47 protein-coding genes and 1 pseudogene (1 of these 48 cut by a window edge) are annotated in these 57,671 nt (G+C 49.8%); 20 read left to right on the forward strand and 28 right to left on the reverse strand.

Annotated elements, in window-relative coordinates; genetic code table 11:
- Positions 1 to 3,223 carry the 3' portion of a chromosome segregation protein SMC gene (gene smc, locus ACM1PF_RS27330; RefSeq protein WP_416669199.1) on the forward strand. The gene continues 464 nt to the left of window position 1, outside the view, so 3,223 of the gene's 3,687 nt are visible here — the last part of the coding sequence; its start codon lies beyond the left edge, outside the window; its stop codon occupies positions 3,221 to 3,223.
- A 213-nt stretch (positions 3,224 to 3,436) separates the two neighbouring features.
- A complete protein-coding gene (locus ACM1PF_RS27335; protein WP_416669201.1) occupies positions 3,437 to 4,414 on the forward strand; it encodes a PRC-barrel domain-containing protein in 978 nt (325 codons plus the stop codon).
- A 291-nt stretch (positions 4,415 to 4,705) separates the two neighbouring features.
- Here ACM1PF_RS27335 and ACM1PF_RS27340 read toward each other — a convergent pair whose 3' ends face one another.
- Positions 4,706 to 5,263 carry a GNAT family N-acetyltransferase gene (locus ACM1PF_RS27340; protein WP_416669202.1) on the reverse strand — a complete coding sequence of 186 codons (558 nt, stop codon included), beginning with the start codon at positions 5,261 to 5,263 and terminating at the stop codon, positions 4,706 to 4,708.
- Between the two features lie 135 nt (positions 5,264 to 5,398).
- The gene (locus ACM1PF_RS27345) at positions 5,399 to 6,274 is read right to left on the reverse strand and encodes an aminoglycoside phosphotransferase family protein (RefSeq protein WP_416669204.1); all 876 of its coding nucleotides are present in this window, start codon (positions 6,272 to 6,274) and stop codon (positions 5,399 to 5,401) included.
- A 231-nt stretch (positions 6,275 to 6,505) separates the two neighbouring features.
- Here ACM1PF_RS27345 and ACM1PF_RS27350 point away from each other — a divergent pair, with 231 nt between their 5' ends.
- Positions 6,506 to 7,456: an NAD(P)H-dependent glycerol-3-phosphate dehydrogenase gene (locus ACM1PF_RS27350; protein ID WP_416669206.1), complete on the forward strand. Its 951-nt coding sequence runs from the start codon at positions 6,506 to 6,508 to the stop codon at positions 7,454 to 7,456.
- Here the strand turns inward: ACM1PF_RS27350 and ACM1PF_RS27355 are convergent.
- Positions 7,453 to 10,272, reverse strand: coding sequence for a protein kinase domain-containing protein (locus ACM1PF_RS27355; protein ID WP_416669208.1), 2,820 nt, complete (start codon positions 10,270 to 10,272; stop codon positions 7,453 to 7,455). The two genes, ACM1PF_RS27350 and ACM1PF_RS27355, sit on opposite strands and share 4 nt — an antisense overlap.
- A gap of 547 nt (positions 10,273 to 10,819) precedes the next feature.
- Between ACM1PF_RS27355 and ACM1PF_RS27360 the strand changes: the two genes are divergently transcribed.
- A complete protein-coding gene (locus tag ACM1PF_RS27360; RefSeq protein ID WP_416669210.1) occupies positions 10,820 to 11,545 on the forward strand; it encodes a GUN4 N-terminal ARM-like repeat domain-containing protein in 726 nt (241 codons plus the stop codon).
- Between the two features lie 25 nt (positions 11,546 to 11,570).
- Positions 11,571 to 12,437, forward strand: coding sequence for a branched-chain amino acid ABC transporter permease (locus ACM1PF_RS27365; RefSeq protein WP_416669212.1), 867 nt, complete (start codon positions 11,571 to 11,573; stop codon positions 12,435 to 12,437).
- A 47-nt stretch (positions 12,438 to 12,484) separates the two neighbouring features.
- On the opposite strand, the gene ACM1PF_RS27370 is transcribed toward ACM1PF_RS27365, so the two are convergent.
- From ACM1PF_RS27370 to ACM1PF_RS27390, 5 genes are all read right to left on the reverse strand, one after another.
- The gene (locus tag ACM1PF_RS27370; RefSeq protein ID WP_416669214.1) at positions 12,485 to 12,931 is read right to left on the reverse strand and encodes a hypothetical protein; all 447 of its coding nucleotides are present in this window, start codon (positions 12,929 to 12,931) and stop codon (positions 12,485 to 12,487) included.
- A 3-nt stretch (positions 12,932 to 12,934) separates the two neighbouring features.
- Positions 12,935 to 13,120 carry a hypothetical protein gene (locus ACM1PF_RS27375; protein WP_416669216.1) on the reverse strand — a complete coding sequence of 62 codons (186 nt, stop codon included), beginning with the start codon at positions 13,118 to 13,120 and terminating at the stop codon, positions 12,935 to 12,937.
- The gene (locus ACM1PF_RS27380; protein WP_416669218.1) at positions 13,104 to 13,679 is read right to left on the reverse strand and encodes a hypothetical protein; all 576 of its coding nucleotides are present in this window, start codon (positions 13,677 to 13,679) and stop codon (positions 13,104 to 13,106) included. The genes ACM1PF_RS27375 and ACM1PF_RS27380 overlap by 17 nt, the downstream gene beginning before the upstream one ends.
- 131 nt (positions 13,680 to 13,810) lie before the next feature.
- A complete protein-coding gene (locus ACM1PF_RS27385; protein WP_416669220.1) occupies positions 13,811 to 14,998 on the reverse strand; it encodes a sensor histidine kinase in 1,188 nt (395 codons plus the stop codon).
- 138 nt (positions 14,999 to 15,136) lie between these two features.
- Positions 15,137 to 16,900 (reverse strand): N-acetylmuramoyl-L-alanine amidase, encoded by a 1,764-nt coding sequence (locus ACM1PF_RS27390; protein ID WP_416669222.1) that lies wholly within the window; start codon positions 16,898 to 16,900, stop codon positions 15,137 to 15,139.
- A gap of 402 nt (positions 16,901 to 17,302) precedes the next feature.
- Between ACM1PF_RS27390 and ACM1PF_RS27395 the strand changes: the two genes are divergently transcribed.
- Positions 17,303 to 18,262: an orange carotenoid-binding protein gene (locus tag ACM1PF_RS27395; RefSeq protein WP_416669224.1), complete on the forward strand. Its 960-nt coding sequence runs from the start codon at positions 17,303 to 17,305 to the stop codon at positions 18,260 to 18,262.
- A 299-nt stretch (positions 18,263 to 18,561) separates the two neighbouring features.
- Positions 18,562 to 18,891: a hypothetical protein gene (locus ACM1PF_RS27400; protein WP_416676815.1), complete on the forward strand. Its 330-nt coding sequence runs from the start codon at positions 18,562 to 18,564 to the stop codon at positions 18,889 to 18,891.
- A gap of 196 nt (positions 18,892 to 19,087) precedes the next feature.
- Here ACM1PF_RS27400 and ACM1PF_RS27405 read toward each other — a convergent pair whose 3' ends face one another.
- On the reverse strand, positions 19,088 to 19,369 hold the full coding sequence (locus tag ACM1PF_RS27405; RefSeq protein ID WP_416669225.1) for a DUF6737 family protein: 282 nt from the start codon (positions 19,367 to 19,369) through the stop codon (positions 19,088 to 19,090).
- Between the two features lie 67 nt (positions 19,370 to 19,436).
- Positions 19,437 to 19,958, reverse strand: coding sequence for a GNAT family N-acetyltransferase (locus ACM1PF_RS27410; RefSeq protein WP_416669227.1), 522 nt, complete (start codon positions 19,956 to 19,958; stop codon positions 19,437 to 19,439).
- Positions 19,959 to 20,483: 525 nt separating this feature from the next.
- Between ACM1PF_RS27410 and ACM1PF_RS27415 the strand changes: the two genes are divergently transcribed.
- Positions 20,484 to 23,024 carry a glycogen/starch/alpha-glucan phosphorylase gene (locus ACM1PF_RS27415; RefSeq protein ID WP_416669228.1) on the forward strand — a complete coding sequence of 847 codons (2,541 nt, stop codon included), beginning with the start codon at positions 20,484 to 20,486 and terminating at the stop codon, positions 23,022 to 23,024.
- Positions 23,025 to 23,180: 156 nt separating this feature from the next.
- On the opposite strand, the gene ACM1PF_RS27420 is transcribed toward ACM1PF_RS27415, so the two are convergent.
- From ACM1PF_RS27420 to ACM1PF_RS27430, 3 genes are all read right to left on the reverse strand, one after another.
- The gene (locus ACM1PF_RS27420) at positions 23,181 to 23,417 is read right to left on the reverse strand and encodes a hypothetical protein (RefSeq protein ID WP_416676943.1); all 237 of its coding nucleotides are present in this window, start codon (positions 23,415 to 23,417) and stop codon (positions 23,181 to 23,183) included.
- 92 nt (positions 23,418 to 23,509) lie between these two features.
- Positions 23,510 to 23,947: a large conductance mechanosensitive channel protein MscL gene (mscL, locus tag ACM1PF_RS27425; RefSeq protein ID WP_416669230.1), complete on the reverse strand. Its 438-nt coding sequence runs from the start codon at positions 23,945 to 23,947 to the stop codon at positions 23,510 to 23,512.
- Positions 23,948 to 24,124: 177 nt separating this feature from the next.
- Positions 24,125 to 24,763 carry a DUF6962 family protein gene (locus ACM1PF_RS27430; protein WP_416669232.1) on the reverse strand — a complete coding sequence of 213 codons (639 nt, stop codon included), beginning with the start codon at positions 24,761 to 24,763 and terminating at the stop codon, positions 24,125 to 24,127.
- Between the two features lie 39 nt (positions 24,764 to 24,802).
- On the opposite strand from ACM1PF_RS27430, the gene ACM1PF_RS27435 reads away from it, so the two are divergent.
- Positions 24,803 to 25,276, forward strand: a complete 474-nt coding sequence (locus ACM1PF_RS27435) for a CYTH domain-containing protein (protein ID WP_416669234.1) — start codon at positions 24,803 to 24,805, stop codon at positions 25,274 to 25,276.
- A gap of 42 nt (positions 25,277 to 25,318) precedes the next feature.
- On the opposite strand, the gene ACM1PF_RS27440 is transcribed toward ACM1PF_RS27435, so the two are convergent.
- From ACM1PF_RS27440 to ACM1PF_RS27455, 4 genes are read right to left on the reverse strand one after another with little or no spacing between them, the layout of a single operon-like run.
- Positions 25,319 to 26,350 (reverse strand): FecCD family ABC transporter permease, encoded by a 1,032-nt coding sequence (locus tag ACM1PF_RS27440; protein ID WP_416669235.1) that lies wholly within the window; start codon positions 26,348 to 26,350, stop codon positions 25,319 to 25,321.
- An 11-nt stretch (positions 26,351 to 26,361) separates the two neighbouring features.
- On the reverse strand, positions 26,362 to 27,108 hold the full coding sequence (locus ACM1PF_RS27445) for a COG4280 domain-containing protein (protein ID WP_416669237.1): 747 nt from the start codon (positions 27,106 to 27,108) through the stop codon (positions 26,362 to 26,364).
- A gap of 30 nt (positions 27,109 to 27,138) precedes the next feature.
- Positions 27,139 to 27,546 carry an ExbD/TolR family protein gene (locus tag ACM1PF_RS27450; protein WP_416669238.1) on the reverse strand — a complete coding sequence of 136 codons (408 nt, stop codon included), beginning with the start codon at positions 27,544 to 27,546 and terminating at the stop codon, positions 27,139 to 27,141.
- Positions 27,547 to 27,548: 2 nt separating this feature from the next.
- On the reverse strand, positions 27,549 to 28,205 hold the full coding sequence (locus ACM1PF_RS27455) for a MotA/TolQ/ExbB proton channel family protein (RefSeq protein WP_416669240.1): 657 nt from the start codon (positions 28,203 to 28,205) through the stop codon (positions 27,549 to 27,551).
- Between the two features lie 365 nt (positions 28,206 to 28,570).
- On the opposite strand from ACM1PF_RS27455, the gene ACM1PF_RS27460 reads away from it, so the two are divergent.
- Positions 28,571 to 29,947 carry an energy transducer TonB gene (locus tag ACM1PF_RS27460; RefSeq protein WP_416669242.1) on the forward strand — a complete coding sequence of 459 codons (1,377 nt, stop codon included), beginning with the start codon at positions 28,571 to 28,573 and terminating at the stop codon, positions 29,945 to 29,947.
- 108 nt (positions 29,948 to 30,055) lie between these two features.
- On the opposite strand, the gene ACM1PF_RS27465 is transcribed toward ACM1PF_RS27460, so the two are convergent.
- Complete coding sequence (locus ACM1PF_RS27465; protein WP_416669244.1) at positions 30,056 to 30,451, reverse strand: hypothetical protein; 396 nt, start codon at positions 30,449 to 30,451, stop codon at positions 30,056 to 30,058.
- 276 nt (positions 30,452 to 30,727) lie between these two features.
- On the opposite strand from ACM1PF_RS27465, the gene ACM1PF_RS27470 reads away from it, so the two are divergent.
- Positions 30,728 to 31,174 carry a hypothetical protein gene (locus tag ACM1PF_RS27470; RefSeq protein ID WP_416669246.1) on the forward strand — a complete coding sequence of 149 codons (447 nt, stop codon included), beginning with the start codon at positions 30,728 to 30,730 and terminating at the stop codon, positions 31,172 to 31,174.
- A gap of 164 nt (positions 31,175 to 31,338) precedes the next feature.
- Here the strand turns inward: ACM1PF_RS27470 and ACM1PF_RS27475 are convergent, their stop codons facing one another.
- On the reverse strand, positions 31,339 to 32,214 hold the full coding sequence (locus ACM1PF_RS27475) for a calcium-binding protein (protein ID WP_416676816.1): 876 nt from the start codon (positions 32,212 to 32,214) through the stop codon (positions 31,339 to 31,341).
- Between the two features lie 685 nt (positions 32,215 to 32,899).
- Positions 32,900 to 33,952 (reverse strand): DUF3616 domain-containing protein, encoded by a 1,053-nt coding sequence (locus ACM1PF_RS27480; RefSeq protein ID WP_416669248.1) that lies wholly within the window; start codon positions 33,950 to 33,952, stop codon positions 32,900 to 32,902.
- 379 nt (positions 33,953 to 34,331) lie between these two features.
- On the opposite strand from ACM1PF_RS27480, the pseudogene ACM1PF_RS27485 reads away from it, so the two are divergent.
- The 5 genes and pseudogenes from ACM1PF_RS27485 (at position 34,332) to ACM1PF_RS27505 (ending at position 40,083) form a co-directional block, all read left to right on the forward strand.
- A pseudogene (locus ACM1PF_RS27485) lies at positions 34,332 to 35,305 on the forward strand (cysteine synthase A).
- A gap of 180 nt (positions 35,306 to 35,485) precedes the next feature.
- Positions 35,486 to 35,785, forward strand: a complete 300-nt coding sequence (locus ACM1PF_RS27490) for a (2Fe-2S) ferredoxin domain-containing protein (protein ID WP_416676818.1) — start codon at positions 35,486 to 35,488, stop codon at positions 35,783 to 35,785.
- A gap of 232 nt (positions 35,786 to 36,017) precedes the next feature.
- Positions 36,018 to 37,931, forward strand: coding sequence for a transketolase C-terminal domain-containing protein (locus tag ACM1PF_RS27495; protein ID WP_416669250.1), 1,914 nt, complete (start codon positions 36,018 to 36,020; stop codon positions 37,929 to 37,931).
- A 297-nt stretch (positions 37,932 to 38,228) separates the two neighbouring features.
- A complete protein-coding gene (menH, locus tag ACM1PF_RS27500; protein WP_416669251.1) occupies positions 38,229 to 39,083 on the forward strand; it encodes a 2-succinyl-6-hydroxy-2,4-cyclohexadiene-1-carboxylate synthase in 855 nt (284 codons plus the stop codon).
- Between the two features lie 40 nt (positions 39,084 to 39,123).
- The gene (locus tag ACM1PF_RS27505) at positions 39,124 to 40,083 is read left to right on the forward strand and encodes a D-2-hydroxyacid dehydrogenase (RefSeq protein ID WP_416669253.1); all 960 of its coding nucleotides are present in this window, start codon (positions 39,124 to 39,126) and stop codon (positions 40,081 to 40,083) included.
- A gap of 67 nt (positions 40,084 to 40,150) precedes the next feature.
- On the opposite strand, the gene ACM1PF_RS27510 is transcribed toward ACM1PF_RS27505, so the two are convergent.
- The 3 genes from ACM1PF_RS27510 to ACM1PF_RS27520 all read right to left on the reverse strand — a co-directional run bounded on the left by ACM1PF_RS27510 (position 40,151) and on the right by ACM1PF_RS27520 (position 43,354).
- Complete coding sequence (locus tag ACM1PF_RS27510; RefSeq protein ID WP_416669255.1) at positions 40,151 to 41,752, reverse strand: flavin monoamine oxidase family protein; 1,602 nt, start codon at positions 41,750 to 41,752, stop codon at positions 40,151 to 40,153.
- Between the two features lie 280 nt (positions 41,753 to 42,032).
- A complete protein-coding gene (locus tag ACM1PF_RS27515) occupies positions 42,033 to 42,845 on the reverse strand; it encodes a PhzF family phenazine biosynthesis protein (protein WP_416669257.1) in 813 nt (270 codons plus the stop codon).
- A gap of 80 nt (positions 42,846 to 42,925) precedes the next feature.
- Entirely contained in the window at positions 42,926 to 43,354 is a 429-nt protein-coding gene (locus tag ACM1PF_RS27520) for a hypothetical protein (protein ID WP_416669259.1), read from the reverse strand.
- 403 nt (positions 43,355 to 43,757) lie between these two features.
- On the opposite strand from ACM1PF_RS27520, the gene ACM1PF_RS27525 reads away from it, so the two are divergent.
- Complete coding sequence (locus ACM1PF_RS27525; RefSeq protein WP_416669261.1) at positions 43,758 to 44,297, forward strand: hypothetical protein; 540 nt, start codon at positions 43,758 to 43,760, stop codon at positions 44,295 to 44,297.
- Here ACM1PF_RS27525 and ACM1PF_RS27530 read toward each other — a convergent pair.
- The 3 genes from ACM1PF_RS27530 to ACM1PF_RS27540 form a co-directional block, all read right to left on the reverse strand.
- On the reverse strand, positions 44,287 to 44,751 hold the full coding sequence (locus ACM1PF_RS27530) for a GNAT family N-acetyltransferase (RefSeq protein ID WP_416669263.1): 465 nt from the start codon (positions 44,749 to 44,751) through the stop codon (positions 44,287 to 44,289). The genes ACM1PF_RS27525 and ACM1PF_RS27530 overlap by 11 nt on opposite strands.
- A 259-nt stretch (positions 44,752 to 45,010) precedes the next feature.
- Positions 45,011 to 47,215 (reverse strand): calcium-binding protein, encoded by a 2,205-nt coding sequence (locus tag ACM1PF_RS27535; protein WP_416669265.1) that lies wholly within the window; start codon positions 47,213 to 47,215, stop codon positions 45,011 to 45,013.
- Positions 47,216 to 47,472: 257 nt separating this feature from the next.
- Positions 47,473 to 49,191, reverse strand: a complete 1,719-nt coding sequence (locus ACM1PF_RS27540) for a calcium-binding protein (RefSeq protein WP_416669267.1) — start codon at positions 49,189 to 49,191, stop codon at positions 47,473 to 47,475.
- A 276-nt stretch (positions 49,192 to 49,467) separates the two neighbouring features.
- Between ACM1PF_RS27540 and ACM1PF_RS27545 the strand changes: the two genes are divergently transcribed.
- The 3 genes from ACM1PF_RS27545 (at position 49,468) to ACM1PF_RS27555 (ending at position 54,867) form a co-directional block, all read left to right on the forward strand.
- Positions 49,468 to 53,148 carry a WD40 repeat domain-containing protein gene (locus ACM1PF_RS27545; RefSeq protein ID WP_416669269.1) on the forward strand — a complete coding sequence of 1,227 codons (3,681 nt, stop codon included), beginning with the start codon at positions 49,468 to 49,470 and terminating at the stop codon, positions 53,146 to 53,148.
- 241 nt (positions 53,149 to 53,389) lie between these two features.
- Positions 53,390 to 54,046: a Uma2 family endonuclease gene (locus ACM1PF_RS27550; protein WP_416669271.1), complete on the forward strand. Its 657-nt coding sequence runs from the start codon at positions 53,390 to 53,392 to the stop codon at positions 54,044 to 54,046.
- Positions 54,047 to 54,228: 182 nt separating this feature from the next.
- On the forward strand, positions 54,229 to 54,867 hold the full coding sequence (locus tag ACM1PF_RS27555) for a TraX family protein (protein WP_416669273.1): 639 nt from the start codon (positions 54,229 to 54,231) through the stop codon (positions 54,865 to 54,867).
- 27 nt (positions 54,868 to 54,894) lie between these two features.
- On the opposite strand, the gene ACM1PF_RS27560 is transcribed toward ACM1PF_RS27555, so the two are convergent.
- Both ACM1PF_RS27560 and ACM1PF_RS27565 read right to left on the reverse strand, forming a co-directional pair.
- The gene (locus ACM1PF_RS27560; RefSeq protein WP_416669275.1) at positions 54,895 to 55,815 is read right to left on the reverse strand and encodes an ATP-binding response regulator; all 921 of its coding nucleotides are present in this window, start codon (positions 55,813 to 55,815) and stop codon (positions 54,895 to 54,897) included.
- 92 nt (positions 55,816 to 55,907) lie between these two features.
- On the reverse strand, positions 55,908 to 57,659 hold the full coding sequence (locus tag ACM1PF_RS27565; RefSeq protein ID WP_416676819.1) for a PAS domain S-box protein: 1,752 nt from the start codon (positions 57,657 to 57,659) through the stop codon (positions 55,908 to 55,910).
- Positions 57,660 to 57,671: the final 12 nt, after the last annotated feature.

The raw sequence follows: 57,671 nt of genomic DNA on the forward strand, positions 1-57,671 counted from the left end.
CTACACCTCCAACTACTACATCAACGCCCAACCCTGCACCCTGACGGAACTGCACGAGCAGTTACACAAATTCCGCGTCTACCCCGAAGGTTACAACGTGGTGTTGCAGGGGGACGTAACGAGCATTATCTCCATGAATCCGCGAGAACGGCGGGAAATCATTGACGAATTGGCAGGGGTTGCCTCCTTCGATCGCAAAATTTCCCAGGCAAAAGATAAGCTGGATGCCGTGCGGGAACGGGAAGAAAGATTTCGGATTGTTGAAAAAGAATTAACCGAACAGCGCGATCGCCTGGCGCAGGATCGGATTAAAGCCGAGAAATACCAGCGGTTGCGGGCGGAGTTGCAAAGTAAGACGCAGTGGGAAGCGGTCTTAATCTGGCGGGCGCAGGGCAAGCAGGCGCAGCAACTTCAGGAGCAGATTGAGGCAGGCGATCGGGCGGCAGCCGATTTAGTCGAACAGCTCACGGCAGCGTCCAGTACCATCCAGCAAGCAGCGGCACAGTTGGAGCAACTCAACGCCAAGGTTAAGGCATTGGGCGAAGATGAACTCCTGGCACTACAGTCTACTCTGGCGACGCGGGAAGCCGAACTGCGGCAACTCCAGCGGCAAGAGCAGGAGTTGATTAACTCCAGTCGAGAACTGACGGTCAACCTGGAGCGCACCCAGCAAGAGATTCAGGAGCAGGTTAATTTGCTGGATCAAATTGCCCAGGAAAAGCAGCGCGTCGAAACCCAGGATCTGGTCGCCCTCCGATCGCAAAAGGAGCAAGCGCAACAAGAGCTGAACCGCCGTCGAGACTCTGCCAGTACGATCGCAGCAGCCTCAGAAGCCTGGGTGCAGGAACAAACCGAACTGCGGCATCAAATTGAGTCGATTCTGGATCGGGTGGAACCCCAGCGCACCGAGCAAGCTCGACTGCAAGAACGAGTGGCACAACTGGAGAGCAAAATTCAGGAGCAAAACCAGTCCTTGGAGGCGATCGTCCAGGAAGCGGCAGACAAACAGCAGCAATACAGTCGGGTGATTGGTCAACTGGGCGATCAGCGGCAGCAAGTGGATGCCCTGCAACAGGGAGCCACCGCCGCCGAACGGGATCTGCAAATTCAGCAGGATACTCAGAATCGTCTCCTCCAGGAACAGCGCGACAAACAGCGACAGTTGGACAAGCTGGAAGCTCAGGCGCAGGCAATGCGGGAAACCCAGGGAACTGGCGTGATTCAACTCCTGCAAGACTCTGGACTATCGGGCATTTGCGGATTGGTGGCGCAGCTGGGGCGAGTCGATGCCCAGTATCAGTTGGCTCTGGAAATTGCCGCAGGGGCGCGGTTAGCCCATCTGGTGGTGGATGATGACGGGGTTGCCGCCGCCGGAATTCAGCTTTTGAAACGGCAGCGCGCCGGACGAGCCACCTTCCTGCCTTTGAACAAAATTCGCGCCCCTCACTTTAACCCTGTCCCCCAATGGAACCGTCCTGATGGCTTCATCGACTACGCCTGCAATTTAATTGAATGCGACGATCGCTACCAGGATGTGTTTGCCTATGTGTTTGGTAGCACGGTCGTTTTTGCCAGTCTGGAAGCCGCACGGCGGGAAATGGGACAGTACCGGATCGTCACCCTGGATGGAGAATTGCTGGAAACCAGTGGAGCCATGACCGGGGGCAGCACCTCCTCCCGCCAGGGTTCCCTCCACTTTGGTACGGTGGAACCGGCTGAGTCTGCCGAAGCCATTGCCCTGCGCGATCGCCTCCAGGAAATCGATCGGATTTTGAGCCGCTGTCAGCAGGAGATTGGACAACTGGTGGTGACGGTGAAGCAGCAGTCCCAGGCTCTGATGGAAGCGCGCCAGCAGTACCGGGAGATCCAGATCCAGGCAGAACAATTGCAAAACCGCACCACTGCCCTGACGACCCAGGAAGCCCAGCTTCGCAAGCAGCTTTCCCACCATATGCAGGAATTGGCATCAGCCCAGGCGCGGCTGCAAACCCTGGAGCAACAGCTTCCCGCCCAGGAACAGGAACTGCAACAGTTGCGGCAAACCCTGGCGGAATTGGAGCAGTCCCAAACCCACAGTGAATGGCAGCAGATCCAGGCTTCCATCCGGCAGCAGGAGGCAGTCGTCGGCGATCGCCAACTGGCACTTCAGGCAGCGGAACAGCGAATTCAAGACCTGGACAATCAACAGCACCGCATTCAGGAAAAAATCAACCAATCCCGCCAAAAGCTGCAAGATTGCCGCGCCCAACAGACGACGGTTTTAAACCAGCACTCTGCCCTGGGAACGCAAGCCGCTGACCTGACGAACCAGATTACCCAGACTCAAACGGCTCTATCTGCCCTGGATCAAACCCTCGCTTCCGAAAAACAGGAACGCGATCGGGCGGAACGGCAACTGCGGGAGCATCAAAATGCCCATCAGCAGCTAGAGTGGCAGCGGCAAAAACTCCTGGAAACCCAGCAGGCGCGGCGGGAACAGTTGGCAACCCTTCGGGAGCAAATTCACGCCAAACAGGCAGAACTGCCCGATCCTCTGCCCGAAGTTCCGGAAGAGTTGGAACTAGAGCAACTCCAACATGAACTGCGATCGCTGCAACGTCGGCTTCAGGCAATGGAACCCGTGAACATGCTGGCCCTGGAGGAATACGATCGCACCCAGGCACGGTTAGAGGAATTGAGTGAGAAGCTAGGAACGCTGGATGAGGAGCGCACCGAGCTACTTTTAAGAATTGAAAACTTTACGACCCTGCGGCAACGGGCCTTTAAGGAAGCCTTTGATGCGGTCAACAAAAACTTCCAGTCGATTTTTGCGGAATTGTCGGACGGGGATGGCTACCTGCAACTGGATAATTCTGACGATCCCTTTGCTGGGGGCTTAAATTTAGTGGCCCACCCCAAGGGCAAGCCGGTTCGCCGTCTGGCTTCCATGTCGGGAGGGGAAAAGTCCCTGACTGCCCTCAGCTTTATCTTTGCCCTGCAACGCTATCGCCCATCCCCTTTCTACGCTTTTGATGAGGTGGATATGTTCCTGGATGGGGCAAACGTGGAGCGATTAGCTAAAATGATTAAACAGCAGGCACAGCAGGCACAGTTTATTGTGGTCAGCCTTCGCCGCCCTATGATTGAATCAGCAGAGCGGACGATCGGTGTCACCCAGGCGCGAGGAGCCTACACTCAAGTCTTAGGACTGAGCCTCCAACAGCCCCAAAGTGCTTCTGTCTAGCGAATCTAGCTAGTAAACTTCCAGGAGTTCTCTTCTGGAGAGCGTGACTTGTGGGTGCAGGTACAGGACAGACAAAAATCCGTCCTCTCGTAGGTAATCCTACTCCCCCAATTCAGGGTAGTGTTAATTAATATTGATATCTACTGATATCTGAGGTGTCTGTATCCATTACCTACTCGCTATATTATTCTGTTTCGAGATCAGGACTCGAAAATGACCTTTGAACTATACTGCCAACGCGCTGATTTAATTGGAACACAAGTTATCACCCGGGATAGCGGCAAACGGCTGGGGGTGGTGAGCCAGATCTGGGTGGATGTCGATCGCCGGGAAGTCGTGGCGTTTGGCGTTCGGGAAAGTATGCTCTCTGGCGTACTGTCTAACATCCAGCAAACTCTGCTGATCGACAATGTGCGGCAGATCGGGGATGTGGTGCTGGTAGAAACCTCCGATGTGTTTGAAGAAGATTTCAACACAGAAATTTACAGTCGTCTGGTGGGCAGTGAGGTCATTACGGAAACGGGTGATCTCCTGGGCAAAGTCCGAGGCTTTAAGTTCCACACGGAAACAGGTGTGGTGGAGTCGATCGTGATTGCCTCCCTCGGCATTCCCCAGATCCCGGATCAGCTGATCAGCACCTACGAACTGTCGATGGAAGAGGTGGTCAGCAGTGGGCCCGATCGCCTAATTGTGTTTGAAGGAGCAGAAGAAAAGCTGAGTCAACTCTCGGTGGGACTGCTGGAGCGAGTCGGAATTGGTAAGGCTCCCTGGGAACGGGAGGATGTGGACTATTACCCCACACCGACTTCCACTGCCAATCAGTTGCCCTCTGGCGTGCGGACTCCCGTGGAACCGATGCAAGTCACCCGGACACCGGAGATGGAAGAACGCTGGGATGAAGACAACTGGCAGGAGGAAGAGGAGCGCAGACAACCCCTACAAGCGATGCGGGAACCTGAACCAGTCTATGAGGAAGAGGAAGCCAACTGGGATGATGCTCAGGATGTGGAGTATGAAGAAATTCCAGTGGAGCCACCAGTTGTAGAAGAGAAGAAATACGCTGTGGTTGATGAAGATGCCAGCAGCGATCCCTGGGAAGATGACGACAATCCCAAGCCCTACCGCGCTCCCCAAGTGAATATCCCTGAACGGAAGCGGGTCGTGGAATACGAAGAAGAAACAGACTATTAAGCCGTAGGGTGGGCATTGCCCACCTTTAACGTTTGATATGGATGGGACGCACTCTGGATCGTTTAGGAGCGTGGGTTCAATCAACTGTCCATCATTCTGCCTGGCTGACTGGGCGGGCAAGATGCCCACCCCACAAGAATCTTAGCTGTAGGATGGGTTAGCGAAACCCATCGAAACCTTTGCTGGCGTTGGGTTTCGCTTCGCTCAATACCAACCTACATTAAAACTTTTGTCAGTCAACCAGACAAGATGCTCAGTCAAAGAATTTTAGATGATTCAATTCACATTTCCTTAGCGTTTAGAACTCCAATCGCTGCCTAATAGCCCGTACAGGTCGGAATCGGAAATTTCATCGTTGACGATCCATCGTTCCCGGAGATGACCTTCCTTGAGAAAACCGAGACGTTCCAGGGTTTTGGCGGAAGCGGTATTGCGCGGATCGATTTCTGCCTCTATGCGGTGAAGTGCCAGTTCCGTAAAGGCATACTCCATGAAAGCGGCTAACGCCTCACCCATGATCCCCCGTCCCCACGCCGATCGCGCCAGGGCATAGCCGAGTTCCGCCCGTCTGCACTGCCCATTGAAGTTGAACAGTGTACAGGCTCCTACCAGCCTATCGTCAGCCTTTTGAGCAATTCTCAACCGCAGATAGTCCCCGGTGTGCAGAGCTTCTATATCTCTGGCGATCGATTCCCTGGACTGCTCCAAGGTTTCCCAGGGTGGGGTGTTCCAGTAGCGCATGACGATCGGATCAGAAAAGATAGCGTACATTGCCTCGGTATCCGATTCGGTGATCGGACGTAAGGTTAAACGATCGGTAGTCAGTTGAACGGGTTGGAAAGACTGCATGGTTTTGAGTCGCTGATCGATTTATCTAAACACTTGGAAATACAAACCTAACAACCTGAAACTCTTGTGGGGTGGGCATCCTGCCCGCCCAGTCAACAGAGCAGAACGGTGAACAGGTTATCTAATCCACGCTCCTTAGGGGCGGATGTCGCGTAAGTTCTTGAGCATGGACTGCGTCGGTTCAGTCCAATCGGGAAATTCGGGTAACAACACATAGGCCCAGACCAGACCATGTAATTGCCGTAACTGGCGATAAAGTTCAAGCGTTGCGGGGTCAGGCAGGTTCGGATAAGCGGCTTGCCCTGCCTCATCCAAATTGACCAAATCCCAACCGATCGGGCCTTTGCAGGTATCCTCAAAATCGTTCCACAGCCAGCCATCTACTGTTGGAATTAAATTCAAGGCATGGGCATCTCCGTGAAGGGGCTGCACCCATTCAGCCGGTTCACTCACCTGAGGCAGCAGACGATCGTAGGTTTCCTGTAACAGGGCCAGGTCGTCGGGAGTAAGAATGTCCTTAGGGTACTGTTCAAGCTGTTTAAGACCACGCGGAATATCGTTGAGGGGCGGTGCTAAGTAGGGTAAGTCACCCGGATAATCGCGTAAAGCGGTGTGCAACTGAGCCAGCATTTCGCCGACGATCGCCGGTTCTGGCACTGCATCAGAGATGGGCTGAACGTACTGCCAGAAGGACATGAAAAAGCCATCGTGATAGTGTGGCCCGGGGGGTAGGAGATCGCTGGGGGCAACCACTGGCGCATTGCGGGAAGATAAAAATTCCGTCACGGCAAGCTCGCGGGAGAGCCAAGTCTCGATCGGAGAACGAAATAAAGGGGTGAGGGTACTGATCCGCGCCACCACCGGGGCGGGTGACAAATGCACTCGGACGGAACAGGCATCTGCCAGGATATGGGGTTGATCAATTTGAATACCGTGGGCAGCCGCCACAGATACCGCAGCCGCAATGGCTCGTGGATTGATGACGCGACGATCGAGCTTTTCGGATAACACAGTAAAAATTTATTTTCTATTCGCTTATACTACAATATACTACATTGAAATCAGTCAATGAAAACGGGATTGACTTCACATACTGGTTAGGGGTGCATCTTTCAGGGGATCGAACGCAGGTGTTGCATAAATGTAAAGTCATTTTCGATCTACTGATATTGGTTGAGTTGCTAAATTTCCTCCCGCTCACAAAATCCGCTAAACTCAATCATTGGCGAGAGGGAGTGGGGAGTGGCGATCGTCTTTGGTAGGTCGAAGACTAGTGCAACGGTAACGATTTTGGGGGGTGGAGCCTGGGGGTCTGCCCTGGCAGCTTTGGCTGCGGATCGGGGTCACGGGGTGAAACTCTGGTCACGGCGAGGAGAGTTGAGCCTTGAAGCAGCGGTGCGGGATGCGGATATTATCCTGTCGGCCATTTCCATGAAGGGAGTGCCGGAAACGGTGGAGCGGTTACAGACCATCGACCTCCCACCCTCTGCCGTGCTGGTCAGTGCTACGAAGGGACTGGATTCTGCCACTCGCCGCACTCCCTCTCAAATCTGGCAGGCGGCTTTTCCAAACCACCCGATCGTCGTTTTATCGGGCCCCAATTTATCCGCAGAAATCCAGCAGGGTTTACCCGCCGCCACGGTGGCGGCCAGTACCGATATTGCAGCAGCTCGGTTGGTGCAGACCGTGTTCTCCTCCGATCGCTTTCGGGTCTATACCAACACCGATCCGATCGGCACCGAATTAGGCGGTACGCTCAAAAACGTGATTGCCATTGCCGCTGGCGTTTGTGATGGGTTGCAGTTGGGGACAAATGCGCGATCGGGTTTGATTACGCGGGCGTTGCCGGAGATCATGCGGATTGGCACCCAGCTAGGGGGACAGAAGGAAACTTTTTTTGGGCTATCGGGCTTGGGCGATCTGCTGGCTACCTGCACCAGTCCTCTGAGCCGGAACTATCGAGTCGGCTATGGGTTAGCCCAGGGGAAATCTCTGGAGCAGATATTGGAAGAAGTGCAAAGTACGGCGGAAGGGGTGAACACCACGAATGTTCTGATCGATTTAGCCGATCGCCAGGGAATTCCCGTTCCTGTTTCCTACCAGGTCTATTTGTTATTGAATGGCAAAATTTCGCCGCGACAGGCGGTAGAAGCGTTAATGGAACGAGACTTGAAGCCAGAGGATGGTGGTTAAGCTGAATGAGTTGAATCCGTATTGGTCTGAGTTGTACTGCTGATAATCGTGTTTCTAATTTCCGTCAAGGTTTTCTTTGCTTGATAAAACAAAAATGGATGGGACTCAATGTCATTTTCAGCTGCAATTGCCGTAAATGCAACTCTTATAACTTCTGCTTCATTAAAGGGAGACGGATCAGATGAATCCTGCAAAAACTGGGGTTGTTCCTCAGGATGAGAGAAGAATTTGTGGTAAACTGCCTCGGCAGCAAAAAGCTTTAAATCAGAGTTTTCAATTGAGGCTCCAGATGGAAATCGCTCTGCTTGAGATCTGAAGTAATCTGAAAGCAATGTATGAACTTGATAGAAGAGTTTTTGATCCTCTAACCACAGAGAAAACCGGAATAGTTCTCGTGCTACATCATCTAAGTAACAGCGATACTGAGAAACTTTTACAAAATCTTGTTGTTGCCTAAGCCACGTGAACCAGTTCCGCCCACTATCATTGGAAGTATCGAGTTTTAGCTCCTTACCTTTTTGTTCAATTAGGTAACTGAGTACATGAAGATCAAGCCATCGACAACAGGAAGCTAACTGCACAACCTTTTTTTGTTTATCATTTAACCTTTTCAACAACAAAACATCGCCGATATCGTCATGTCCTTTGGAAAAATCAAGTTCAATTCCTTTTGCTTTCTGCTCACAGATCCAGTTGAGATAATAAGGTAGACCTCTTGTCGTTCGATAAGCCCCTTTAATTTGACTACTCTGGTTAATATTGATTTGCCTTAAATAAATCTCAGTTTGATTTTCGCTTAAACTAGGGAGATGATATTCGTCAATTAATTGCCAATTTTGATATAAACGCTGCCAACCTTCTGTTTTCAAAAGACTGTATCGTCCAGAAATTACTAGTCGAATTTTATAATTTTTTAAATTAGTGTTCGCCAATAAAAATTGCAGCCAAGCATTAATATCAGGATTCGCTTTCTCAAATGTGTCTAGCATTAGGACAATCGGGTGCTTTTTAGCCTTGCTGACTAATCCTGAAACAAATGCTTCAGTTAATTTTGCCAGAGGATCCAACATCAGCTCTCGTAATTCTCGTTTTTTACGAGTTGCTCGATGCTGCTGAAGAAATTTATTTAACTCCTCCTTGGCTTGCAGTAAGGTTACAGCCGCATCAACCGAAGTTTCTCCTAGCTTTTCTAGAGTTGATGCTGAAATGCCCGGTACAGATGTAAGTTGTCCTACCGCACCAAAACAAAACTTAGCAAGTTGTTTGATAGTATTAATTTGTTCACTACTAATTTCCTCTTTGCCCTCAATTGGTTGAGCTTCCAGGAGATCTAGGGTTTCTTGATACTTTGTATAAATCGAAGTGAAGGGATCAGGTGGGGGAAGAACCTCTTGCTGCCAGAAACCTGGTTTCGTCACTCTGGTTACTTCCTCATAAAGCTTTTGCATCAACTTTAAAGGAGTATCTACACCTTGATGTACATCAAAGTAAACCCAGGCAAAGTAAGCTTTTTGCGCATTTTCCTGTTCTAATTCTTGCAGAAGTGTAGTTTTACCAACACCGCCTATGCCGTAGACATGAAAAACGATTGGCTGTTTTTCTCGTTGAACTAGGGATTCAGCAAACTTTGCCTGGAACTGTTGAGCCTGTTCTCGTAAAACAAGGATTTTTCCGGATGGTGTTCGCTTGATGCTCGCTTCGTGTTCAAAAATAGTTGCATCTGGAGCAATTGTCGGAGTTGAGGTTCCGAGTAAGTGCAAAAAATCAAATACAGAATTCCATCTCCGTTGCTTTTTCGCCTCTGTTGTGTAGGTAGGGGCCGATTCAGGCAATGAGACAAGTGATGGGGAGGTTGAACTATTATTTATTCTGCTGTCAAGGTTCTTATTAGGCTGATGCGGTGTCTGAATTGTCTCAGAAGATACAATAGCATTAGGGACATACGCTACTGCCGCCGCGTTGGTGGGCAGGGGAGTTGGTGAACCCATAGAAGGAAAAGTATCTAGTCCTTCCAGTGCGATCAAAACATCAGTTGCAGACTGGTATCGATGCTTAAAATAGTGCCGCACCATTTTGTTAATCACCTGAGCGAAATCGTCACTCACCTGCGTCAGGTGTTGCCATAGGACTTTACCATCGTCATCTTCGTGCAGATAGGTCGGTAATATGCCCGTCAAAGCTTGAATCCCAATCATGCCCACAGCGTAGATATCGCTACTGGGGCGCGGTTTGCCACTGGACTGCTCCGTTGGCATATAACCCGGAGTGCCGATCGCCACCGTCACACTGGACTGGCCCACGATCGTCGGCTGCTGTAAACGCACCTGCTTCACCGCACCAAAATCAATCAGCACCAGCTTATTATCCTGCTTGCGCCGAATGATGTTATCTGGCTTAATATCCCGGTGAATCACGTTTTGTTCGTGAATAAAGGCCAGAACGGTTAAAATTTCTTGGAGCAGCACAATCACTCGTTCTTCAGTCCAAAGTTGCCCCTGCGCCAACTCAAAACTTAAAGGATGGCCGTCAATATACTCCTGGACAAGGTAGAACTCCTGCTCCTGTTCAAAGTAGGCCAATAGCCTGGGTAACTGATCATGGTTCCCCAACCGTTCTAAAATTTCTGCCTCTGTCGCAAAAAGTCGTCTGGCAATTTCCAGAACACCTGGATCCTCACTGGCAGGTCTTAACTGCTTCACCACACAGGTTGGATGACCGGGACGCAGCATATCGTGCGCAACATACGTCCGCCCCATTCCACCTGCACCCAAAACCGTTGAAACTTTGTACCGTCCGCTTAGGATCTGACCAATCATGAGATGACACCAATTTGGTACTTGCAAATCTCCAGCTAGCAAAAGCCATCACAACTTTATGCTTGGACACTAGGTCTGATTCGGACTGGCGGATTAGCCTGTTGGAAGTTTGAGTAATCCGTTAACTTCGAAGGTGAACTTATGCTCTAATTACACTTCCAAGTGGGTAAACTCCGGAAATGTCATAAGCATAACCCCGAGTGCCAATTTCAGCAAATTGTGGTATGTAAAGTTCTCACGAGTGAGTTTGCTGCATCCTACTTTGGTTACTTTCGCTAGAGCAAATTTTGAAACGAATATATGTCAAGACTTCTTTTTGATGGGTCAAAACTGCAAAAGAGCAAAATCTATGTTCAGAAAGGCTTTTGAATTTTACTGCCGCCCACGCAACAGAAGCAAAGAGCAAAGATGACTTAATTGCCATTCCAGAGGATTCCAAATCCAAAATCCACAAACCGTCCCCTCTGCCGTATTAAAGTGAGTAGTAGTCCTTTTGTAGTGAGTCGATCGATCGAACAACGTGCAGCCATCTAATACCAACACGCCAATGGGTACATCCTCCACTGAACCCACTTCAGACCTGATGTCCGATCTATTCGATCGCTTGAGGTCTGAGTCGTTGCGCAATCAACTGCAAGTCGTGAGGCAGCTATCGGAGTCGGGTGAGGCAGGACTCAATACCCTCATGGCTTTCTTGCTAGAACGCAAAGCCCATTTGGAGAATGGCGGCGTTGGGGTAAGCGATGGAGCCGTTTATCAGGCTTTGTTTACGGCAAATACAGCTAAAATACAGGAATTTTTTCAGAGCCATTTTCCCCAGGGAGTCGTGCCCCTACGGTCTGAGGCTGGCATCGACTATGGGCCATTACAGCAATTGTTAGCCCAGCAGGACTTTCAAGCTGCCGATCGCCTCACGTTGGAAAAATTGTGTGCGCTGGCAGGAACCCAGGCAGTAGCACGGAAATGGCTGTACTTTACCGAAATCGATCGGTTTCCAGTGACGGATCTGCAAACTATTAATACCCTGTGGCTGGTGCATTCAGAAGGGCAGTTTGGCTATTCGGTGCAGCGAGAACTGTGGCTGGGAGTTGGCAGGGACTGGGAGAAGTTGTGGCCCAAGATTGGCTGGAAGTCCGGTAACAACTGGACACGCTACCCCCAGGAATTTATCTGGAGTTTGGATGCGCCCAGAGGGCATCTGCCCCTCTCTAACCAGTTGCGGGGGGTGCGGGTGATGAATGCCCTACTCTCCCATCCTGCCTGGAGAACTTAGGGAAGGAGCAGAGGGGTAGCGAACAATGGATCAACAACTGCTTCAACTGTTGATAAATGGAATTTTTGTAGGCAGTATTATCGCCCTGGCGGCAGTCGGCTTGACCCTCACCTACGGCATTCTCCGCCTCGCTAATTTCGCCCACGGGGATTTGATGACCCTGGGAGCCTACTTTGCCCTTGTGGCGAATCTCCAGGGACTCAATATCTGGCTGGCCATCGGTATAGGGGCAGTGGGGACGATCGCCGTGGCATTACTCACAGAAAAGCTAATCTGGAAACCGATGCGCGATCGCCGGGCTGCGGCCACGACGCTGATTATTATTTCGATCGGATTAGCCTTATTTTTGCGGAACGGCATTATTTTAATTTGGGGCGCGGCGAATCAACGGTATAACCTGCCTGTGGTACCTGCCCTGAATCTCCTGGGTCTCCGGATTCCCCAGAACCGAATTATGGTGTTTGTTCTGGCAGTTGTGGTGATCGTCGCCTTACACGGATTGCTGCAACACACCAAGATTGGCAAGGCCATGCGGGCAGTGGCGGACAATGTGGATCTGGCCAGAGTTTCCGGGATCAATGTGGAGCAGGTGGTGGTCTGGACGTGGGTGCTGGCAGCAGGGCTGACCGCGGTCGGCGGGGGCATGTATGGGTTGATTACGGCCGTGCGACCCAATATGGGCTGGTTACAGATCCTCCCCATGTTTGCAGCAGTGATTTTAGGGGGAATTGGCAACCCCTATGGCGCGATCGTGGGGGCATTTGCGATCGGCATTGCGCAGGAGGTATCTACCTATTGGATTTCGCCGGAGTATAAGTTGGGGGTAGCTCTACTGTTGATGGTCGTCGTGCTGCTATTTCGTCCCCAGGGAATTTTTCGAGGTACCTTTTAAGTCCGAAGGCATCATTAAGTCCAAAGGCATCATTAAGTCCAAAGGCATCATGGGGATGCAGGGTTTGACTGAGCTTGCTCACAGACAAAGCGCAGGACGGCGGCGGCGCTACTGCCAGGTTGAGGTTGGCTTAATGGCCCCTCATCACCATAGCTAATGCGCTGGATCACCTGTCGCTCCTGATCACGAGCAATGATTCGTCGAAGCCGAGACACACCACCCATACAATCGACAGAGCGATACAGCGTGGCACTGTAAACGGGTTGCTCCAACTCAACCCCAATAAAGGCATTATTCGGTTGCGGAAAATTGCGATATTCCCAATACCAGACCACTCCATCCCTCAATTCAATCGAGTTACGCTCGACCATAAAGCGATCGCCCACCGCATTGCGCGTGATCTCAACCCAATCTACATCAGTAGGTTGAGCCAGCACACCAGATGCGCTGACAGCAGGAATGAGCGCGGCTAAACCAATAAACAACATTTTCATAAGCTACTGGGAATTAGGCTGAGATTGATGATCAGGTGCCTCTTCAGGAGTGTTCGTGCGATACTGCTCAACATTCTGGATAGCTTGCTGAGCATAGGGATCGTTGGGGCGTTCGTCTAATGCCCGCTGAAAATAAATCAGCGCAGTTTCATAATCACGTTGCTCAGTTGCTTCATACCCCGCTGCCATATAGCGATCGAACTCTGATAACTGGGGTGGCTGGGCTGACTGGGGTGGCTGGGCTGACTGGGGCGGCTGGGCCGCAGGGGGAGGATTGAATTGCAGGTGCTGCTGCCCCTTGCTGTTCCTCGTAGGCACTGACGACCCTCTGAATGTAAGCTGCAATTTCAGGACTGTTGTACTGAGACGGATCACCCCGCATCCACCAGGCAGCGGATCGACGCACCGCTAGCATTTCATTGTTACCGCTGGCGATATACTCATCCCGCATTACATCCCGCATCACGCACGTTACAACCGACCGGGCAACCTCTGGGTTAGCCTCAAACTCAGTTGGTGAAAGCTCTCGACCAATGCACGGACTAGACCAACGAACAATGTTGTCTGGCATAATCTGCCAGTCGCTGTAAAGTCCGTCGTCTGCACGGCCCGTTTGAGGTGCGGCTCTACGAAGTGCCTCAACCAATGCTGCAACTTGACTTTCTGAAACCTGTGCCTGGACGGGCAGCGTTCCGATGGTCAGAATAACGCCAAGGCTGATCATTAGTTTACCAATGGGCATTCGCATCGTTTTATCCATCCCAAACTAGCCTAAGTCAGATTCTACATTTATCCCTCGGAGTTTGTCATTGATCGTTTGTTAGTTGTTTTTTATACAGAAACAGGTATACTCAAATCTCTAGGTCAATCATTAGCCTTTTAATAGGATTCGAGCGGAAAGATGACCGTAAAGGTTGAGCCTTGCCCCACCTGAGAGGAAACCCGAATTTCCCCCTGCATTAACTCCACCAATTGCGAAACAACCGCTAGCCCTAATCCTGTTCCCTGATCGGTTCCCGAGGGGGGGAGGCGATCTACGCGGAAATAAGGTTCAAAAATGTGTTTTTGATCGTCCTGGGTGATGCCAATACCGCTATCGCGGACGGTAATTGACCACTGATGATCCTCAAGGGTTTCAATCGTAACCGTGACATACCCACGTTCGGTATAGCGAATAGCGTTGCTGAGTAGATTAGTCAGAATTTGCTGAAGGCGGAGAGGATCGGTTTGAACCAACTGGGGGGAGCGATCGCAATCGACTTTGAATTCCAATCCTTTGTTACGAATGAGCGGTTCAACGATTTCCATCACCGACTGAATCAACGTCCTGGGGTCGATGCAGTCCATCTTCAATTTAATTTGTCCATCCCCCTGCTGGAGTTGCAAAGTATCATTAATCAATCGCAGCAGGAGCCGCCCACTGCGCAAGACGCGCTCAATGCTTTCTAGATGTGCATGGGAATCTTTGAGATCGGGTTGTTGTTGCTGACGCAGAAAAAAGTCGGCATAGCCAATGATTGAAGTTAGGGGAGTTTTCAGTTCATGGGTCAACTTCGACATATTGTCATGACTGGCTCGTACTAGACGAGTCAATTCCTGATTCGTCAATTGCATCTGGGTCTTCAGCTTCTCTAACTCTTCAATCCGGCTCTGGGTATAGCTATCAAAACACCGGGCGATCGCCTCATCGACGACGGTATCAATCAGCCGAGCTGCCCACAGGACATCCTCAGGCGATGCTTGCACCAAATCCGCTTCCAACTCTGAAAAAATCACCGATCGCAGCAGACGATATTCTCGGGCAATTTCTGCGGGTTCAAAACCCTGTTCAGCCCGAATGACACCGTGTTCTAAACTGGCTTCATCAATCACGTGGAAGTTTTCTAGTTGTTCATCGGCCAACATTGCAGCGAGGGATTCCAGAACCCTGGGCAGGCTATCTCGCACCGCATTAAAGGTCAGTTCGTTGGTTGCTTCAATCTGCTGATCTGCAAAAACTGCCTCGATCCATCGTTCAATGACCGTTTCACGCTTTTGATTCAGAATGGTGCTGAAATCCATCTTCATGGGTATCGATCGGGCAGATTTTTGTCAGGTGAAAGCCCTACATTACCTCTACAGAGCAGCGATCGCATCTGGTAAAAGGTAGAGGATATAAGCCAAAGAAATACCGCTGCAATCGTTATCCGCCCGTTTAACCCCAGATTATTCTCGCTGCATCCATTGCACTACGCCTTCTGCGATCGCCTCTGCCAGCTTTTCTTGGGCATCCGGATCGGTAATCCACTCAAACTCCTCCGGATTAATCATAAAGCCCAACTCCAGCAAGACAGCAGGAGTCACCGTGGGACGAGTTAACGCCAGATTATTCCAGAACACCCCATAGGACGGACGATCGAGGGTTTCCACCAGATAGTTATGCATGAAAACTGCCAGACTATGGGCTTGAGGATTGTACCAGAACGTTCCAATTCCCGCCGTATTGATGGCATCTCCTGAATCCGGTAAAGCGTTGTAGTGAATGCTGAGGGCGATCGTGGGTTCGAGTTGGTTAATCATCGCAACTCGCTCCTGCGGATAGAGATCAATATCTCCCTCTCGCGTCATATAAACCGTTGCACCTCGTTCAATCAGCCGATCGCGGATCAGGTTCGACATCAGTAATGCCACAGCCTTTTCCGGATATCCTGTTGGGCCCAATGCGCCCAAATCCTCAGAGCTGCCATGACCTGGATCGATTAACACACTAATTCCCGCCAGAGGCAATCCCTGCCCTGGAACCGGCGGATGTCTCAGGGACAAAATTAGTGTCGTTCCCTCATAGCGCAGCTTGTAACCCCACTGCTGATCCGTTTTCAGGTTAAAGATATACTGCACCTGATCGGGGGTGGGCTGCTGCCAGTCCATGCGTTCAACCAGGGGATCATCGTTAAAGAAAATGGTGTCAGTTTGGGCTGTTGTATTATGCAGCGTTAGCGTGAACGTTCGATCGCCCTGTTGCACACTCACCGGCACGGGCACCTGGAGCGGAAAGACGATCTCAGTCCAGCCCTCTGCGGGTTGGGAACGGACACTGCGAATCAGCGATCGGGGAGGCACATTCCCCGGTATAACCTGGGTTTCTGAAGCGCGAATCCAGGTTCCGTAGTCCAGCCGCAGCCAGTCCCCTTGCCGTCCGGTGACAGATGCTCTTGTGCCCTGGGGTAAAGGAGTTAACCGCGAGTGATCGGTGCTGGGGCCCGTGCGAGTTGTCCCGGAATCTGCTGTAACTTCAATCACCTGAACGTTTGTCGGCGAAATAATTTCTACCTGTCCTGCCCCGGACTGCTGTACGGTTTGACCCTCCAGGCTCAGTTGAAATTCGGGAGTGCCTAAGTTGCCAACTTGGGAAACCCTGGTGCAACCCTGGTAGGTGGTCGCGGCCGAGGGCGCGATCGGCTGATTTTCTGATGTCAGTACGGCATAGTTGGGCGGCAGGGCGGCAGCATTGACCTGGGGGAGGAGAGGAATCGTTTGGTTGTCCAATCGCACAGAGACATCGGCATTGGGCGGAGCCACGGCGGAAAAGCAAAAGGGTTCATTGGGCAGGCGGGCAATGTCTCCATTCGGCAGCAGCGACCCCTCACCAAAGGAAACCCCTACCGGAGCTGGCGGTTCAGCAGAGAGCCGAGTCACTACGATCGAAATTTCCTGGTCTTTATATTGCAAGGTGAAGCGATTTTCACCCATCTCCAGGGGCAAGCTAGGCGCGAAATGCCCCTGGGAACTGCGATCGATCACCTGACCATTAATCGTGACCTCACCGTCCGGTGGAGCACTACCAATGAAGAAAATTTGTTCCGCTACGGTCTGATGTCCATCCAGGGGATAGGACAGGTTTAGGGGGCGATCGTCTGCATAGGTAATGGTTGCCATGCCACCGACCATTCCCATTACCGCACCACCCAGTCCCAGCAGTTTCCAGTTCATGTTTCGGCTTCCCACCATTTAAACCAACCGTTTTGCGTTTCAAACCGACAACTTCAAGCCGATCGATCTTAGCGGGTTCCAGGACAAGATCGGGAGATATCGCTTTATTGTTAATTTTTGTATCTTTGCTTCTCATCTCTAAAGTCGCTCCTGAAGCAATTGAATGATTTTTCAACGCGTTTAATCTGAAAAAATTAGCTGACATGCACCAGGGACAGGCGGATTGCCAACCTCAATCCATCAACCTCCAGGGAGCACAAGCCAAAATATGTAAAATTTTGTTTACTTTTGCAAAGTTAAATGATAGTTTTGTAACAAACGTGAATTAAAAAGGATGCAATTTCAGGTTGACATTTTTGACCGTTTTATGTGTAGCGATTTAGTAATAATGGAGTTTATGTTATGCCATACACGATCGACTCAGCTCGTGGTATTTTCCCAGGTACACTGTCTGCTGATGTAGTACCCGCCACAACGACTCGATTCAATCAACTGAGTGCAGAAGATCAACTGGCCTGGACCTGGTTTGCGTTTCTTGAAATGGGCAAAACGGTTACAGTAGCTGCTCCGGGGGCTGCCAGTATGCAGTTTGCAGAAGCAACCTTGAATCAGATCCGGCAAATGAGCTTCCCTGAACAAACTCAGGTCATGTGTGATCTGGCTAACCATGCAGATACGCCAATTTGCCGCACCTATGCGACCTGGTCGCCAAATATTAAGCTGGGCTTCTGGAATCAGCTTGGAGAGTGGATGGAGCAAGGGATTGTCGCGCCCATTCCTTCTGGTTATCAGCTTTCAGCCAACGCCACTGCCGTGCTGGAATCGTTGAAGGAAATGGACCAGGGACAGCAAATTACGGTTCTGCGCAATGCTGTGGTTGATATGGGCTTTGATCCAGATAAGTTGGGCAGCTACGACAGAGTCTCTGAACCCGTTGTTGCCCCCCAGGATCAGTCGCAAAGAACGCAGGTTTCGATCAAGGGAATTAACAACTCCACTGTGTTGAGCTACATGGATAACATGAATGCTAACGACTTTGAGGCGTTGATCAAGCTGTTTACCCCTGATGGAGCATTGCAACCTCCCTTCCAGCGTCCGATCGTGGGTCAAGAGGCGATCGCTCGGTTCTTCAGAGAAGAATGTCAGAACCTGAAGCTGATGCCGGAGCAAGGGGTTGCTGAAACGGTAGAGGATGGTTTCACCCAAATTAAAGTGACTGGAAAAGTTCAAACGCCGTGGTTTGGTGCTGCGGTAGGAATGAACATTGCCTGGAGATTTTTGCTCAATGCTGAGAACAAAATCTTTTTTGTGGCGATCGATCTCCTCGCATCTCCCAAGGAGTTGTTAAACCTGGTGCGCTAGAACGGGTTTAAGCGCAATTGATCCACCAACGATTGCAGAAGCATTCTTCTATCCCATGCTGACTCAAAGCTGACTCAAAGCTGACTCAAAAGCTTGATGAATTTTTGAGATAATCTTGGGATGACGACCGAAGAATGCTTCCGCGATTGAGCGGTTATAGGGACACCCCTGAAGGAATTTTACCTGAATGAATGCCATGGAACCTGGGGTCGTGCTCTGGGAGAGGATTCTCGTTAGATTTAGTTCTGTCCATTCATTCTGATTACTCAAGAAAAGCACAGTTTGGATTAGTTTTGGTGATGTCAGTTAATGATGCAAAGGATTGGTCTCAAGCCGAAAAGCGGATTGCTCGAATTGCTTTCGACAAAGCTTATGAGCGAGAAATTGCGGCAGTGATTAAAGAGGTGCGTGAGCAATCAAGTACGATCGCTGAGTTAGGTGATCTGTGGCGTTTGAATGATTTTTTGAATGCACGCAGGCACGAAATAGACGGTAAGTATGACTATCGATATTCAGTGTTGATCTTTGTTTTTGCGCAATTGCTGAGGGAGGGATGGTTGCATCTGGATGAACTGGAGGGACTAGCGGCAGATAAACGCTCTAAGATTGTTGCGTTGACCCGAATGTAACGGGCGACCCATGAATGGAGCCTGTCCCAGTTCCTGGCAAAGGCATCCCATTGATATCCATTGATCAATTCCCGTAGCGCAGGCATCTTGCCTGCCAGTTAACTATTTGCCGAGCAGTCATGTCAGTCAACTATTGATCATGCAGTCGTGTAGATAACCAATTTGGGATACACCCAATCGCCGCTTCCTCCTTGCCTTATGCGGACTGATCTCCACCGTGTCCTCCACTCGCCCTGAGCAACTCCTCTGCCATCAGTTTTGGATAGACCCCCAGGAAGAAAAACATCCAAACTCCGATCGGAATTGCCACCAATACCGTTACCCACATGATTCGGAGCAACACCCAACTCCCGCTGATGATGCCGATGCCTGTCAGGAGGATTGACCAGGGCTGACACCACCAGGGTTTGTAGTGCCAGATATTGATAGATGGGGGATTGACAGACGTAGAGGAGGAAGGTTCAGAACCCGGTTGCATGGTATCAGGAAAAATCTGTTTAAGAGAGCCATTGTCAATAGTAGGCTGATTCTCCTCCTTCTGCACTTTAGAGTATCCGCTGCATCAAGACCAGATCCAACCAGCGATCGAACTTAAATGCCACTTCCTTTAGATAGCCCACCTGCCTGAAGTCAAAGGCTTCGTGCAGCCGAATGCTGACCTCGTTGGATGCGTCAATCCCTGCGATGATAGTGTGGAGTCCGAGTTCCTGGGCAGTGCTGATGAGAGGGGACAGCAGCAGTTTGCCGATCCCGCGCCCTCGATTTCCCACTGCTACATAGATTGAGTCTTCGGCAGAGTAACAGTAGCCATCGGCATGGCGAAAGTCACTCAACGCACTCCAGCCGACGATTTTTCCGTTTTCCTCTGCGACAAAAATTGGATGCTGACTGCGGAGATGGGATTCATACCAGGCAATCCGGGCATCCAGGGTGGCAGGATAGTAGTCATAGGAGGCCGTACTGTGGATGACTGCGTCATTGTAAATTTCTACGATTGCAGGAATATCCTGTTGTGTGGCAGGACGAATAATAATATTTATGGTCTCAGGTTTCGGCAACGTAAACATAGGCTACCCAAATCTTAAACGAGTGCTTTTTAAAACCTATTTAAAACCTATCTGAAAATCCCGGCAGGGGTTTTGGATGCCAAAAACTCTAGTGAGCTTCCGGATAGGCACTTCAAACGGTTTAGCAGACTGCTTCTAATAAGTTACGCGGGAGAGGGGACACTGACTTGTACCGAAACGCACAATTTTTAGATTCAATTCAACTTTACAAATTTCGGCAGAAACTTAAAACTTTATCTAAAATCAAGGCGATCGGGGCATTTAGACGGCAAACTGGACAGGAATCAGCCTTCGGGTTGATCCCATTGGACTCAATTGATTCTGGGGATGGTCGCCTATCGCTTTTGGGAACCGGAATTTAATTCAAAGCCTTTTATTTAATTCTTTTGCGGTCGCTTGCTTGGGTCGTTCAGCTTGGGTATGTCAGATTACTGCTCTGCATATCGATTGCGCCTATACTGCCCATGGACTGCTGCGGATGGACTTTCAGATTACGACAACTCAGTAAGTTTGGGAGTGAAGCTCATGCAAACAGCACCGAATCCGAATTCGACTCAGGAAATTGTCCGGATTGAAGACGATCGCACAGGACTGGGGATTGAAACCTTAAAGCGAGCCTTTCTGGACAACCTGTTCTATATCCAGGGTAAATTTCCCGCCATTGCTACCCTGAATGACTACTACATGGCGCTGGCCTATACGGTGCGCGATCGGTTATTTAAACGCTGGATTACGACTGCCGAAACCTACGGCAACCAGAAAGCCCGGACGGTCTGCTACCTCTCGGCTGAATTTCTGATGGGGCCCCACCTGGGTAATAACCTGATCAATCTGGGAATCTACGAACAGGTGAAACAGGCGATCGAGGAATTGGGGCTAAACTTTGAGGAACTGCTGGAGCAGGAGGAAGAACCAGGGCTGGGAAATGGGGGTTTAGGACGACTGGCAGCTTGCTACCTGGACTCGTTAGCCACCCTGGAAATTCCGGCTCTTGGCTACGGCATCCGCTATGAGTTTGGCATTTTCAATCAGCGGATTCAGGATGGCTGGCAGGTTGAAATCACGGACAAATGGCTGCGGTATGGCAATCCCTGGGAAGTGTCCCGTCCGGAATGGGCGGTGGAGGTTAAATTTGGTGGACATACAGAGTCTTTTACAGATGAGCATGGGGCTTACCGAGTGCGCTGGATCCCCCACAAGGTCGTCAACGGGATTCCCTACGACACGCCCATTTCTGGCTATAGCGTCAATACCTGTAACACCCTGAGACTGTGGTCGGCTGAAGCTCCCGAAACCTTTGATTTTGATGCGTTTAACGCGGGGGATTATTCCAGAGCGGTGCAGCAGAAAATGGCCTCGGAAACCATCTCCAAGGTGTTGTATCCGAATGACAACCTGACCCAGGGAAAAATTTTGCGATTAGAGCAACAATTCTTCTTTGTGTCCTGTTCGCTGCAAGACATGATTCGGATTCTGGAACGGCAGGGGATTCCCTTGGAGCAGTTCCCTGAGAAATTCTCGATTCAGCTCAACGATACCCATCCCTCTATCACCGTAGTGGAACTGATGCGGCTATTGATGGATGAGCACGGGATGGAGTGGAACAAAGCCTGGGGCATTACGACGCGATCGCTGGCCTACACGAACCACACCCTGCTACCCGAAGCCCTGGAACGCTGGCCGATCAGCCTGTTTGGGCAACTGTTACCGCGCCATCTAGAAATTATTTTTGAAATCAACCGCCGGTTTTTGGATGATGTTCGGTTAAAGTTCCCCGATGATTGGGAACGACTGGGGCGGATGTCGTTGATTGATGAGTCAGGAGAACGCTATGTGCGGATGGCGAACCTGGCCTGTGTCGGCAGTTTTGCCATCAACGGTGTAGCGGCTCTACATACAGAATTGCTCAAAGAGGGAGTTCTGCGCGACTTCTACGAAATGTATCCCGAAAAGTTCAACAACAAGACGAATGGGGTTACACCCCGTCGTTTCATGGTGTTGAGTAACTTTCGGTTAGCGAATCTCATCAGCCGCAAGATTGGTAATAACTGGGTGAAGCACCTGGAGGAACTCCACAAACTGGAAGATTTTGTGGATGATCCAGACTTTCGGCGGGAATTTCGTGAGATCAAACAGGCGATTAAGCAAGACCTGGCAGTTTACATCAAGCGAACCACAAATATTGATGTCAACCCGAATTCAATTTTCGACATTCAGTCCAAGCGAATTCACGAATACAAACGCCAGCATTTGAACGCACTTCACATTGTCACGCTCTACAATCGGATTAAGGCAAATCCAGATATTGATATCACCCCTCGCACTTTTCTGTTTGGCGGCAAAGCAGCTCCAGGCTACTATATGGCGAAGTTGATTATCAAGCTGATTAATTCGATCGGGGATGTGGTCAACCGGGATCCGGATGTGCGGGGACGGCTGAAGGTTGTTTTCCTGGAAAATTACAACGTCAAGTTTGCCCAGCGTGTGTATCCGGCTGCCGATTTGTCTGAACAGATTTCTACCGCAGGCAAGGAGGCCTCTGGCACGGGGAATATGAAGTTTGCTCTGAATGGCGCATTAACCATTGGTACGCTGGATGGGGCGAACGTGGAAATTCGGGAGGAGGTGGGAGCTGAAAACTTCTTCCTGTTTGGCTTAACGGCTGATGAGGTTTACGCCAAGAAAGTAGCGGGCTACAACCCAATGGATTACTACTACAGCAATCCCGAGCTAAAGCTGGTCATCGATCGCATCGCCTCCGGGTTCTTTTCCCACGGGGATGCCAATTTATTCAAGCCGATCGTCGATAATTTGCTCTACGGTGATCCCTATATGCTGCTGGCGGATTACCAGGCTTATGTTGACTGTCAGGAGCAGGTGAGCCAGGCTTATCAAGATCAGGATCGCTGGACGCGGATGTCGATTTTGAATGTGGCTCGCATGGGTAAGTTCTCCTCCGATCGCTCGATTCGGGATTACTGTGAGGGAATCTGGCACGTGCAGTCAGTGCCGATCAAATTGGAGGAGTATGTCCAGGAAAATGCCGGACGAATGATTGTCTCGTAGGCAACTCTCCCCCTCAGGCAAATAGCCCAATTCCCGTAGCGCAGGTATCTTGCCGGACTGAAGCGTTTCTTTACGGAATAGCGATCGTTGCAGTTGTAGTTCTCTAGAGTAGGGGTGTTCTGGCATCTCTACCAGGTTTTCTCCCTCAGCGATCGCTCAATCAGGTTTGCTAAGATAATTGATAGAAATGGAGAATTTATGACAAGACTGAAACGATGGGAGTCCCCCCGCCGAGAGGGACGAAACGACAAAGGTAGAGGCGGTAGTGCAAGGAAACGACAACGACAAAAGCAATTCAAAAACCTGACCAAACGGCTGAAGCAGGAAGGCGATCGATCCAATCCCGCCGCATCCCCAAAAGCCAAACAAAACCTGAAAGAGGGAGGAGATCACGACATCTCTTCCCTCTTTCAGTATGAATTGGATCAACGATTTCAAAACCAAACGACACTCTTAAATCAGGGTTCTTCTAAATCAAAGTTCTCCTACGGGGTTCGCCGTTCGATCGCGGCAGTGAGCCGATCCATCGCGCCCGTTAACCGCTCCTGGGATTCCAGTACCGGATCAACTTCTTCAACAACCTCCTCTTCCCGCACAAATTGCCGCTTGGCCCGTTCAAAGGCCCGAATCAGCAGAAAAATCACAAATGCAACTACCAAAAAGTTAATGACGGCGGCTAAGAATAGTCCGTATCGAATCCCATTGGCAGACAATTCACTCAACTGATCCACCCCAGCAGCATCCAGAGCGGGTTGCAGGAGGGCTGGCGTAATGATGTCCTCTACCAACGATTGGATAATCTGGTTGAACGCAGCTCCCAAAATGACTGCAACGGCAAGGTCAATGACATTACCGCGCATAATGAAATCACGAAAGTCTGCCAGGAAACCACCAGCAGCACTTGTTCCTCTCCTCACTGCCATAAGCTGTATATCTCAAACTAAAGAGGGCATGGGTGATATCGTTGGACTCATCCAGCAACGTGAGTCAATCCAAACGACATGCAGATTTTAGCAGTCTTTTTTTATTTGAGAACAGTTTTTGAATAATTTAATTTCCTGGTTGTGTATCTTGGCAAGAGGCAGGGAACGATCGATCGTTCATCTATCTTTTAGCTGATTTGCTCCTCGATAGAACAGGTAGAGTCCAACCATTTGAATGACATGGTAAATATCGTTGTGGTTGAAGTGCTGACCGATCGCCATGCCTGTACTCTGCACGGCCACCGCCAGTCCAGAAACGATAATGCCACCCACAATCCATCGGGCTGCCCTGACATGATGTCCCTGGTGAATGGCCCATCCCTGGAGCAGGAGAACGATCGCCATTGCTGAAAGATAATTGGCGATCGAGTAGGCATAGTTATCCATCCAGTAGGCTGCCCAGGATAGATAGAGCACTGACTTTACCCCAAACCCCAGTAAGACCCAGACCTGAATTCGACGGGGTAAAACACTCGTCACCGTTGCCGCCAACATTAAATAACTGGCAATTCCCAGACAATACACCATGATCTGCCACATCACCCGGACGCGCTCATTCCCCAGATAGGTGACAAATCCATGACAGGTTCCTCCCAAAAAAGCGGCTAATCCCACAAATCCAAAGGTTGCTGCCCATAGCCACATCGATCGCTGCCTGAGAGAACGTCCCTTTTGCCCCAGCAAGACCGCAAACCCGATCGCCTGAATTGCAATCAGATAATCCGTTAACAGGGTCATTGGTTCGGTGATAATCATGAGCAGGACGGTACGACAATTTTCCGGAGCATAGGCAGAATGGGCATTGAAATTGAGCGCAAGTTTCTGGTCGTCGGTGAGGGCTGGCGCGGTTTGGACGAGGGGGTTACCTATCGTCAGGGTTATCTGGCATCGCGGGATGGAATCACGGTACGGGTACGGGTTGCTGGAGAAATGGGGTATATCACCATCAAAGGAGCCAGCCAGGGCATTTCCAGGGCTGAATATGAGTATGCCATTCCTCTGAACGATGCGATCGAGCTTTTAGATACACTCTGCGATCGACCGTTGATTGAAAAGACCCGCTATCGAATTTATTGGCAGGATTTACTCTGGGAAGTTGATGAATTTTGGGGCGCAAACCAGGGACTGATCGTCGCTGAGGTAGAACTCACTGATGCCGATCAATTGATTCAACTGCCCGACTGGATTGGCGCAGATGTATCAGAGGATCCCCGGTATTTTAACGTTTCGTTGGCACAGTTTCCCTATCGAGAGTGGAGGGAGGAATGAAGGTAAAAGGCTAACGGTGGAAGATAGGGTGTTGTGCTTCCCCTACCGTTTCACCTTCGATCGAGCTAAATACACAAAGAATGGCGCACCCAACAAGGACATCATGATCCCCACTGGAAGCTCTTGGGGACGAATCACCAACCGGGCCGCCAAATCAGCCAGGGAGAGGAGAATGGCTCCCCAAACGGCAGCATAGGGCAAGATCCAGCGATAATCGACCCCAACCCAAAAACGGACGATGTGAGGCACCACCAGCCCCACAAAACCGATCGGCCCAGCCAATGCGACGGAACTTCCTGCCAACAACACAACGACGATCGAAGCTGTGACCTTGACCCATCCCGTTCGCAGTCCTAATCCTTTCGCAACTTCTTCCCCTAACGTGAGTGCCGTGATTTGCTTCCCCATACAAAAGGCAATCATTAACCCAATCGAAACATAGGGCAATACTTGTAGCAGGATATTCAAATCTCGTCCGGCAACCGAACCAGCCAACCAAAAGCGAATTTCATCCAACGTGCGCTGGCTGAGAATCAGAATTCCTGTCGTTAAGGCAGACATCAAGTAACCCAGAACTGCTCCCGCCAGAATCAGCTTTAACGGAGTCATGCCACTCCGTCCGATCGAACCCAGGATGTAAACGGCGATCGCGGCGATCGTTCCCCCTGCAAAGGCAACCCAGGTATAGACTTGAATTGGGACTGACCCAAAGAAAAACGTAGTCATCACCACCGCCAGAGCCGCTCCAGCACTGATGCCTAAAATTCCTGGATCAGCCAAAGGATTACGGGCGAGTCCTTGCATCAGCGAACCAGCAACCGCAAGGGCTGCACCCACTAATAGGGCAATCAAAACCCTCGGTAATCGCACCGTTGTAATAATTAAATGATTGGTTGAGCCGTCAAATGCGGTTAACGACTGCCAGACCGTAGCCGGATCAATATCAGCCGCACCAAAGGTAATGCTGAATAGTAGACAGCCGAACAGCAGAACAATGCTAATTCCCAGACCCAATAGCCGGAATGTTTGAGAACCTTTTTGAGGAACAAAAGCCTGAACGCCAGGTTTAACCATTGCAATACTCGCTATGCCGATAGATCAACCTGCTGATGGTCAGTTGCTTTCTGTCTCAAGCTATAAATTGCCAGGGTTGCAAACAGGCTATAAAGGGCAACGATCGCCACAATTGCCAGATCCCCAAACCACCACTCTAGACCCAAGCCCTCACCCAACCAGAAAGTTCCTAATCCACACAATAAAATGCCCGTTCCTAACTTGATCAATACATCAGGCAGCTTGAGCAAATGGGGATGCAGCAATAGTACTAAGACAATTGAAGCCACTAACGCCAGAAGGGTTGCTATTAATGCCTCAGCCCAAGCTTGAGAAGCTAGCCCCAGGGTAATCACAATCACAGCAACTTCGAGTGCTTCCAACGCCGCACTTTTAGTCATGACCACAAAGTTGAGTACATTAAATCCCTGGGACTGCGAATGCAACGCAATACCTTCAGCATCTAATGGATCATCCCCCAACCAACCTGCTCGTTTGCCCTCAACCTGACGGACTACAGCTTTCTTAACCCAGCCCCAACCAAACCAGAGCAGAATTGCCCCAATCCCGATTTGCAGCCATTGCAAAGGAATCAACTGTAAACCTGTACCAAAAATTCCTGCTACGACCGCAACCGATGTAAGGCCCGCGACGCTCCCCCAGATTGCTTCACGCACGTATCCAGAACGGGCAATGGCATAGGCGATCGCTGCTGTTTCCAAAAACTCCAGGCTGGCACCTCCTCCAGCCGCGATCCCAATGCTCCAATTGATAGTCATGACTGTTATTTTACGAGTAAGTACCTTGATTCATGGTTGAGGCGGTTGCGTGGCGATTCCCAACTTAGTTCCTTCCACCGTCCGCACTGCATCCATGACAGCAATCACCTGACCATGTTCAACCTTTTCATCTGCGTTGATCACCACCAATGCTTCCGGCTGATCGTTCATGGATGCTCGAATTTGAGCCGACACATCTTCAACCTGGATGGGCTGGCGATCGAGAAAGACATTGCCGGTTTCGTCAATCGTGATGGTGATTTTGTTTTGCTGTTGAGACTGCGCCGTTTGAGCCTGGGGTAGATTCACTGGCAGACTTTCAGCCCGTGTCAGGAACAACGATGCCATGATGAAAAATGTCAAAATTGCAAAGATGACATCAATCATCGGCACAATATTTACCTGGGGAGATTCATCAAACTCATCTGGAATGTTCATGGTTACTCAACTGCCGTTAATGCTTTATATCCCTCAAATCCTTCGTGATGACTCAGGTGCAACACTTCCAGTTGGCTGCCATACTCGCGGATCGCCGCAATCTGCCGTCGATAAAATCCCCGGAACACATTGGCAAAGAGCAGGGTAAATACAGCCACGATCAGTCCGGCGGCCGTAGATATTAAGGCTTCACTGATCCCGCCTGTCACTTGCAAAGCACTCTCACTACCCACATTGCCCAGGTTCAGGGAAGCGAAGGAGCGAATCAAACCCGTTACGGTACCCAACAGTCCCAATAAAGGAGAAAGGGCAACGATCGTATCGAACACCGTATTAAATCGTCTGAGGATGGGCAGTTCTGCCTGAGTGGCTCCCTCCAGGGTCAGACGAAAGGCGTGGGGAGGAAAGTGGTTCACCTCCAGTCCTTCCAGAAAAATTCGGGCGATCGGCAAATCCGCATTTTGTTTGAGCCTGAGCAGGGCCGTATCAAAATCATGGGGATAGGTTCGCAGGACATCCCGCACCACTCGCTGTTGCCGCCGATTCACCCGTATCCAAAAGACCAAACGCTCGACAATTAAGGCGATCGCCACGATGGAAAACCCCAACAGGGGGTACATGACAACGCCACCCGCACGAAACAGTTCAACAATTAGCATCTCAAATTCACGCAGCAGTAGAATCGATCGGACTTTGGTTCACGATCGAAATGTAGGGTTAGCTATTGATATCTATTCTCAAGAAAGAGTAAAGCGAACAGTTCCTAATGTCAAGTTTTTTCATTATGGAAAGCAACTTCTTGAAAGCCTTCTCCCTTTTCTGCTTGGGTCAGGTTCGCCATTGGATGGTGCTGACTATTTTTGTAGCTCAACGCTGCACTTTGAAACCCTTGTCCAGAAATTCATCTAGCCGATCTTTATCTGTACTATTCTTCGCGCTCTACCAATTAATTGACAGCAACCCAGTTGAATTCTACGATGGGCAAATCATCAAAATTTGCAACAAGTATTAATTGGCAGGGCAAATGACATTCTCAGACACCGTTTCCCAGTACCGCCAAAAACAAGAGAAGCACCTGAAGCAGTTTGTCACCTATAGCCTTGCAGGTTCGCTGGTGTTGCACGGGGTAGGATTAGCCCTCCGGGTGAAGAATCCCTGGGCACTGGAGTCAGTGCCTCCTGAGGAAATTGTGATTATTGTCTCGGAAGATATTCCGCCCGAAGAATTGCCGGAAGTTCCTCCAGAGGAGATTCCTTCTGAACCGACTGAGTCCACCTTTGCCGCTGCTCCATCTGAAGTCCAGCCCGATCCCGCCACGATCGTTGAGGCTCCTCCCGCTCCGATTGAGCCGATCGTTGAGGAAGAATTTCTGGAAGAGGAACCCGAACCGGAGCCGTTGCCTCTGGTGGAAGATGAGTTTTCTGATAACGTGACTGAAGAACCACTGGCAGAACCAACAGAGGAACCGATCGCGGAACCGGAAGTCACCGAAACGCCAACGGAAAGACGGGATTTAAGTAACCTATTGGAAGAACTTCGCCGCAACCGGGAACGCACCAGACAAACGGCAACTTCTGATAATACTGAAAGTACGGGAACGGCGGAAACTGCCCCTGAAACGGCTGCGGCAGCTCCCAGCACACCGGGTTCCTTACCTGGTTCGGGGGGAGAGGGCAATGAACCGACTGGGGATACTGGACGAGGAAATCGCTCCCGTGAAGTCAGTTGTGAAGGCTGCAACTTTGACTATCCAGAACAAGCTAGAGGGGCAGAGGGAACAGCCCAGGTGATTGTTGAAACGGATGATCAGGGACGGGTAGTTTCGGTGACACTATCTCGATCGAGCGGTAATCCAGAACTCGATCGGGCGGCTATTGAGCAAGCGCGGGAACGGGTACGCCTGGAGGGAGCTGGAGCTGGAGAAAGTTATCCGATTGACATTGATTTTGTTCAACCGGGATCAAGGGCAGCCGATCGCGCCAGGGAACGCGGCGATCGGCGCAGTATTACGATTTCGGAACCCGATCCGGAACCCACGATCGTTGATGTTCCGACTCCTGAAACACCCATTGACGCGAATGATCCTCAACTTGAAATAGAACCGTCTGATTCCCCAGAGCCAACTCCGACTCCGACATCTGCTCCTGCGGCTTCTCCCGATTTGCTGGACTTACTCAATCGATCGCAGCCCGATCCCGATGGGCAAGAGTTGCCCCAAACCGCACCGCTTGAAGAGGAAGCCCCCTTACCGCCATCTGAGCCAGAACCAGAGTTTGTGCCAGAACCAGAGTTTGTGCCGGAATCAACCGTAATCCCGGAACCAGAGAATGTTCCTGATCCAGGTTTTAATACCGTGCCGGAATTTGTTCCAGAACCAATACCAGAAGGAATTCAGGAGTAGGTCGGGTTGCACGGGGTTCAGTGGCAAGGGGTTGGGAGAGTCAGAAGTCAGGATTAGAGAGACAGAATCAGGGAATCAGAGCCAGGAACGTGAATCATGGGTTCAGGTTTAACCTCTGCCAAAGATCCGCTTTATGGGGTTGGAGGCGATTTGTCCTAACCCTCTGGATTGGCTGCGTTGAGCCGCTTGAACCGGATCTGAATCGGTCAGGATTTGGACAGCCCGATCGCGCAGTTTGGAATTTTGATCCTGATTGGTCGAAACGAGGGTTGCTCCCTGATCGGCTGGATGCGTTTGGGCATTCGCTAAAGCTGACTGATAGGCTTGATTTAAATTTGGTAGGCTCGCTGCGATCGCCGGGAGTTCGACAATCCGCGCCTCCAGGTTTTGACCAATGGCATGGAGTTGGGTTTGAAGTCCCTGGGGCAAGGATTCATCTTGTTGGGCAAGGGCAGTTACGAAAGCGGTAAGGATGTTTTCTTGTTGTGTGTTTAAAGGAGCCATGATGTAAAAGGGATTCAATCCAGATAAAACAACTGAGATCAAACAACTGACAAAATAGAACAGTCTGCTTCTTTGATAGTAAAAAACTTCATTGACTTTGAGTTTACAGGGAACATAAATCCAACTTTTGGCATACTCAGCCTGCGAAAGCTTGAGGCAAGATCCGCATGCGGTTTTTCCAGTCCAGGTGAGAACCTCTATCTAGAGAATGTTTTAGCCAATGAACCGGATGCAGTAAGAATAGAATGCTCAATAAATTGCGTGGAGATGTATTCTATGAAACTGAATTATTTTATGAAACGGCTTTCGACGGTTGGACGCTGGGTAGCCACAACGCTGTTTTGTTTGTCAGCGATCGGTTTAATTTGGCAGGGTGGTTTTTTCTCGGATTCAGCCGCAATCGCTATGCCGACTGCAAATCTGATTGCATCTGCGGATGCAGGCGATCGGGTTCAGGATGCAGCGGACGAGGTGGCTGGACGTTCCAAGGATTTTATCCGCGATACGGCAAATCAGGTTGAGAGAACGGCAAACCGAAATGCAGCTAAAGTCGATCAAGCGGATGATGACAATAGCTTCATTGAACGTAAAGCGATGAGAGATAGAAATCGCATTGAACAACGTGCAGAAGAAGACGCGGCTCGAACTCAGGAGGCTGTGGATAAATCCAAGAATGTTGTAGAACGCACGGTTGATAACATCAGAGACGTTTTTAGTGACTAAAAAGTGACTGCATTGAGATTCCCCTAGCCCCGCTTAAAAAAGGGAACTGCGCCGAAACAGTGAAGTTCCCCTTTTGCAAGGGGGGTGGGGGATTGGGTGATGCCCACACTGCGCGAACGATCGCAGGTGTTGTCATACATGCAATTCATTTACGATATGTAGTCTTAGCCGTGAACAAAGAAACGATTATCAATGCTGCTCGCTTGAACGTTTTTCAGAACCGCAAATAAATCATCTGTTGCAGTCAGCTTGAGAAACGTATCATTGCCCACTTGAGAGATACTCAGATCAGCAACCGTCATCTCTCTGCCTAAATCAATCCGATCGCTCTCATCAAATGTGTGGATAGTTGCGATTCCTTCACCCGGACTGAGTTTGAACAAATCGCTGCCGCTGCCCGTATAAATAGAGTCCATTCCAGTAGAGAAGATCGTATTATTGCCTTCGCCAGCATAGATGACATTTACCCCCGTTCCTCCTGCCAGGGTATCATCGCCTGAGCCAGCATAGATCAGGTCATCGCCCGTTCCCGCTTCCACAATATTGTTTCCCTCACCCACATAAAAAATGCCGGCCGTTGAGTCGATCGCCCGGATCCTATCATCACCAGCGCCAGTCGTAATGGTAAAAGGTTTGCCCCTGAAGGCAATATCGATTGTATTGTTTCCTTCTCCCGCATGGATTTCTAGGTTGGCACTCCCTCCAAATAAATTAATCTGATCATCTCCGCTGCCCGCTGTGATGCGATAGTCTCCCACGGCAAGGGAGCCAGTGAGGGTATTGTTTCCTTCCCCCAGATGAATCGAGTTCTGAGTTCCCTGAAATCGCCCCGTGATATAGGCTTCCAGGCGATCGTCCCCTTCGCCCGTCTGAAGATCGACACCATTCCCGGAAGCTCGAATGGTATTATTTCCCCCGGCAGTATGAACGGTACTGTAAACGCCTGAGACATGAATTTGATCATCCCCTCTGCCCGTGTACACTTCATTGATATCGGCGGCAGCATGAATGGTGTTATTCCCCCCGCTAGTATAGATGATGAGCGGCCCAGATGCTCGATGGGGCCCGTAATATCAATGGTGTCATTACCATCGCCAGTAAAAATTTTGGCATCGGACAGAACTAATGTTCCTGTGATCTGGTTATCTCCACCCAAATCGTAGATTGTATAGCGTCCGTTTGCACCGCCAATGGTCACGTGATCATCCCAGCGTCCGGTATAAACGATCGCATTCGCTGAATCTAAATGAACTGAATGTTTGCTGGTGAGCACGTAGATCAGATAATCGCCAAAGCCAACCGAGATGCGATCGCTTTTGCTGTCTGCAATGATGATGTCTGGATTCATACTGTTAAAGGGATTTAAAATCCTATCTCCGTCAAAAGAGTTGTATTTGAAATCTGAGGAGAATAACCGTTGAAATTCGTAGTTTTATCCTAGGATTTATACTAGCAGTGCTCCATTTTTTTGCATTAAAAAGCTAGCAACCTTATCATTAAGATTGACAAAATTCTTGCTCTTTATATTCACATTTATTTTCATATTACGGATAACTTACCTCATCGCTCCGGGATGCAATTTAAACGGAACGTCAGGACTTTCATACAAGGGGATGTATCCCACTAACGCTCACTCGAGCTGTCGAAACGCTGCTACCTGCGCTACGGAAAGCAATTTGCATCAATGGGATGCTCCCCATACGAGGCATTTGTAGCGATACAAGCCTACTCTAAAGTAAAAACATCCGCCAGCACGCCCGTTTGATCGATCAACCGCTCAGCAGCAGGAGAGTCATACACCACCAGTAGTGTGTCCGTTCGGTTCATGACGGGCAAAGGGGTGATTCCCTCGGCGCGATCGGTTCTATCTCCGTGGGGAATGTCAAATATGGGTTTCAGGTGTTTCCCTGGAACAGTCAAACTGTTGTCTTCCAGATCAAAGGGATCCTTCAGGCTGTAGAGCGTGATTGTTCCATCTAAGTCCATGGTGGGCCCCGCCAAAATCAGTAGCTCCTCATTCCACCGACGCAGATCTCGAATCCCAAACCCTTCCAGATCGAGAAAATGTTTCTTGAAGGGCTGACCATTACTGCCGATCGGCTTCAAAGTGAGTTGCCCCGGAGCCACTTCTTCCACCTCTATTTCCAGCATGACCGCAATCCCACGCAACACTGGCTCACGCAACCCGATCAACAACCGCCCATCCTGAACCGCTAATCCCTCAATGTCAAACCCATTGTCCTTACCCGGCATCGCAGGGTGGTTGACAGACACTTCCGCTAAAAAAGGCGCAAAATATTCATCGGTTTTCAGGGCAGACATGAGCACATTGCCATCTTTATTCTTTTCTAAATAGGCTGCCGTCAAATCGTTGTAAGACTGGTGCAGTTCCTTGTCCGCTAGGGGCACACGAGCCAGAAAGTAGCGATTTGGCTCAACCTTAACGGTGGTCAACCGCTCAACTTTATCTGGTTTAATCTTTTTACGCTTTGTGCTGTGAGAGCCAATGATCCAGAGATAGCTGCCATCGTAGGCCATCCCTTCAACATCCACTTCTCCATCGGCATCATCAAAATCATCAAACAAATCCGCAAACTGAAAACACTCATGCTGACCAAAGGTGCAGGCATCCAATTGAACCAGCCGTTCGATCGAATTTTCTTCATCAGAACCCAACCACAAACAGTCTTCGGCAAACACGACAGCCGATAGATCATGGTGTAGCGTCTCATGATCGAACTGTAGGAAAACCCGGTTGAGAAGATAGCCCGATGTCATTGTTTAAGTTACCTTTTTGTCAATAAATTTAATTAGGGTTTGCAGCAATAAATAAGGGATTCGATCGTTTAGGAGCGTGGATTAAATCACCTGCAACGTTTTTCTTTGCTGACTGGGCAGGCAAGATGCCCACCCCACAAGAATTTCAGATTATTAAATTTGCATTCCTTAGCTGGGGCGATGTTTTTCATAATTTTGCTGGGAGATTAACCAGCCAGATAAATCCACTTTCCTGAGCAGATCAGTCAGATTTTCGGACAAATGGAGTAGTTTTTAATCTGCCTGGGGAAGTAAAACAGACTTCAGAATCCCAAAGTTGTGGCAAAGAACCGCAGACAAAGCTTTAAAATTTTTTAAGGAAAGCACATAGGACGGTGGTATGGATATTAAGCACGGATTTGTTGGCACAGTGGGCAACACCCCATTGATTCGGTTGAACAGCTTCAGCGATGAGACGGGCTGCGAGATTTTGGGTAAAGCAGAATTTTTGAACCCTGGGGGTTCCGTCAAAGATCGGGCCGCCCTATACATCATCAAAGATGCGGAGGACAAGGGTTTGCTGAAGCCAGGAGGTACGGTGGTAGAAGGCACCGCAGGCAACACCGGAATTGGATTAGCTCACATTTGCAACGCCAAGGGCTATAAATGCCTGATCATCATCCCGGAAACCCAATCCCAGGAAAAGATGGATATGCTGCGTACCCTGGGGGCAGAAGTACGTCCCGTTCCCGCCGTGCCATACCGCGATCCCAATAATTACGTCAAACTGTCCGGCAAAATTGCCTCAGAGATGGAAAATGCCATTTGGGCAAACCAGTTTGATAATCTGGCGAACCGACAAGCCCACTACGAAACCACTGGCCCCGAAATCTGGGAGCAAACCGATGGCAAAATTGATGCCTGGGTAGCGGCTACTGGAACCGGCGGAACCTATGCCGGAGTATCCATGTTCCTGAAGGAGAAAAACCCGAATGTGCAGTGCGTTCTGGCCGATCCAATGGGCAGTGCCCTATACAACTATTTCAAAACGGGGGAACTGAAATCAGAAGGGAGTTCCATCACTGAAGGCATTGGCACCAGCCGCATCACGTCCAACCTGGAGGGTGCGCCCGTGGATGACTCGATTCGGATTGACGACGACGAAGTCCTGCGAGTGGTCTATCAACTTCTGGAGAAAGATGGGCTGTTCATGGGTGGCTCAGTCGGCATCAATGTGGGAGCGGCCGTCGCCCTGGCCAAACAAATGGGCCCGGCGATACGATCGTCACAGTCCTCTGCGATGGCGGCGGACGCTACCAGTCGCGGTTATACAATAAAGAATGGTTGGCTGAAAAGGGATTGGTGGTTAATTAGGGAGTAGGGAGTAGGGAGTAGGGAGGGGGATAGGCAGCGCCCACCATCCAGGCATAAGAGGGAAGTGAGCAGGATTCACCCGTTGAGAGTGATCAGTCAGAGCAAGGAGCATCCCAATTTACACAAATTGATTGCTGTAGCGCAGGCATCTTGCCTGCCAGTCAGACATCTATCGTGCAAATGCAAGATTGGGATAGATCCGAGAAAGCAATGGGAACGATCGGGTTGGAAAACGTGGAGCAAGTTCAAACGATTCTAATTTGTCAGCACAAGGCTTGTCGAAAAGCGGGTGCAGCAGCAGTTTTAGCTGCCTTTGAGGTGGCTCTACGTCAGGTAGATTTACCCAAACCGATCGCCCTTCGTCCAGTACGCTGCCTGGGTCGATGCGGCAATGGGCCAATGGTGCTGATCCTGCCAGAGCAGGTTTGGTACGATCACGTCCATCCCGACGAAGTCCCGAATTTGATCGATCGTCTGTAAGGGCGCACAGCAGTACACCCCTAATCGCTCTTGCCCTAGTAGACCTACCCCTCCTCTGACTCCTGACTCCTGACTCCTGACTCCTGACTCCTCCCTCCTCCCTCCAAAAATCTTCCCCCAATCATTTACCCAAGTCCAATATGGTGATACGTTCCTTTTGGGGGTGGATCGTCAACATTACTGTCGGTCTCGCTGATTGCAGTCACCTACACATTCAGGAAAAAATTCAGTCATGACAACTGCCACATCAATCTTCCCGATCGAACTTGGTTCCTACAAGAAAATTACGCTTGATCCCTCCAATCCAACGCTGACGGATCAGCAACGAGCGGACTTGAAAGCCAATATTCAGCTTTGCCGAGATGCGATCGTCTTCTTTACTGCCACTGGAGCCGCCAGAGGCGTTGGGGGGCATACCGGCGGCCCGTTCGATACGGTGCCGGAAGTAATGATCTTAGATGCCCTTTTCCGGGGGAATCCCGATCAGTTCGTGCCCATCTTCTTTGATGAAGCCGGACACCGGGTTGCCACCCAGTACTTAATGGCGACTCTGGAAGGTGCGCTTCCAGCCGACCAACTGATGAACTATCGGATGGCTGGCTCCACGTTACCCGGACACCCCGAACTGAAGCTGACTCCAGGGGTGAAGTTTAGCTCTGGACGGTTGGGTCATATGTGGCCCTATGTCAACGGTGTAGCAATGGCGAATCCGGGTAAGGTGGCGTTTTGTCTGGGATCCGATGGTTCGCAGCAGGAAGGGAACGATGCGGAAGCGGCTCGCCTGGCCGTAGCGCAACACCTGAACGTGAAACTGCTAATTGATGACAATGATGTGACGATCGCCGGACATCCCTCCCAATACCTACCGGGCTTCAGTGTGCGGCAAACCCTGGAAGGACACGGCTTGAAGGTGTTGGAAGGGGATGGAGAGGATCTGGATGGCTTGTATGCGCGGATTTGCGAGGCGATCAACACCCCTGGCCCCGTTGCGGTGATCAACAAGCGGCCCATGTGTCCTGGAATTGAGGGACTGGAAGGCTCAAATCACGGTCATGATGTGATTTCTGTCGATCTGGCCCTGAAGTACCTGGGTGACAAGGGCCACACGGCAGCGGTGGAATACCTCAAGGGCATTCAAAAACCCAAGAATGACTACTCCTTCATGGGAGCAGGGGACAAGTGGGGCTCCAACCGTAATGTCTTTGGTGAAGCGGTGGTGAAAATCCTCGACGGCATGAGTGAAGCCGATCGCAAAGCCAAGGTGATGGTGATTGACAGCGACCTGGAAGGCTCCTGCGGACTGAAGAAAATCCACGATGCCCACCCAGAAATCTTTATCCCCTCCGGCATTATGGAGCGGGGCAACCTGTCAGCAGCAGCAGGTTTTGGTATGGAGGCAGGCAAACAGGGGATTTTTGCTACCTTTGCAGCATTTTTGGAAATGTGCATTTCCGAAATTACGATGGCGCGGCTGAACTACTCCAATCTGCTCTGCCACTTCTCCCACTCCGGCATTGACGACATGGCGGATAATACCTGCCACTTTGGGCTGAATAACTTCTTTGCAGATAACGGTCTGGATGATGGCTACGACACGAAGCTGTACTTCCCGGCGGATGCGGCTCAAATGACGGCCGTGGTAAACGCAGTCTTCAACGATCCAGGCTTGCGCTTCATCTTCTCCACCCGCTCCAAAACGCCGAATGTTCTCACGGCAGACGGTCAGGACTTCTTTGGAGGCGATTACAAATTTGTCCCTGGTAAGGATGAAGTGATTCGGGAAGGCACTGCGGGGTACATCGTCAGCTTTGGGGATGCCCTGTATCGCGCTTTGGATGCGGTGGAACGCCTGAAGCAAGAAGGAATTGATGTCGGTTTGATCAACAAGCCAACGCTGAATGTGGTGGATGAAGAAACGATCGCCAAGGTGGGTTCTTCTCCCTTTGTTCTGGTGGTAGAAGCCTTTAACCGCAAAACGGGTCTGGGCAGCCGCTATGGTTCCTGGCTGTTGGAACGTGGCTTTGCTCCCAAGTATGCTTTCCTGGGAACCCACGAAGAAGGCTGTGGTGGACTCTGGGAACAGTTCCCCCATCAAGGCATTGACCCAGTGGGGATTATGAGCAAGGTGAAGGAGTTGGTAGGTTAGGACTGAGGACTGAGGACTGAGGAGTGTGGCAAAGCCCGTGGGACTGAGATGAGGAAAGTAGGAAGCTTGTTAATTCTGTCTTCGGACTTCCGCCTTCTATCTTCCCTCTTACAGGCATCTTGCCCGCCCAGTCAATCAACGTTGTGCAACTTGGGTTTCATGCTTCAACCCAACATCTTGAGAAAATTCAAGATGACAATCTTCGACTCCAAGCTATAGGAGTTTCAGACTGAGGACTGAAGGTACGCTTTCGGTCTTCAGTCTTTTTAAACCCAACCCGATCGCCCCATAGAACCAATGAACATCACCGATCGCACCACTCACAACCAGGGGCATTTTTGCTCTGTAGAGGCATATACGTTTCATTACTATGCCGTAGGGCGATCGACTGCGCCACCGATCGTGTTTTTGCATGGGTTTATGGGGGATGGGCGGGAGTTTGATACAGTAATCGATCGGCTTTCAATGGATTATTACTGTCTGGCAGTGGATCTACCGGGACATGGCAAAACGCGATCGTGCCCCGAATTACAGGACAATACAATGCCTGACTTAGCGGTGGGAATCATTCAGTTTTTGCAGGCTTTGAACCTCCAGTCCTGTTCCCTGGTGGGGTATTCGATGGGTGGGCGACTGGCGTTGTATTTAGCCCTGCATTTTCCTGCCTATTTTTCTAAAGTTGTTCTGGAATCTGCCTCTCCAGGATTGAAAACCGTTGCCGAAAGAGCCGATCGCCTTCGCAAAGATCAGCAGTTGGCGCAAACGTTGAGAACTTTAGAGGTAGAGGGTTTTCCTGACTTTTTGACCAACTGGTATCAACAGCCCATTTTCGCAGACATCCAACAGCATCCAGCCTATGGAAAAATGCTAGAACGTCGTCTGCAAAACGATCCACGGGATCTGGCTCAAGCATTGGACGGTCTGAGTCCGGGTCGTCAACCGGCTCTCTGGGAACAACTTTCCCACAATGCCCTGCCCATGCTACTGCTGGTTGGTGCGCTGGATCAAAAGTTTGTGCGGATCAATCGAGCAATGGCGGAGCAAAGTCCTGCGCTGACCCTGCAAATCATCGATCGCTGTGGTCATACCCTGCACCTGGAGCAGCCCCAATTGTTTACCCAAAGGATTATAGATTTCCTGGCGATCGACTAAAATTTAATCGCCTGCTCCTTGCCCTTCCTTGAGTTCTATTATGACCCTCAAACTGATTCTGCCCACCGAGTTTTCCGCCGAACTCAAACCCCAACTGCCGACGGATGTGGATGTGGTTTGGGCCGATACAGAGGGTAACTTTGAGGGAGATCCCCAGGATGCTGAGGTGTACTTTAACTGGTATTACTTAAAGCAATCGACCTTACAAAAAGTGTTGACAGCAGCTCCTGATTTACGATGGCATCAAACGCCCAGTGCTGGGGTAAATCATATCCTGACACCGGATTATCTGAAGCGAAAGATAGTTCTGACCAACGGAGCCGGAACGTTCACAGTTCCGATCGCAGAATTTGTCATGGCATATATCCTCACCCATACCAAATGCTTACCTCAGCTTTACACTCTGCAAACCCAACGCCACTGGCAGCGCAGTATTGACTTTCCCTTTCAGGAAATCGACGGTGCTTCTATGTTGATCATCGGCGCGGGCAATATCGGTCAGGCGATCGCTCAACGGGCCAATGCTTTTGGCATGCGGGTATGGGGCAGTCGTCGGCATCCTCAGTCGATGTCAGGTTTTGAAAAAGTGGTGGGGGGTGATGAATGGCGATCGCTCTTGCCGGAAGCAGATTATGTGGTGCTGGCAACTCCCCTTACGCCGGAAACTCGCGGTTTGTTTGATGAATCGGCTCTGCGATCGATGCGGTCTACGGCTTACTTAATCAACATTGCCAGGGGAGCAGTAGTGGATGAATCGGCTCTGCTGCAAGCCCTTCAAAACGGCTGGATTGCCGGGGCTGGATTAGATACCTTTGAAACAGAACCCCTTCCCGCCGACAGTCCGTTCTGGACATTACCCAATGTGTTCATCACCCCCCACTGCTCCGGCATGACTCCCCGAATTACGGAACGGACGATCGCCCTATTTCTGGATAATCTCGATCGCTACCGATCGGGACAACCGCTGTGGAATGTAGTCAATCAGACGTTGGGGTATTAGAGAATTGAACGTTGAGGCAGGCAGAAGGCAGGTGGAAATGCCGATCTACCTTTGTGAACCTGTATCTCTATCCCATCTGGGTCACTACCACTTCTGCGGACAGTCGCCCCGTTTGTGCTCCACCATTCATGTAACCGTAGTATTCATCGCTGAGGTGTTCTCCCGCAAAAACGAGATTCCCAACGTGTACGTCCTGGCGTTCCTCTGGGTCATCTGACTCAATGTACAAATACTCGCCAAATTCCAGGTACTGTCCTGGCTTGAAGCTGGTGTATCCTCCTTGAATATAGCGATCGCCGGCCCAGTGCGTTTGGTAAAATTGTCCCGTTGCCGCTGTCTTCACTCCAGGAATGATACCATCCAGACGACTCACGAAGGTCTGACCGTGCGCGTTGGCATTTCGCTGGACTTGCTGCACCTCCTGTCCTCCTAAAAAGAAGGTAAGGGATGCTTCTGTTTTCTCCGGTTGACGCTGAGTTTCTTCCCACAATCCGGAATACCCCAAGTCTGTCCAGGCTTCTCCCACAAATCCTTTCTCTTGATGCCAGATGCGCTGATTGAATCCAGCAAACAGCTTTTCGTTGGTTCCCAGGCTGACTTCATTGATGAAGCGTCTTAACGGGTCTGGTAAATCTACTTGCAAATCCACATGACGCAGGGCCATGAACGGCAGAGCCAAGATGACATAATCGGCTTCCACCACTAACCCCGTCCCAAAGGTGAGGCGGAATCCATCGCCTTGAGTTTGCAATCGGGTCAGGGGAAGATTGGCTCGAATTTGTCCGGGTAGGGCGGCACTCAGGGCTGCAATCAGTTGTTCACTCCCTCCCTTAATAAAGTAAGTTTCATCACTACCGATCGGTGACACCGCATCTCCATCCAGTAGTTGTACACTGTAGAGCAGTTGCAGGGCCGAAGAATCTTCAGCCTCAACGCCATATTCAGTGCGAATTGCGTTTTCTGCCAGGGTACGGGCGATCGGATCTAAAATTTTATCCTGGTGTTGGTCGAGATAGTCTGCAACTGAAAGTTCATCAAAGACAGGAGCATAGGTGTCAAAGTCCTCATCTAGCAAGGTGGCATCAATCAAAAGCTGATCAGCGAGGGGACGTAATACATCTACCAGTGCCTCTTCTGACAGAACTCTACCATTGAAATAGTATGCTGTTTCGGGAAAGTCTGCGCGTGCTGCATCTTCCACGCGATCGAATAGTTCTAACCCGAACTCCTCCACTAATGCCAGAATATCATCGTGATCTGTGTTGACAAAGCTACCACCCAAATCATTGATTAACTGATCACCAACAATTGCCCGTGATTGTATTCGTCCTCCAACATAGGATTTTGCTTCATAAACGGTCGCAGTAATGCCTAGTTTTTTCAGTTGATAGGCGGCATTTAACCCAGCAATTCCGGCTCCGACGATCGCTACTTTGGGTTGGTTTCGGCTCCAGGCTTTTTCGAGGCGAGGAAATTCTGCAATAGTCGTGGTGGCGATGGTGGAGGCAGTTGCAAGGGCAGAGTATCTCAGAAATTTTCGACGGGAGCAGTTCGGTACACTTTGGGCTTCATTCCTTTGCTCATAAGATATCGTGTGCGTTGCCATCCGCGGCGAGACTGCTTTTTGTAGTAAGCGAGCAAACTGCCGAAGTAATGGTGAACGTGCCATGATGGGTTCTCCTGTTATGAATTGAAAGTACGCTGTTAGTGAGCTAAAGGTCGATCGGTTTGGTGAATATTTCTGAGGATCGCTGAACAAACTTGTATCTTTGTTGAATGGGTAAAGAATGATAATTCCCATAGAAATTGCTGAATTTCCAGAAAGTTTTGGCAGCTTGCCAGAGGTGAGTGCGAAGATCCAGGGAACTGAGATTTTCAGTATTGAGTTTGGTGGTGATGAATAGCATGATCGGAGTCAGAGTGAGGAATAGGGAATGGGAAGTTGATTTTTAGTGGGGTGTGAGGAGTTGTCCTTTGAGGACAGTGACGGCTTGACCACTCAGGTAAACTCGACCGCAGCCGTCGTACTGGACCTTTAGCACACCACCTCGTGGGGAAGCTTGGTAGGCAAGAAATGCGTCTTTTTTCAGCCGATCGCGCCAGTAGGGAGCTAGCTGACAGTGGGCAGCACCGGTGACTGGATCTTCGGGAATACCGAGTCCGGGGGCGAAGAAGCGGGAAATAAAATCAAACTCTGAGTCAGGATTGGCTATGCTAGTGACGATCGTGTTAGCTACGGGCAGTTGGGACATCAGATGAAAGTCAGGCTGAATTTGGCGCACGATGTCCTCAGATTTGACTTCAATCAAGTAGCCTAAGGAATTTTGTCGGGTGGCTTGAATAGAGACGATCGAAAGTCCTAAGGCTTTACTCAAAACCAGGGGAATTGTGGTGGGTTCAGAATATCCTGCCGGAAAATTTAGCTCAATCCATTCACCGTACTTTTGGGCAATGAGCAATCCACTTTTAGTGTGAAATCGGGCGAGCTCATCGGATGACAAGTATCCTTCAGACCACAGCGCATGGGCACTGGCAAGGGTCGCATGACCACACAGAGGCACCTCAACGGTAGGTGTGAACCAGCGCAGATTAAAGCCATCCCCTTGAGGAACCAGGAAGGCTGTTTCTGATAGATTCATTTCGTAAGCGACATTTTGCATCCATTCAGTGGAAGATGTCTCGGATAAAATGCAGACGGCTGCGGGATTGCCTGAAAAGGATGTAGAAGTAAAGGCATCAATTTGGAGAATTGGTCGTTCCATGATCAGTTTCCTGGTGATGTGAATGGTGTTGTGTAGGTTTAGATCTTGTTGGTAAGGCAGAGTTCCTACTGATGATTTTCCTATCGTCTTTCCTCTAACCAAATAAGAACTTCTTCGGGGGAATTCAGTATCACTTTTTTGTCGCTAATAGGGTCATAAATTTGCCATTCTCTTTTTCCATTTCGTTTGACGATTTCTTCAATAATTGGTTCATTCATTGGAGCAAACCATTGACTAATTGAATGAATCAAACGGCTCCAGAATGGTTTTAGTCTGGATTTTGAATCATGGGTCTGGGTAAAGGCGATCGGTGTGAGAGGACGGTATGGTTTTTCGTTTGGCTTCATGAGTTCGTACAGCTTATAGTTAGGTGGCATATTGTCTCCAAAGGCATAAAAATATGGGGTAAACCCTAAAATAGGTTTACGATTACATTTCACAGAAAGCATCAAGAACAGCCGATGAAAACGGGTTGATGACTGCAAAAAATTGAATTCAATCCCTGCCATACGATCGACTATCAATTTGCATCACATCTACGGCGATCGCTGAAAGCAGGAATAAATTGTTTACAGTCTTAAGCTTATGGGAAGGCATCAGCAATTGTCGTTACCCTAAACCTCACCTTTGTTCACCTCCTGGTTCACCCTTTCGCAGATATCGCGTCTTTAAAGCTGCCTCAATGGTTAACCATGCGTTTTTTTCGCTGAACTTGCATCGGTTGGAAGCCAAGATACAATCTGAAAATGGGCGATCGCTTGGATTATAATTTCCAGTCTGGGTTTCCGGAAAGAGGGGTACTCGCCCCGGTATTTAAAGATTGGAAACGAGTAGCGCGACCACGAACGGTGGGTACTGACAGTGGAGGACTGGACGGCGTAACCCAGACAAGACCTCTAGGGGAACAAGCTAATGGAAATTCGCTTTACAAAATGTGATGGCAAGGTGGACTGGATGGAATGTGTGCGTCAGGACGGCAGCACAACTCGTTGCCCCATGCCTAAGCAAGGTATCTTACCCCATGACCTGATTCATTATGTGGTGGAATCGTCGCTAGAACTGCGGCACGGTTTCTATGGACTGATCGCTGCTGGCGTAGGATTTCCCAAGGCAGTTCCACCTTGGAATGCGGATGAATTTGAAATTGACGATCTGACAGAAGCACTTCAGGCAGAATCGTTGGTGGAATGCTTTCAAGCAGAGCTTTGGGATGGATATCAAGAAGAGAACGCTCAAGTAAACAGAACGTTTTTTGCCGTGCTGGATATTATTTGTCAGCAGCGCAACGTTGCTAGACCCGCTCAAGTAACGGATGCAGCTTTGCAAAAGGTGCGACTAGATCTGAAACAATATACTAAAATGTGGAGCGCTTTACCCACTGGGCGATCGCTCCACGTTCATGCTACCTGGCTAGGGACAATCTTTCTACATGAATCATTCATTAGAGCCTGATTTTTTCAACCAGATAGCGGGTGAACTGAACACCCCGACGATCGACAACCTCGGTATCGTAAAGCTGAAAGCCAAACTTCTTGAACAAGCCCAGACTGAATTCACTGGCTTCGGCATAAAGGCGCGGCATTTGCCGTTGAGCTGCATCATTGAGCAAAACCTGCATTAGGGCAGAGCCGATACCCCGGCGAGTGCGATCACCCCTCACATAGGCCGAACTAACGTGACCATTTTGTTCGATTCCAGCGAATCCAACAATTCCGGTTTCATCCTCTGCCACATAGGTTGTTGCATCTAAAATGAATCGCTCAAATGCGTCTGTTTCAGTTGCAAACGAAGCCCAGGCTTGGGTTTGTTCAGGAGTATAGCTTTGGGGCGCGTGTTCCAAAACAGTTTGGTAAAACAGCGTTGCTAACTCTGCTAGATCGGATTCATGAGCCAGTCGAATATGCATCGCAAAACATCCTTTAGGTGAGATTAAGTGAGAATACATATCTTTAGATTAGCTGGCAGTCAAGTAACAGGACTTACGCACACTTGCCCTCTAAATCCTTCAATAATGTTAGTCTTTCTAGTTTTTTCCAGTTTTTGAGTCCAGGCTTTCAAAAGTAGGGACTTTGTTTCCGCTTCACCACATTATTTCGATCGCTAAAAATCAATTTCCTTGTATTAGTTGTAAGGTGGGCACTGCCCACCCTACTTATTAGAATGCCCTAGGTCAGTGCGTAAGGGGTTTTGATACCTTCGACGGTGGTGAAATTAACCTGGGCAAAATCAGATTCATCAAGCAATTGCGGACGAATCTTCTCAATCATTCCTAGTTTTTGTTGTCCCAGGTAAATGCCAACATTCCGTTTTTCTTTCCGAATGCTGAGATCTCCAAAGGACAAACCTTCAACTAGTCCAATCCGATCGACCCCATCCTTGTAGTCCTTAATCACATCCACACCTTTGGTCTTGTCCAGTACAAAAACATCGCTGCCTGCACCGCCAATGTGAACATCATTGCCGCGTCCGCCCCAGGTGATGTCGTTGCCACGTCCGCCTTGCATCGTGTCATTTCCTAGCCCTCCACACAGCACATCGTCCCCACCCTTGCCGGAGAGATCATCATGACCACCACGACCATCAATGATGCCGTTTCGGTTGTTACCAACGATCGTGTTAGCCTGTCGAGTTCCGGTGGTCGTTGTCGTTCTGGGGACAAACTGGAAATTAGACGAATTAAGGTTGAGACCATTTGTACCGTTGAACACGGCAATCAGGTCATCCTGAGCATCGACCCTACCATTTGCGTTGGTATCCAAAAACAGTGCCTGACCCGAAAGGTTGGTGTTATTGATACGGGTAATCGGCGTATTTCCTAGAACATAGTCGGAGCGTGAACCTGCCAGTTCGATCGTGTCTCGATCGCCCGTCAGTGGATCGTTATTTTGCCTAAAGTTGTTAATGATAGCAAAACTCTGATCCTGTGCAGCATTTCCGCTGTTCCCGTTGTAGAGAACTCGTCCTTGCTCATGGAGGACAAAGGTATTAGAACCGCCGTTTCCAGAGAGCGTATCGATCTGGTTCTCACTGGTTAACGCACCTTGAATGCGATCGTTTCCTAATCCGCCAGAAATACTATCATTGCCGTCACCACCGTTCAGCGTGTCATTCCCTTCACCACCAAAGAGCGTGTCATTTCCCAATCCGCCATTAAGCAAATCGTTTCCGGCACCACCATCAAGGTTATCATTGCCCGCTTCACCCAACACCGTATCGTTGCCCGCTCCAGCCAGAACCTTGTCATTCCCCGCTCCAGCCCGGAAGTTGTCATTTCCGCCCAGCAATCGGGCAAAATCGCTGCCGTCGGTGCCGCGCAGATTGTCGTTTCCTTCAGTCCCCAGGATGACTCGACCGACTCTGGAAACATCATTTGCCGCATTGCGGTTCAGGAAAACCAGACGAGAATCATCAGCAGTAATTGAGTTATTTTGCGCTACAAATGCAATTAGTTCATCGGCACCATCAAATCTGCCATTGCGGTTAGTATCAACGGCAATACTGGTTCCTGTGGCGATATTCCCTTGCACTCTCGTATTTGGTGCAAACACATAATCTTCACGGGCACCATGAAACTGAATTTGATCATTCAGCGCGAAGCGATTAATGGTCGCAAAATCATCCGTGCCCAGTCCAACATAGAAGTTTGTTTGGGCATTGCCAAGGACAAAGACATCCTGACCGCCACCACCAGAGAGAGTATCACGCTCTCCCAAACCGGCTCCATTTTCTGGATCAACGCCGATGAGAACCATACTGCTATCTGGGGAAAATCTGAGGCTTGTCCCTTGCAGCGAGTCATTCCCGCGACCGCCCACTAAAGTATCTACACCCTGTATACCTGCGGTGAGGGTATCATTTCCATCTCCGCCTAACAGTAAGTTACTGCCTCGTGTCGCTTCCAAGGTATCATTTCCGGCTCCGCCCTCTAAAACTGAGCCATCACCACCCCGGATATTGTCATCACCGTTATCTCCCCGCAGAATATCACTACCGCTAAAGCTATTGATGATGTCATTGCCATCACCTCCTAAAGCAATGTCGTTTCCTGATCCGGTGATAAGGGAATCATTACCAGAGCCACCATTCAGAGAATCATCCCCTGAACCGCCGCTCAACGTATCGTTTCCGGCACCGCCAATCAGGGTGTCATCCCCAAGACCTGCAACACCGAAAGCACCCGATGGGCCACCGGATAAGGAATCATTTCCATCTCCGCCATTAATCAAATCATTCAGGTTGCCCCCTTCCAGGGTGTCATTACCGCCGTTACCAAAAAGCTCAAAGTTTTCATCCGATGCACCGGGGCTATCCGCTGCACGAAACGGTCTAAACAGATCGTTTTGGTTGCCAAATTCAATTCTTCTTACCATGAGTTGAAAGCTCCTGTAATATTTGTTGGTTCTGGATTTAGGGAGTTTGTCGCAGTTGCAGGTGAACCGATCGCCCGATTGAGGAGTTCGGCACAGCCATGCAACTGAAACTCGACAATATTCGTCATTAACTGAGCGAATGTTGAGATGAATTAGCACTCAACGCACGAATTATTTGGGGAAATCGTTTTCTAAAGCCTGCCGTGACATTGCATTACTCCTGTGCGTAAGCTGAATACCATACTGGGTAAGGAACCTTACACAGCGAAAGTGGGAACGCTCATGCCTCGGAACCGAGTCGTATCGATGCCCGTAAAGTCTTGAGCCGAGAGAGTATCAGCTTGCACCCCTTGCAAAACCGCTAGCTGTTCGCGTCCTGTCCGAATTACTGCCCCTTGGCGACCTTGCTCGATGGTCAAGTCATCGAAGGTGAGCCGACCCAGAAGCCCGATGGAATCTGTGCCGCTGACGAAGTCTTTGATCAGATCCGTTCCCGTGCCAGCCGCCAACACAAAGGTATCTCGACCTGCCCCCCCGACCAGCGTGTCAGAGGCTTTGCCACCAAACAGGATATCGTCGCCTGTGCCGCCATAGAGTGTATCCTGACCATTACCACCGAGTAGAATGTCATCGCCACCCATGCCATAGAGCTTATCGTTGCCGCCTTTACCGTTGAGGATGCCATCGGCACTCTGACCGCGCAACGTTTGGTTTCGATTGTTGCCCTGAATCACGGGCGTGTTCTGACTGAGGGACGCACTGGGCAGATCCAGAATGGGGATATAGTCAACGCTGAACGTCACCTCGGCTCGCTTACCGTCACTGGTATCCTGACCTCGCACTGTGACTTGATTTCCATCTTGAGTGACATTAACGCCTGCGCCACCAAACCGACCCGTCAAAACGTTGTAGTTTAAGACGATATCGCGCTGTCCCCTCAACTCGTTGATGTCGGCGTGATCATCGCGGTTAAAGAGATCGCCTTTGTCAAAGAGTTGAATCGTGATCGGAATGTTGTCTTTGTTGAGATCAACCGACCGCTTAATTGTCAGATTTGGCTCAACCACATTTCTATCCCGGAAGACTTGGCTTTGCTGGGTTTGTCCATCAATCGTGACTTTGGTGTAGAAGTCTGCTTGTCCGGACTCCAGAAAATCAGTCTCGAAATTGTCGATCGCTCGAATTTCATGGAAATTGACCGCCAATTCTGCACCCTTGAGCGGAGTACCAAGCAAACCCAACTCGTAGTTTTTAGGTAAGCCATCACTGCTTTCTACTTTGGCAATGTATGACCCTGGTCTAAGCCGCTCAAGCCTGGCTTGATTACCATTAGAATTGAGTTCATCCCCTGCTGCATTCAGCAAACTTACTTTGGTTCCTGAAGTTGCATTGGCACTAACCAGGGTAAAGCGATCGACCTCAAACTTAAAGGCATCCACATCATTACTGGAAAGAGTTCCTGCATAGTTCCGACCATTGTTGGTCATCTTTCCTGGAACTATTGTTGGGTTGTTGGTGCCCCCAAAGTCACCACCCGGTCCTTCTGTTGCAGGGCCAACGGCTGTTACTCTTGCTTCTAAGGCGTAATCGACTTGTGGAGATGCAGGATTACCTGCAATTTGATTCGTTCTAGCAACCCGAATACCATACTTTCCGGCTTGCAGTCCAGGAATTTCAATGGATGTTGTACCGGGAACCGCTGCACCGCTAATTTCCTTAAAATCAATGATCTCACCGGGATCGCCGAAACGACTGTTATTAGAATTACGAATTAATTCTAATGTGGTTGCGTTTCCGGTCAATCTCAATTCAACGGTGCTAGTTTCACTCAGATCAAAGGTGAGAAAATCATTGCGGTCATCAACGCTAGAAACACTATCATTGAATCTGACAAATTGCCTCGGTACGTCATTCAGCGCCTGGGTTGGTGTGAGGTTTGTTGCCGTAAGAAAGTCGTTATTGTTATCTCGTGCCATTGTGGTTTCTCCTTTGGATTGGTAGGTGTAGTAGGGATCAATCAAGGGATGAATCGCTTACAGTTACTACCGTATGCCAGGAAATAGTCACTGTCGTTACCCCAAACCTCACCTTTGTTCACCTCTTGGTTCACCCTTTCGCAGGTGAGGCTTACCCAAAAAACTGGCTCAAATCTTAAAACAATCCCAGTATTGATCGCTCCAAGCCAGCCCTTTTGAGTACCATAAAGCTATTGGCTTGCGATTGTTTTCCAGCTCATTCATCTGTTTGGGACAATGAACTTTGAGAACGCGATCGATATTGCGAATGCAGCCCTGGCAGAGTGCGTTGATCGCTACCTCAGCGATGTGGAAGTGCAACTGCTTCAGGGGGCATGGCGAAATGATACCTACGAACAGATTGCTGAAGCCGCAGGGTATTCCAGCAGCTACTTGGCGCGCAAAGTTGGACCGCAACTGTGGCAAAGACTCAGCCAGGCGTTGGGAGAAACCGTCAGTAAAACCAACTTTAAGGCGGCGATCGAGCGGTATGGTCGAGCGTGGGAAGAGCGAAGGCGGCAGGCGGCAGATGGCAGTGGAGAACGTTCTGTCGTAGATAGTGTATTGACAGCGGTGGAGACAAGTCCCGAAGCATCCGTTACTTCTCCTCACCAACCCATTCCCCCATCTCCTCATCACGATTGGGGTGAAGTCGTGGATGTCAGCTTTTTTTGCGGGCGGACGCAAGAGTTACACACCCTTCAGCAGTGGATACAGCACGATCGCTGTCGGCTCGTTGGCATTCTGGGGATAGGGGGTGTGGGTAAAACGTCCCTTGCGGCGAAACTGGCTAAAGCACTAGCTGAAATTGAACCACCGAGCACCTCCGGCTTCCCGTTTCAGTATGTCATCTGGCGTTCTCTGCGGAATGCGCCTCCGCTGGAAACATTGTTGAGTGATTTGATCTTATTTTTGTCGAATCAAACAGATACGCAGACGGATTCAGGGCGGTTACTACACTGGTTGCGAACTCATCGCTGCCTGATCATTCTGGATAATTTAGAAACTATCCTGCAACCAGGCGATCGGGCGGGACACTACCGAGAGGGATACGAAAACTACGGTGAACTGCTGCAAACACTGGGTGAAACACATCACCAAAGCTGCCTGATCTTCACCAGCCGCGAAAAGCCAGTAGAAATAGCTGTGCTGGAAGGCATGGAGTTTACGAGTCGTTCCCTCACCCTTAATGGCTCTGTAGAGGTAGGACAGGCCCTACTCCAGGCAAAAGGTTTGGTCGGTTCAGATACACAGCAACAACAACTGTGCGATCGCTACAGCGGTAATCCTCTGGCTCTGAAAATTGTTGCCACTTCGATACAGGATTTGTTTGGCGGTGAGATTAAGTTGTTCATGGCTCAAGATACGTTTTTGTTCAATGGAATTCGGCGACTGTTGGAGCAGCAGTTTGAACGATTGTCGTATCTGGAACAGACGGTGATGTACTGGTTGGCTATTAACCGGGAATGGACAAGCATTGCGGAACTCGAAACCGATATTGTACCGAAGGTATCTCGCTCAAGTTTACTGGAAACATTAGAATCCCTATATTGGCGTAATCTGATTGAGAGACGGACAGGTAGCTATACACAACAGCCCGTCGTGATGGAATATGTCAGCGATCGATTAATCGAAAAAGTTTCCACTGAAATTGTCACTGGAAATATTACTATTCTCGATCGCTTTGCATTGATTAAAACCAGCGTCAAGGAGTACATTTGCGAAAGCCAAGTACGATTAATTTTGCAACCAATCGCTGAACTACTTTGCAAAACCTTTAATTCACAAACAGTGTTGGAAGAGCAGGTGTTGCGAATTCTGATAAGTTTAAGGCGATCGAAAGTGAAACTGTCAGGATATGGAGCGGGTAATCTCATCAATCTTTGCAATTATCTACAGCTTGATCTGACAGGATTTGATTTTTCTGAACTAACGATTCAACAAGCCTTTTTGCAAGAGATAAATTTACATTGTGTGAACTTTAGTCATTCAAGTTTTATTAAATCTGCCTTCGCACAAATCTTTGGAGCTATATTTGCAACAACATTCAGTCCAAATGGTGAACTGTTTGCGACCGGAGAATATAACGGCAAAATCCAACTCTGGCGTGCATCTGACAATCAAACCATTTTGCTGATCAAAGGACATGGCAGTTGGATCATGTCTCTCAACTTTAGCCCTAATGGAAGACTGTTAGCCAGTGGTAGCGCGGATAACACTATAAAGCTTTGGGATGTACAAACAGGACAGCTGTTAAACACATTTCAAGAAACGGGTTGGATTATGTCTGTTCGTTTCAGCCCCGATGGAACAACATTAGCGAGTGGCAGCACTAACCATACAGTAAAGTTGTGGGATGTGCAGACAGGACACTTGTTGAACACACTAGAAGGGCACACCAATTCAATCTGGTCTGTCGATTTTACTCCTGACGGCAGGTTGCTGGCCAGCGGCAGTACCGACCACACGGTGAAGTTGTGGGATGTGCAGACAGGACACTTGCTGGACACACTAGAAGGGCACACCAATTCAATCTGGTCTGTTCACTTCAATTCAGATGGAACGACATTAGCGAGTGGCAGCACCGACCATACGGTAAAGTTGTGGGATATACAGACAGGACACTTGTTGAATACACTGAAGGGACATAGTAGCTGGGTTTCATCGGTTCGTTTCAGTCCGAATGGAAACTTACTGGCTAGTGCCAGTGATGATCACACTGTCAAACTATGGGATGTGCATACAGGAAAACTGTTAAAAACACTGCAAGGACACACCAATTTGCTGTGGTCAATCAGCTTCAGTCCGGATGGAAACTTACTGGCTAGTGCCAGTGATGATCACACCATGAAACTATGGGATGTGCATACAGGAAAACTGTTAAAAACACTGCAAGGACACACCAATTTGCTGTGGTCAATCAGCTTCAGTCCGGATGGAAACTTACTGGCTAGTGCCAGTGATGATCACACCATGAAACTATGGGATGTGCATACAGGAAAACTGCTAAAAACACTGCAGGGACATAGCGATTGGGTCATGTCCGTCAGTTTTAGCCCGGATGGGGAGAGACTGGCAAGCGCAAGTGCCGACCATACCGTGAAACTTTGGAATGTTCGTACTGGCAGACTGTTAGAGACACTTGGCGAACATGTTTACTTGGTGTGGTCAGTTTGTTTTAGTCCAGACGGAAGTTTATTAGCTAGCGCAAGCCAGGATCATACTGTGAGACTCTGGGATATTTCTTTTCTTAATGGACAAGCCGATCGCCCTAGAAATCCAACAACGTTACAACAACATACCAATTGGGTTATGTCCATCAGCTTTAGTCCAGATGGGGATCGGTTGGCGAGTGGCAGCACTGACCATACCGTTAAACTTTGGGATGTCCATACTGGAACATTGATCAAAACGTTGAAGGATCACAGCGGTTCCATGTGTCCCACTCACTTCAGTCCCGATGGCAAATTGTTGGCTACTAGTATGAATTGCACAATAAAGCTATGGGATGTTGAAACATGGCAACTTCTGAAAACCTTCCAGGGCCACACCGATCAAATTTCATCCCTCAACTTCAGCCCGGATAGTACTCTATTAGCTAGCAGCAGCACTGACTTTACAGCCAAATTGTGGAATGTGCAAACGGGAGAACCTTTAACGACTTTGAAAGGGCATACTGACTGGATCTTATCCATTGCATTTAGTCCTAAAGGGAAACTATTAGCCAGCAGCAGCGCAGACGGAACAATCAGGCTTTGGGATGCCCAGACGGGCAAGTGCTTGAACATCTTGAGAGCCGATCGCCCCTACGAAGGGATGAATATCACTGGAGCCACCGGGTTAACCCCTGCTCAAAAAGAGTCGCTGAAAGCGTTAGGGGCGATCGAATTTGAGGAGACGCAAGGGATTGATCAGTAGAGAGGGGTCATATGTCTCCACCCAGGAGAACGTCTTCATCACCCCCCATTGCACTGGCATGAGTCCTTTTACGTTGCTGACGGAGCGGGCAAGATGCCCACCCCACAAGAATTTCCCACAGGAATTACAGATGATTCAGTTTGTATTCCTATGAATTAACATAGAACGTACGCAGTCCAGCTTTTGTGCCCCTCCAGTGCCCTGATTTTGGGGAATCGGAAAATGAAGGAGCAACCCGCCGATGGTGCAAACCCCGATCGAAACTGACAGTCTGTATCCCGATTCTGACGGCAAGCCGATGGCAGACAACACGATTCAATATGGCTGGATTGTTCGTCTAGTCACCAATCTGAAGTGGCTGCTGAAGGATCAAGTTGCCTTTGTGGCGGGTGACTTGCTCTGGTATCCCGTTCCGGTGGAAGTCCCGCCTGCGCCTGCTCAAGCACCGGATGTCATGGTGATTTTAGGTCGTCCAGACGGCGATCGGGGCAGTTATAAACAGTGGGAAGAGGGGAATGTTGCGCCCCAAGTGGTGTTTGAAATTCTGTCTCCCAGCAACAGTGCCAGAGAAATGTTAGCCAAGCAATCTTTCTACAAAGAGCATGGTGTTCTGGAAATGTTCTTCTATGATCCAGATTCCCATGACTTTTGGGGGTTAGTGCGAAGCCATACCGATCAAGATTTTTTTCCGATTACTGCGATCAATTTCCCCTGGACTTCTCCAATTTTGGGAATTCGGTTTGAATTGGCTGAAGATGGCTTAATGGTATTTCATCCCAATGGTGAACCGTTCCAAGATCCCGATGCCTTCATGGAAGAACGCGATCGAGCTAAAGAAGAACGCGATCGAGCCTTTGCCAAACTGCGGGAACTGGGTATTGATCCCAATCAGATTTGAGCCAATTGGGGTTAGCCGCTTTCAAGTGATTAATGATCTCTTTTGTCCTATCTCCCATCAAGTTTCTCTGAAACCCCCTGAGTCCCAAGTAAAGTCTATAAAGATGCAGATGCGATGTAGCGTCGTTCTGGTTAGGGTGCAGCTATGGCCACACCCTGCTGAACCTGAGTGTAAAAAAAATCATGCCCCGATCGCTAACCAATTATCATATTAAGCTTCTGGCAGCCCTGTTTATGGCGATCGACCACATTGGAGTGGTGCTGTTCCCCGATGCGGATATTCTACGAATTTTGGGGCGATTTAGCTTTCCGTTATTCGCCTGGCTGTTGGTGGAAGGAGAGAAGCACACCTCTGATGTGCGCCGATATGGGCTGCGGTTGCTGGTGTTGGGGATTATCTCTCAACCTATCTACTGGTTGACCTTTGAGAGTCAGCGGCTCAATATTTTGTTTATGCTGCTGCTGGGCTTACTGAGTCTTCGGGGTAGTCGAATGTTTCCCTCATGGCAGATCATCATCTGGCTGGGCAGTGCTGGACTGGCAACGGCGATCGGGATTGAATATGGGGCTTACGGAATCGCGCTGATTGCTCTGATCGGACGGTTTAAGCCGGATGGGATCTGGTGGATGAGCTGGCTGTTGCTTCACTTAGTCACATGGCTGGTTCTGCCTAACTTAGGCAGCTTTCAAGTTCCAGCGATTTTCACGCCCCTTTGCTTTAGCCTGACCAATCATCAACGCGGTGCAAAGGCACGATGGTTTTATTGGTTCTATCCGGTGCATCTTTTGATCCTATTTTTCATCCGAGCGCAATTCTTTTAAGGGGATAAGAGGAGTTCACATCCATCTTCACAATACTGAGTTTTGCTGGAGCGTCTCTGAGATGGCTTGAATCAAAACTTCAGGTTCGATCGGCTTGGACAAATGGCGTTGAAATCCCGCCACCAGGGCTTGCTTCTGATCAAACTCGCCCACATAGGCCGTCAGGGCGATCGCAGGCACAATTCCCCCCTGTTCAGCAGGCATGGTTCTAATGCGCTCAATCAGCCCATAACCGTTCATTTCAGGCATACCAATATCGCTCACCAGTACATGGGGCTTAACCTCAGGTAACACCTGTAACGCCTCACGGGCCGTCGCAACCGAAAACACATTGGCTCCTGCTTGTTGCAAGGCCAGGGTCATGAGGTCGCGGGTATCTGCTTCATCATCGACCACCAGCACCCGCACCCCGGTTAAGGCTTGCGATCGATCGCCGGATTCCTGGGTAGGCTCTGAAGGAGTATCTTGATCATCATTCCCATGACCCTCTGTTTGCAAAGGAAATTCGATGCTAAAGGTTGCTCCCTGTCCTTCACCGGGACTGGTGGCGTAGACCGATCCGCCTTGCAGTTCGACCAGATGCCGCACGATCGCTAACCCCAGCCCCAATCCGCCATAGGAGCGGGTTGTGGAACTGTCCGCCTGACGAAAACGATCGAATACATAGGGCAAAAATTCAGGATGAATTCCCCGTCCCGTGTCAGTTACGCTAATGCGAGCACAGGAGGCACCAGGAGTTGACTGCTCTTGCGCCCTGTGGGTTTCGATTCTTGCCAAGGTAATGCACACCTGCCCCCCCTCTGGGGTAAATTTAATGGCGTTAGAGAGGAGATTCCAGACGATTTGTTGTAATCGATGCGCATCACCCAAAATCGTACCGATATCTGGATCTAATTGAGACTGAAGTTGAATCTTTTTAGCCTCCGCTGCCGGTCGAATGGTTTCCATCGCCGTTTCAATTGCTGGTATTAAAGCAATGTTTGACAAATGGAGATGCAGCTTACCCGTAATAATCCGAGAAACATCTAAGATATCTTCAATCAACTGGGATAACGATCGGGTATTACGATCGATCGTTTCTGGGCCCGGGTCGTCATACTCTCATCAAACTTACGAGTTCGCAGCAGTTGTGTCCAGCCCAACATCGCGTTGAGTGGCGTTCGCAATTCGTGGGAAAGGGTTGCCAAAAATTCATCCTTGGCCCGGTTCGCCTGCACTAATTCTTCCGTCTGCTGTTGCAGTTCAGTAATCAGACGCGATCGCTCCAGGGCAGTAGCCACCTGTTCCGTTACCACCTGCAACAACGCTAATTCATCACTGCTAAAGTGAGTTCGGCTGCACGTTCCAAAGGACAGCGTCCCAATTAGTTGTCCCTGCGCCAGCAATGGATAGGAGGCATAGGCCGTCAGCCCCAGCGATCGGATCAATTCCGTTAAACTATCCGTACACTGCTGCACCCGCTCCACCACAAAAGGCATTCTTTGTTCGGCCACCGTTCCACATACGGATTGTCCTAGCTCTATCCATTCAATTCGCTGGGCAACTTCGTCAGCTAACCCTTGATAGGCTTGTAGTCGCAGCTTTTGCTGGTTTCGATCTAGGAGATAATTCAGATAAACTTCCAGTTGAAGATGATCAGAGAGCTGGCTGAACAGTCCAGTTATAAACGTATTCGGGTGTTCGTGCAGTAGCAGGCTGCTGGAGGTGGAGTAGAGCAAACTGAGACGCTCATGGCTACTCTGCAACGCCTCTTCCGCTAACTTACGCTCAGTAATATCTTCCTGCAACAACACAACTTCTCGAATCAGGTCGGTTTCATTGCGCACTGGATATATGTAAGCCTGCACCCATCGCGGCGGGTGGTTTTCTAAATCGATATCAGGAAGCGTTTGGCTGGGCTGATACAGAACTGGGGGAAGAACCGTTGCCTCTCCGGCAAAACCCTGCTGGATATAAGGCATTAGCCCCTTTGCAATCAACTGCTCATCCTGCAAAATATTGTAGTCCGCTAAGTGATCTAAGGTGACCCCCCACAGCGTTTCCCAGGCCCGATTCACCTGAATCGTTCGTCCATCCGGTGTGAAAATTTGAATACTGAGGGGAGATTGCTCAATCAGCGTCCGAAACCGAATCTCAGATTGCCGAACGGCGGCCTCAGCCCGCTTTTGCTCCGTCAGGTCAACAATAAATCCTACCCCCAGTCCGGGTTCATCCAGAGCTGCCGTGCCCACAAACACTGGGACACAGGTTCCATCCTTCCGCAGATATTCCTTTTCGTAGGGCATATGGCTTCCCTGCTGGCTCATTTCCCGGATCGCCTGCCGATCGATGGAGTGATATTTGGCTGGAGTCAGTACAGTCCAATTTAACTGCCCTGATTGAATCTCCGGACGGGTGTATCCAATCAGCTGGAGGAAGGCATCGTTGGCTTCTAAAATTTGTCCCTGATCGTTAATAATCGTGATGCCAATGATGTTTGCATCCACCAGGCAGCGTAGACGCGCTTCACTCTCTCTCAGTGCGGACTCCGATCGCTGGAGATAGATGGCAATTTGTTCAGCCGCCAACCTGGCCCGGCTTTGAGCCCGAACAATCGCAAACAAAACTGCGCTGAGTAGTAAACCCCCTAGGAGAATATAGGGAACTCGACTGCCCTCAAAGGTGGCTTCAAATTCTGGGCGAGAAGAAAAAACTAAACTCCAGGTTCGCCCAGCGACATTTAGGGTTCGAGTGGTGGTGAACCGGGGGGAGTGAAATAGGGAGGTGAGATCGTCTGCATGGGAGCGATGCATCAAATGTTCAGG

Source organism: Egbenema bharatensis FJBBOT/2019, from assembly GCF_048077055.1.
Taxonomy (GTDB): Bacteria; Cyanobacteriota; Cyanobacteriia; order Elainellales; family Elainellaceae; genus Egbenema; species Egbenema bharatensis.

Coding starts and splice junctions, on each gene's coding strand:
- ACM1PF_RS27555 (WP_416669273.1), top strand. CDS start 54,229: ATGCCCCGATCGCTAACCAATTATCATATTAAGCTTCTGGCAGCCCTG.
- ACM1PF_RS27505 (WP_416669253.1), top strand. CDS start 39,124: ATGACCCTCAAACTGATTCTGCCCACCGAGTTTTCCGCCGAACTCAAA.
- mscL (WP_416669230.1), bottom strand. CDS start 23,947: ATGGCAGTGAGGAGAGGAACAAGTGCTGCTGGTGGTTTCCTGGCAGAC.
- menH (WP_416669251.1), top strand. CDS start 38,229: ATGAACATCACCGATCGCACCACTCACAACCAGGGGCATTTTTGCTCT.
- ACM1PF_RS27385 (WP_416669220.1), bottom strand. CDS start 14,998: ATGAAGATGGATTTCAGCACCATTCTGAATCAAAAGCGTGAAACGGTC.
- ACM1PF_RS27355 (WP_416669208.1), bottom strand. CDS start 10,272: ATGATTGGTCAGATCCTAAGCGGACGGTACAAAGTTTCAACGGTTTTG.
- ACM1PF_RS27400 (WP_416676815.1), top strand. CDS start 18,562: ATGTCAGTTAATGATGCAAAGGATTGGTCTCAAGCCGAAAAGCGGATT.
- ACM1PF_RS27380 (WP_416669218.1), bottom strand. CDS start 13,679: ATGCGAATGCCCATTGGTAAACTAATGATCAGCCTTGGCGTTATTCTG.
- ACM1PF_RS27465 (WP_416669244.1), bottom strand. CDS start 30,451: ATGGCTCCTTTAAACACACAACAAGAAAACATCCTTACCGCTTTCGTA.
- ACM1PF_RS27520 (WP_416669259.1), bottom strand. CDS start 43,354: ATGGCAGGGATTGAATTCAATTTTTTGCAGTCATCAACCCGTTTTCAT.
- ACM1PF_RS27445 (WP_416669237.1), bottom strand. CDS start 27,108: ATGACTATCAATTGGAGCATTGGGATCGCGGCTGGAGGAGGTGCCAGC.
- ACM1PF_RS27370 (WP_416669214.1), bottom strand. CDS start 12,931: ATGAAAATGTTGTTTATTGGTTTAGCCGCGCTCATTCCTGCTGTCAGC.
- ACM1PF_RS27405 (WP_416669225.1), bottom strand. CDS start 19,369: ATGCAACCGGGTTCTGAACCTTCCTCCTCTACGTCTGTCAATCCCCCA.
- ACM1PF_RS27530 (WP_416669263.1), bottom strand. CDS start 44,751: ATGCATATTCGACTGGCTCATGAATCCGATCTAGCAGAGTTAGCAACG.
- ACM1PF_RS27415 (WP_416669228.1), top strand. CDS start 20,484: ATGCAAACAGCACCGAATCCGAATTCGACTCAGGAAATTGTCCGGATT.
- ACM1PF_RS27560 (WP_416669275.1), bottom strand. CDS start 55,815: ATGGAAACCATTCGACCGGCAGCGGAGGCTAAAAAGATTCAACTTCAG.
- ACM1PF_RS27360 (WP_416669210.1), top strand. CDS start 10,820: ATGGGTACATCCTCCACTGAACCCACTTCAGACCTGATGTCCGATCTA.
- ACM1PF_RS27460 (WP_416669242.1), top strand. CDS start 28,571: ATGACATTCTCAGACACCGTTTCCCAGTACCGCCAAAAACAAGAGAAG.
- ACM1PF_RS27495 (WP_416669250.1), top strand. CDS start 36,018: ATGACAACTGCCACATCAATCTTCCCGATCGAACTTGGTTCCTACAAG.
- ACM1PF_RS27390 (WP_416669222.1), bottom strand. CDS start 16,900: ATGAACTGGAAACTGCTGGGACTGGGTGGTGCGGTAATGGGAATGGTC.
- ACM1PF_RS27515 (WP_416669257.1), bottom strand. CDS start 42,845: ATGGAACGACCAATTCTCCAAATTGATGCCTTTACTTCTACATCCTTT.
- ACM1PF_RS27410 (WP_416669227.1), bottom strand. CDS start 19,958: ATGTTTACGTTGCCGAAACCTGAGACCATAAATATTATTATTCGTCCT.
- ACM1PF_RS27450 (WP_416669238.1), bottom strand. CDS start 27,546: ATGAACATTCCAGATGAGTTTGATGAATCTCCCCAGGTAAATATTGTG.
- ACM1PF_RS27480 (WP_416669248.1), bottom strand. CDS start 33,952: ATGACATCGGGCTATCTTCTCAACCGGGTTTTCCTACAGTTCGATCAT.
- ACM1PF_RS27540 (WP_416669267.1), bottom strand. CDS start 49,191: ATGGCACGAGATAACAATAACGACTTTCTTACGGCAACAAACCTCACA.
- ACM1PF_RS27440 (WP_416669235.1), bottom strand. CDS start 26,350: ATGGTTAAACCTGGCGTTCAGGCTTTTGTTCCTCAAAAAGGTTCTCAA.
- ACM1PF_RS27395 (WP_416669224.1), top strand. CDS start 17,303: ATGCCATACACGATCGACTCAGCTCGTGGTATTTTCCCAGGTACACTG.
- ACM1PF_RS27510 (WP_416669255.1), bottom strand. CDS start 41,752: ATGGCACGTTCACCATTACTTCGGCAGTTTGCTCGCTTACTACAAAAA.
- ACM1PF_RS27545 (WP_416669269.1), top strand. CDS start 49,468: ATGAACTTTGAGAACGCGATCGATATTGCGAATGCAGCCCTGGCAGAG.
- ACM1PF_RS27490 (WP_416676818.1), top strand. CDS start 35,486: ATGCAAGATTGGGATAGATCCGAGAAAGCAATGGGAACGATCGGGTTG.
- ACM1PF_RS27550 (WP_416669271.1), top strand. CDS start 53,390: ATGGTGCAAACCCCGATCGAAACTGACAGTCTGTATCCCGATTCTGAC.
- ACM1PF_RS27525 (WP_416669261.1), top strand. CDS start 43,758: ATGGAAATTCGCTTTACAAAATGTGATGGCAAGGTGGACTGGATGGAA.
- ACM1PF_RS27470 (WP_416669246.1), top strand. CDS start 30,728: ATGAAACTGAATTATTTTATGAAACGGCTTTCGACGGTTGGACGCTGG.
- ACM1PF_RS27435 (WP_416669234.1), top strand. CDS start 24,803: ATGGGCATTGAAATTGAGCGCAAGTTTCTGGTCGTCGGTGAGGGCTGG.
- ACM1PF_RS27455 (WP_416669240.1), bottom strand. CDS start 28,205: ATGCTAATTGTTGAACTGTTTCGTGCGGGTGGCGTTGTCATGTACCCC.
- ACM1PF_RS27535 (WP_416669265.1), bottom strand. CDS start 47,215: ATGGTAAGAAGAATTGAATTTGGCAACCAAAACGATCTGTTTAGACCG.
- ACM1PF_RS27340 (WP_416669202.1), bottom strand. CDS start 5,263: ATGCAGTCTTTCCAACCCGTTCAACTGACTACCGATCGTTTAACCTTA.
- ACM1PF_RS27375 (WP_416669216.1), bottom strand. CDS start 13,120: ATGGCAGCGGGGTATGAAGCAACTGAGCAACGTGATTATGAAACTGCG.
- ACM1PF_RS27335 (WP_416669201.1), top strand. CDS start 3,437: ATGACCTTTGAACTATACTGCCAACGCGCTGATTTAATTGGAACACAA.
- ACM1PF_RS27430 (WP_416669232.1), bottom strand. CDS start 24,763: ATGATTATCACCGAACCAATGACCCTGTTAACGGATTATCTGATTGCA.
- ACM1PF_RS27365 (WP_416669212.1), top strand. CDS start 11,571: ATGGATCAACAACTGCTTCAACTGTTGATAAATGGAATTTTTGTAGGC.
- ACM1PF_RS27565 (WP_416676819.1), bottom strand. CDS start 57,659: ATGCATCGCTCCCATGCAGACGATCTCACCTCCCTATTTCACTCCCCC.